Source organism: Yoonia sp., from assembly GCF_014859355.1.
Taxonomy (GTDB): Bacteria; Pseudomonadota; Alphaproteobacteria; order Rhodobacterales; family Rhodobacteraceae; genus Yoonia.
On sequence record NZ_JACUUJ010000014.1, the window covers coordinates 1 to 56,371 of the forward strand.

Sequence of the window (56,371 nt, forward strand, 5' to 3'; positions counted from 1 at the left end):
GCCTGTCAGATAGTCCCAGTATTGGACCAGAATAGGCTGGTCATAGCCCAGTTCCGTAACCAGCGCGTCATAGCGTTCCTGCGTCATGCCGCGTTCGCCCGCCATCACGATGATCGGATCACCGGGCAGCACCCGGATGAACGCGAACGAAATCAGTGTCACGCCGATAAAGGTGGGCAGGAACGTGACCAAACGGGCAAGGACATAGCGCAGCATCAAGGGGTTCCTACGATCATCAGGTCTTTTGGAAACGACGTCAGCGACCGACAACCGTCAGCGGTGATCAGCACGTCATCTTCGATGCGGATGCCAAAATTCCCGATCTCATACAACCCCGGTTCATTGGTGAAAACCATGCCTTGCTGCATGATTTCATGGTTGCCGCGCATGATGTAGGGGGCTTCATGCACCTCGCGGCCCAACCCGTGGCCGGTTTTGGTGCGTATGCGGTCGGCAAAGGGCGACGATTCCAGCACGGCTGTCACGGTGTCGTCGATGTCATGCGCGCTGATACCGGGGCGGGCCATGGCGTTGCCAGCCAGATTAGCGCGCAGCACGGTGTCATAGACAGCGCGGCCTTCGTCGCTGGCGTGGTCGATGAACACGGTGCGGGTGATATCGGCGGCAAAGCCGTGTTTGCGCGCGCCGAAATCCAAAAGCAGCGCATCGCCGGCCTTGACGGCGTAATCTGCCCGCGCATGGGCATGTGGCATGGCCGAATTATCGCCCGCAGCGACGATGGGGGCGAACGACAAGCCATCGGCCCCATGGGCAAACAGGGCCTGCACCAGCATTGTTTCGATCTGGGTTTCGGTCTGGCCGATGCGCACCTGATCCAGCGTCTGGGCAAGGGCGGACTCGGAAATAGCGATCGCGGCTTGCAGGGCTGCGACATCTGCATCTGTCTTTATCGCGCGCAGGCCGGAAATGGCCTTTTCGCCGTCGATGATGCGTAGATCGGGTTGGGCAGATTTCAGCGCGTGATGAACAAAGACGCGCATCACTTGACCTTCAACCGCGAGGGAGTTCAGTTTTACATGGTCCGCAAAAGCGGCAAAGGCGGCCTGATATCCGTCCTGATCGCGCCAATCGAAAACCGCACCGTCGAAACCAACCTGCGCCCATGACCCCAGTTCAAGGTTGGGCACGATGGCCGCATCAGGGCCGTCAGCAGAAATGATCAGCACGAACGGCCGTTCATGGCTCATGAAGGCCTGACCGGTGGCGCGGGTGAAATTCGGGCCGGGCACAAGGGCGATGGCATCGACGCCAAGCTGTGATGCGACTTCACGCAGGTCTGAAAAACGCGTTGTCATGGGATGCTCCGGCAAGGTGGCGTTCGGGGCCAGTGATCTGGCCCCGAACGGTTTTCAATTACTCAGCCAGCGTGACGCCATAGAATATGTGCCCACCCAGCGGATGCACGACATAGCCTTCGACCTCGGGGCGCATTGGCATGTAAACGACCGAATGCGCGATGGTGGCCCAAGGGGCCTGTTCCTTGAACACGACCTGCGCTTCTTCATAAAGCCGGGTCCGCTCTTCCTGATCTGTGGCCGTCTTGCCTGCCTGGATCAGATCCTCGAACGGCTGATAGCACCACTGCGCCCGGTTGGAGTTTTCCACCCCGTCGCAGCCAAGCAGCACAGCAAGGAAGTTGTCAGGATCGCCATTGTCCCCTGTCCAACCCAACAGAACTGCGCCGTCGCGGTCCAGTTCACGCGAACGCGACAGGTATTCACCCCATTCGTAGGACACGATTTCAACGTTCACACCGATTTTGCCAAAATCGGCTTGCATCAGTTCCGCCATACGGCGGGCGTTCGGGTTGTAAGGGCGCTGCACCGGCATTGCCCAGATTTTGAGCGATAGATCGGTGACGCCTTCGGCTTCCAGCATGGCCTTGGCGGCTTCTGGATCATAGGCGTCATCGACGATGGCGTCGTTATACGACCACATGGTTGGCGGGATCGGGTTTTTCGCGATCTGGCCGGACCCCTGGAACACCACATCAATGATGGCTTGCTTGTCGATGGCCATGTTCAGCGCGCGGCGCACATTGGCGTTGTCATAGGGTGCTTGGGTCGTGTTGTAAGCCAGATAGCCCACGTTCAGACCTTCCTGTTCCATCACAACGATATTGTCGTCAGCCTGCATCGCTGCAACATCTGCGGGGTTTGGATAGGGCATGACATGGCATTCGCCCGCCTGCAGTTTTTGATAGCGCACCGATGCATCCGGTGTGATCGCAAAGATCAGGTTTTCCAGATCGGACGCACCTTTCCAGTAATCAGGGTTCGTGGTGTAACGGATCACCGCGTCTTTCTGATAGGCGACAAAGCTGAACGGGCCGGTGCCAATAGGCGCCTGATTCAGCATTTCGGGCGTGCCTGCGGCCAACATCGCATCGGCATATTCAGCCGACAGGATCGATGCGAAATCCATCGCCATGTTGGCAATGAAAGGCGCTTCTGGCCGGGTCAGCACGAATTTGACGGTGTAGTCATCCACCTTTTCGATGGACGCGACCAGATCGGGCATCGACATGCCTTCGAAATATTCCCATGTGCCGCCGGATACGGCGTTATAGGGATGGTCATCCAACCGCTGACGCTCAAAGCTGAAAATCACGTCATCCGCGTTGAAATCACGGGTTGGCGTAAAGCGGTCGCTGGCATGAAATTTCACACCACGCCGCAGGTTAAAGGTATATTCCAGACCATCTTCCGATGCTTCCCAGCTTTCAGCCAGCCCTGGAACGACATTAGTGGTGCCGGTTTCAAATTCGGTCAACCGATTATAGATCGGGTGCGAGGATGCATCAAAAGTGGTGCCGGCTGTATAAAGCGCGGGGTCAAATCCTTCGGGTGATCCTTCGGAACAATAGACCAGCGTTTGCGCCGCCAATGATGACGCGCCCAGCGCAGCCATCAATGCGCTAACTGCAACATTTCGTTTCAGTGACATTTTATTCTCCTGTTGGATGCGGCATGCAATGGGCCAAACGACCGGACAATCCGGCCTGATACCATGGCGCCGCTTTGGCATTGGTTACGACGTGTTGGCCCCGCACTACGCGTTTGCCCTTGCTGCCTTGTCCGTAACAACCTGACCAAAGTGTCCTATGGCCGGCGTTGACGTTGCAGCAACTTTTTCGGAGGCTCAAAGAAAGATTGCCAGCGAAAATAATTCAGGGATTTTGCGGATTGGTGCGAACATGTGACGCATGCTGAGACAAAATAAAAATATGTTCAACACCAAAATTTTAACATGCTTGCGGGATGTCGTGATCGGATGCTGGTCCTGCCGTGCGGCGGCGGTTAAACCGGCCGGAACGAAGGGGAAACCGCGATGCGCAATCTGACATTTCTGGTGATCATTCTGGCGGGTCTTTATGGGGGTTACTGGTTCATCGGTGCGCGGGCGATCAAAGATAACATGATCGCCGGATTGGCAGATTTGCGGCAGTCTGGGTGGGACGTGCGTTATGATGAGGTCGAGACTATTGGGTTTCCATCGCGTTTTGACACAACCATCACAGATATCGCCCTGCGTTCCAGCGACCAGCAATTCGGATGGCAAGGCGCGTTTGTGCAGGTTTTCGCGCTGAGCTATCAGCCCAACCGGTTCATCGCTGTGCTGCCGCAGCAATTCAGCACAGTCTTGCAAGGGCAGCGTTTCGATGTGCAAAACGACCGGCTGCGGTCAAGTGCAGCGGTCAAGGCGCGCCGCGATCTGTCCTTGTCAGAAATCACGGTCGAGGCTGACCAAGTGCAACTGAGCGCGCCGGATGGCACGATCACCCGGTTTGACAGGGGTTTGGCCGCAATCAGAGCATCACAACAAGGCGAAAATAGATATGATATTTACCTGGCGTTGGATCATGTTTTTTCCACCGCCACGATGGCAGGCCTGCCTGATACATTGACCCGCGTCGCCATTGACGGCGCGGTCGGGTTTGACCGCCCGCTTGATCGTCATGGGTTGGCCGGGACCGGAGCGCCGCCCGTTTTAAACACCTTGGAATTGCGCAACCTGACGCTGGATACGCCCGACCTGTCACTGACCGCGACCGGGCAAGTGGACATTGATGCGCTGGGCGTGCCCGAAGGGCGTATCACATTGCGCACAGCACAGTGGCGCAGGCTGATTGATGAACTGGTCACGGCGGGTGTGATCGCGCCCGATATGCAGCGCACCGTTATGAATGTCGCGCAGGCAATGGTGACAGGCGGCGATGTGCTGGTCCTGCCGGTGACGTTTCAGAACGGGTTCATGTCCATCGGGCCGCTGCCGCTGGGGCCTGCGCCACGGTTGCGCTAGGTTTTCCCGAACAGCCCTGTCAGGGCGCGGCGCACCAATGCGGTGACCGACGGGCGCTTGGCTGCCTGAAACGGCAGCGGGCGGCACACCTCGATTGCGGCGACCCCGACGCGCGCGGTCAGGGCACCGTTCACCACGCCTTCACCAAAGCGGCGCGACACCTTGGACAGGACACCACCGCCAGCAACCGAGGTGATCAGATCATCACCAACGGCCACGGCACCGGTGGCAACCAGATGAGCCAGCACCGATTTCGTCAGCCGCCAACTGCCCAGTGTGCCGGCGCGCCCGCCATAGATTTCGGCAATGCGCCGGATCATGCGCAGGTTCGATGTCAGCGCCGCAAAGATATCTGCCAGCGCCAGTGGCACGATGGCGGTGACTGTTGCAACCTGTCTGGCGGCGGCTTCGACCTCGCGCGCGGCGCGGGCATCCAGCGGGGCCAGCAAACTGTGTTCGGCAAGCCCAAGCAGCGCATCGGCGTCCAGCATCTCGGCGCTCCGGGCGGCAATGTCGGCCCGCCCCCATGCGGTATCGTCGCGGTTGGCATAAAGCCGGTCAAGCGCGGATATAACGCCGTGTGCGCCTTTCAGGTCACTGTCGACAAGGGCTGTCATGGCGTTTTGCTGGATCGTATCCAGCTTGCGCAGTCGCCCGAATGCGGCCAGTTCACGCAAGCCGATGACCAGCAGGACAACGATCAGAAATCCGATCAACAGCGTGGCGATACCCCCCAGAAAAGGCGACCGCGCCAGCAGGCCATTCACATAATCCCATGCGGCCAGCGATACGATAAACCCAGTCAGCGCAATCGCCAGCGACCAGAACCAGCGCGCCAGCCGTGATGGTTTGCGGGTTGCAAGACTGGCCATCTGTTGCATTGCCGCCCCCTGTGGTGGGTCGTCTGGAATCGCGGGGGCGGTTTCAGGGCGCGCAGCCTCTGCGCTGTCCAGATCAATCAGCACTGGCCCTTTGCTCATAACTTGTCCCCGATCAGGAATTGCGCGGCCTTGTCCAGCCGGATGTGCGGCGGCCCGTCGCCGGGGCGCAATGTCAGTGGGGAAGGGGCGAAACTCATCACGCTGTAATCCGCGTTTAGCCATTTTTCCGCGCCATCCCGCGCGGGGGCCAGCAGGTGTGCGGGGTCATCGGGCAGTTTGCCGGGATAAAACGCCGCCTGTTTGCCGCTGGTCAGCAACCGCCCGCGCACCACGTCAAGCGGGCCGTCGCGGTGGGTGACTGTTTCCTCGACCGTGGTGCGCAAGGCTGCGATGGACATGGCGGCAGTCTGTGCGCCTGCAAAATCGGCGCGGTCGCGGGCTTCGCGCAGCAGCGCGGTTGTGATCGCGGTCAGTTGCGGGTGCTGGCTGTGGTGCAGGTGGTCGGCCTTGGTGGCGGCGAACAGGATCTTTTCGACACGCCGCCCCTGAAAGATCCGCGTCAGAAAGGCGTTGCGCCCGGGCCGGAACGCGCCAAGAATCTGCGCCATTGCGCTCCGCAGATCGTCCAGCGCCGCAGGCCCCGCATGGATCGCGCCCAGCACATCGACCAGCACGATCTGCCGGTCGATCCGTGCGAAATGGTCGCGAAAGAACGGGCGCACCACGTGGCGTTTGTAGCTGTCGAACCGCCGTTCACATTCGCGCCCCAGTGATCCCCGCGCAAAGCGGTCGCCGGGCAGTGGCGCAAAGGTCAGCACCGGTGATCCGGCCAGATCGCCGGGCAGCAGGAACCGCCCCGGCGTGCAGTCGGAAAAACCCGCAGCGCGCGATGCCTCCAGATAGGCGCTATAGGATTGCGACAGCTTTTGCGCCTGTGGTTCATCCAGCAGCGCATTGGGGTCAATCGTGTCAAGCAGCGCAAGGTAATCATCGCCACCCGGTCGCCCCTTGGCGCGGGCAAGGGCACCGCGTGACCAATCGGCATATGTTTTATCCAGCAACGCCAGATCCAGCAGCCATTCGCCGGGATAATCCACGATGTCGATATGCACCGTGCGTGGCCCTGAAAACCCTGATAGCAACCCGCGCGGTTGCACGCGCAACGACAGGCGCAATTCGCTGATCTGGCGTGTGCCCTGCGGCCAGCTTGGGTCGGGGGCGGTCAGGCGGGCCAGGTGGTCTTCGTAGCGGAAACGCGGGATTGTGTCGTCAGGCTGCGGTTGCAGATAGGCCGTGCGGATCGCACCAGCCGCCGCTAGCCCCTGCATCCGCCCCCGATCCATAAGGTTGGCCACAAGTGACGTGATGAACACGGTTTTCCCCGCACGTGAAAGGCCGGTCACACCGAGCCGGATCACCCGGTCGGAAAAAGGCGCGGTCAACGTATCTGTCACGCCTTCAACGCCACGGACGACCTGATCGGCAAGGGCTGCAATAACCAAAGTGGGGCCTTTCGATGCTTGTTATCAAAGATAGGCGCGGCAAAGGTGGATGTGTAGGGATTGATTTTGCGCGGCCGCACCCCTAATCCAACCCGATGCCACGCTATGCCCTTCTTGTTGAATATGACGGCGCGCCCTTTTCGGGGTGGCAACGCCAGACGTCGCAGCCATCGGTGCAGGCGGCAATCGAAACCGCCTTGGCAAGGCTGGAGCCGCGCGCCCATAGTATCGCTGCTGCGGGTCGCACCGATGCAGGCGTGCATGCGCTGGGGCAGGTGGCGCATTGTGATCTGACACGCGACTGGGACCCGTTCCGTTTGTCCGAGGCGCTGAATTACCACCTTAAACCCGCCCCGGTGGCCATTTTGGCCTGCGCTCGGGTGGCCGACGATTGGCATGCGCGGTTTGATGCGGTGGAACGGCAGTATCTTTTTCGCCTGATATCGCGCCGTGCGCCGCTGACGTCCGAGGCGGGGCAGTTGTGGCGGGTGAACCATGATCTGGATGCCGACGCGATGCAGGCCGCAGCGGCCAGGCTGGTGGGGCATCACGATTTCACCACCTTCCGTTCGTCGATCTGTCAGGCCAAAAGCCCTGTCAAAACGCTGGATGAATTGCGGGTCGAGGTGGTCGCGCGTCCCATCGGCACCGAATACCGGTTTCACGTGCGCGCCCGTTCGTTCCTGCACAATCAGGTGCGCAGTTTTGTCGGCACGCTGGAACGGGTGGGCGCGGGCGCATGGACACCGGATGACGTGACAGCCGCGCTGAATGCGCGCGACCGCGCTGCCTGTGGCCCTGTCAGCCCGCCGATGGGGCTGTATCTGGCGGCGGTGCGCTATCCGGTGATGCCTTTTGGCCCCATGCCGCGACAGGGCATATAGCTGCGCAACAAACGCTGGCTTTGCGGCTCAGTAGTCGCGTTCGAAAAATACACCGATGCTGCTTTCGCCATCCTGATCGACGCTGCCTTTGGCGACGATTTCGCGCGTCAGATCAAGGTTCAGGTTGATTTCAGTGCCACCTGTGCTGGTCACGGTCACATCGGTATAGACGTTTTCGGACAGATATTTGCCCACACGCACGGCCGTTGCCCCAGTATCATCGGTCGATACATCGAAATCATCCAACCCGAAATTACTGCGCAACCGGTCCAGCGCGCCGCCGCCCCGCCCTGCCAGTGTCGAGATGGCCGAAGCAAGCTGCACCGCCTGAAATGGGCTGATACTGTCAAGGTTGCGGCCAAATATCAGTTGTGACAATACTTCATCCTGCGGCAAGTCCGGCACCGAGATAAAGCTGACCTCTGGTTCGCTGGCAGGGCCTTCGACGATGATGCTGATCGTTGTGCCGGTGTCGGACTGGGTGGTTGCCACCAGCCGGATGAACGGAACGAAATCCCCCTGAAGCGACGCGGCCCCTTCTGTCAGGTCGAACCGCTGTTGCAGGATGTCGATCCTTCCGCGGATCAGTTCAAACCGGCCCACGGGAATGACATTTGCGGTTGTGCCGCCAATGGTCAGCCGCCCGCCCAGTTCCGCATCAAGCCCCCGGCCCCGTATGAAGATCCGCGATGGCGCATCTATGACGATATCCAGCGGATAGGCTGGCCCGCTTGGCCTGCTTGCGCCGTTGCCGTTGCCCCCCGGCAACACACCTGCACGGGCCAATGTGCGCCGCACGTCGGCGCTGGCCCCTACATGCACCACATCGGGCAGCTCACCCAAACTGGTGATACTGGACGAGGGCACTTGCAAATCGGTCTGCCCCAATGCCAGCCGTCCGGTGATGCGCGCGGCACCCTGCAACGGCCCTGTCAGTGTCACAGTGCCGGACACTTCGGTGGCGTAAAGCTTCGGATCTTTCAACACCACGTTATTCAGTTGCAACGCAATATTGGCATTATTGGGCGCGTCAAACCGCACTGGTCCGGTGATTGTGATGTTGCCGCCGCTTTCGACATTGGCCCGCAGGTCGATCTGCGCAGCCCCGTTATTCAGCCGGATTGCGCCGCCTATATCCTCGAGCGCCTGCGCCAACGTTGGCGCGGCTAGCCGCCCTTGGGAAAACGTTATTTGCCCGCCCAGCGATGACAAGGCAGGCGGCCCGTTAACCGACAAATTGAAATTTGCCGTCCCGCTTAACCGGCGGGGGTCAATCGCGGTGTTGGCCAGCGCTAGCGGTGCATTGCCATTGATGGCGATGTTCAGCTGGCCTGTCTGGCTGATCTGCCCGGCTATCTGCGCGCCCAACCCCCCCGGTCCGGTGCCTGTGGCGTCGATCAACCAATTGCCATTTTCATCCAGTGACGCGCTCCCGGTGGCGCGCACTGGTCCGCTGATCTGGTCCGTCAATACACCCACGTTGCGCAAACTGGCGTTGAACCGCCCTTGCCCAACGCCCGCCCGGCCATTCAACGCGCCTACAATCGACAGTTCGCGCGTTGTGACTTCCAGTGTGCGGATCGCATAAATGCCATCGGCCAAGCCCACATCCGCGTTGATCCGCCCCGTCCCACCGAGCAGGACATCTGCTGTGGGGTCGCCAATGGCAAGGTCTTCGCTAAGCAGCTGGATATTGGCGTCAAACCGGCTCAGGTCTGGCAAGACTGATCCGGAAACCCGCAAATCAACGGCACCGGCCACGGGGCGGCCGATCAAGGCGCGATAGGCGGTCAGATTGTCCAGTTTTGCGGTCAGATCGCCCGTCACGCCAAAGGCATCCGCCGGCGCAGCGACTTGGGCTTTCAACCCGACAGATGCACCGGAGCCATCCGCCTGAACGGTCAGATCAGTCGTGTTTCCGGGCGCGGGCACAGCGGTCACGGCAACTGTCACGGGCCCGCTCAGGCTGGGGTCCAGCACTGCCGCGTCAAAGATGCGTAGATCAAGGTTGGATGTGATCGGCCCGCCCGGTTGCAAGGCGGCATCGCCGGTGACGCGCAGCGCCGGGGTTGTCAGGCGCAGGTCTGTCACGCGAAAGGTGTTTTCTGCCCCGCGCGCCAGCGCACCGCTGAATTGGCTGCGCCCCGCCAAAAGCGGGTCGGCGCGGTCAATCCCGGTGATCAGGTCGGTCGTCTGTGCCTGCACGTCCAGATCGAACAATAATCCATCGGTCGCAAGTTCGCCCGCCAGATCAAGCTGCGCCGCGCCGCTGATCGGTTGTTGGACGATGGCGGCGTAACGCGTCAGGTCGGTGAAATCGGCGGTTGCAGTTGCCGTGATGATCTGCCCCGTTGCGGCGGGGGTCATGGTGCCGCGGGCGTCCAGCGTTGCGGCGGGGCCGGTGGCGGTGATATCGAAATCAGCGGTGCCGTCAGCCGATAAAATCACTTGCCCAGCGGCTGTGGCTGGGCCGCGCAAGTCTGGCAAGATGACCCCCAGATCGTTCAGCCGAGCATCAAAACGGGCGTTGCTGCCTGTGCTTGTCAGATCGGCATTGCCAGTGATCAGTGCCGCCGGGGTCTGGATGCGCAGGGATTCCAGCCGTGTTCCGTTCGCGTCGCGCACAGCGTTTGCCGCAATTGTGCCAGTGCCCACCAGCACAGCGTCAGCCTGCGGGGTGCCGATGGACAGGTCGGTTGTTGTGCCGTTGGCGGAAATATCAAACAACCCGTCCAGCGGCGCGGCATCCAGCCTGATCGCCAAGGCGGCCGCACCGCCCAGATCCCGCCCCGCCAAGGTTGAAAACCGGCCCAGCCCATCGACGGTCAGCTGCGCTGTTGCGTTGGTGCGCAGGCCTGTGCCCGGCCCTGAAATGGTGGCTTCGGCCAACATATCCACGCCTGCACCAGACAGGGTAAACCGGGAAATTTCGGTTGGGTTGCCTTCGGTTCGGCGCGCCACGAATTCACCTGTCATCGCGTCGCCAAAGGCCTGTGCGGCACCGGGGTCATCCAGCCGCAGACCCGTCGCGCCATAGCGCAGATTGGCCGTCACCTGCCCGATCAGATCGCCTTCGCTGGGGCGCAAGATACCGCCGCCTTGCAGACTGATCCGGCCCAGCGTCAGCCCCGGGCGGGCCAGCCCCGCAATGGCAATATCCGCGCGCCAGTCATCGGAGGCGGCGGCGTCATAGACAATCGCCAGATCTGCGCTGTCAATAAACGTGCGCGGCCCTGACAGTGGCAGCAGCACCGGTTCACCGTCACGGGCAGCAATTTCGCCGATAAGGTCTATCCGTTCGGGCCAGCCCCGCGCGCTAACCTGCACGGCACCTTTCAGGGTCAACCGCTGCGATTGAAAGTCTAGCGTTGAAATATCTACGCGGCCGTCCTGCGCCAGCAAAACATCAGTGGTCAGGCTGACATTGGTGCCAAAAAACGCCTGATAATCGGGTGCGAAAAGGGGTGATACATCGCCGCCGGCATCCAGCCGCACGCGGCGGCCTGCGGCAGTTTCGGTTAATCCAAAGGTGCCGTTCAAGCGGTCCTGGCCATCGGTTGCGATCGCCAGTGTGGCGTTATAATCCGATAGGGGGGCCGTGCCGTCGATGGTCAGTTCCACCGCTGGCTTGCCGGGCAGATTCAACAGATTTGCGGCAATGCCATCAGGCCCTTCGGCCACCTTGAGCGACAGGCCAAGAACCTCTGTTGCATTCGTGAAGTTGCCGATCAGTTCAAAATCGCCCTGCTTGCCGTCCAGCCGCTGCGCCAGCACATTGGCGGTGCCTTCGCCATTGCTGAGCTGGGCGCTGCCGGCCAGCCGCAGCGCGACGGCTTCGCCCAGAAACCCGGCACCCAGTTCCACCCGGTCGATATTGAGTTTGTCCAATGATATGCTGACAGGCAGTTCGGGTAGGGCAAATGGTTTTGCCTCGGGTGATGGGGTGCTATCACGGATTTCGGCGACGGGCGGACGGCGCAGCGTGATGGTCGCCGCGCTTAGTTCGCGCACGTCGATCCGGCGGCGTAGCAGGGCGGCCCTGTTCCATCTTAAAACGATATCATCCAGCGCAAGCCAGACGCCTTCGGCATCGGCCACGGTCAGGCGTTCGATCGTGGCACTGGATGACAGCGCACCGGCAAAGCCTGTGATCGTCACGGTGCGGCCCGCATCAGACAAGCTGTCTTCGATCAAGCCTTGCAAATAGCCCCTGTCCGCGTCTTCCGCGGTTTGGGCCAATGCACCAAGAGGTGCGATCAAAAACGCAGTTATCAGTAATAGAAATCTCAAAACGCTTGCCCGATCCCGATGTAGACTTGCAAATTTTCGCCCGCATTATCGCCGCTGGCTTGCGTCGCCAGATCCAGCCGGATTGGCCCGATCCCCGTGTTATAGCGCAGCCCGATGCCCGCACCCGCGTGCCAGTCGCCATCTTCCAGCGGCACTGCGGTGTCACCGACATGGCCCACGTCATAAAACCCGACAAGTGCGATGTTGTTGGTCACCGCAAAACGCGCTTCGAGCTGGGCACCGGTAAAAGATGTGCCGCCGGTTGTGATGGCGTTGCCGTTGACGATGCGGTCAATGCCAAGCGATTTATATGGTTGACCGCGCACGGTTCCACCGCCACCTGAATAAAACAAAAAATCCGCTGGCGCATCATTGACCCCTGCCCCGGCCAAGCTGCCCAGTTGCGCGCGCGCGGCCAGCGTGACAGGCCGGGTTTCACCAAAGGTCAGAAAACCCCGGGCATCAGCAAAAAAGCGCGCACCGGTCACATCCCCGTCAATACTGACAAAGGGGGTCACCCTGATATCGCCAAAGTAGCCCGCAGTTGCATTGGTCGGCACATCGCGTCGGTCCAGTGTTGCACGCAGGGGCAAGGTCAGCAAAGTATAGTTACGATCACCAAGGCCGCCTTTTTCGCGCGCGGTCAACAGGCCCACACCAGCCTCAGCCGTCAGGTCTTCGGTCAGAACCCTGGTAAAACCGACTTCGACGCCGATTTGATCGATCAGATAATCCGGCTCATCCTCGCGCGAAACCGCACCGCGAATATACAGCTCCGTGTCCGGGCCAAAGGTGGCGGGGCGGGTAAAATTGCTGCGCAGGCTGTAGTTTGTGCCGCCTGTTTCACCTGCGATACCGGTAATTTTGGCGTCAACGCGTAACCGTTCGGCCCCGCCAAGCAGGTTGCGGTGCAACCAGAAAGACGACACGGTCAACCCCTCGAGCGATGAAAGTTCAAGCCCGAAACCAATGCGCCGTGGTTTTGCCTCTGCGATCTGGGCGTTGACGTCCAGGGTGTCGCCAGGGCGCGCCTGTTCTGCTTCGGTCAGGGCGGCGCTGTCAAAGGTGCCGGTGCGCCGCAGGCGTCGTTCTGCACGGGTGATTTCGGCGGGGGCATAAACCTCGCCCACCGGCAGGCCCGCGATTTCGCGGATGCGGTCATCGCTGACGGTGCGGTTGCCGGTCACATTCAGCGTGCCAAAACGCAGCTTTGGGCCGGTGTCCAATTTTATATCCACATCCAGTGCTGTGTTGACGTGGCGCGCAAAGATGCTTTGGTCCGTGATGCGCGCTTTGGCAAAGCCCAGATCGCGCCAACTGGTCAAACCAGCGTTGACGGCGGTTCTGATCTGGTCAGACCGGGCGGGCTGGCCGGTGGTAAAATCAGCAGGCAGCACCGCTTGCGGGGGTAAGGGAGCGATTGACAGATCGCCAAACGCAAACAACGGACCGGCTATGACGGTGATCACGATATCATTGATCGGGTCAGGTGCTGACAACGGTTCTATCTGGGCGGCTTCGATCCCGTCTATGGTAATGGAGATGGTGCCGCCGTAATATCCTGCCGCATAAAGCGCCGTCAAAAGCCGCCGGTAGTCGGCCCGCGCAGCGGCAACAAAATCCTGTGGAACGGCGTCAGGCTTGTCATTCAGGCCGCGCAACAGCGATGCATCGTCCAGCGCACCAGCTATTTGATCTGTTTCAAGCTGGACGGTCTGCGCCCCTGCCGAGGTTGCGTAAACGACGGCCCCAATCAGCAGCCAAATCTTTTTCAAAGCCTGAAGCCCCCCGGCTACTTGCACGATGTATTTTGCGATCACCTTAACGCAGGTTTTGCCTGATGGCCATTCACTTCCCGGAAAGTGACGTCTTCGGGGTCTTTTACGGCTGAACGGACAAAAGCTGTGTTGCGGCATGGAAAGGGCAGGCAACCTGGTGGGCGTTGCCCAGATCTGTCAGCGCAGGGCGTTTATCTGCGCAGGACAGTTGCACCTTGGGGCAGCGGGTGCGGAAGACGCAGCCTGACGGCGGGTTAAGCGGTGATGGCAGTTCGCCTTCCAGAACCGGCCTTGGGCGGGCGCGTTCCAGCACCGGATCGGGGATCGGCACCGAGGCGATCAACGCCTGCGAATACGGGTGTTCAGGCGCGGTTGTCAGGATGCTGCTGTCGGCCGTTTCCATCACGCAGCCCAGATACAGCACCAATGTGCGGTCGCTTATATGATTTACAACGCTCAGATCGTGGGCGATGAAAATCATCGACAGGCCCATGTCGCGTTGCAAATCCATCAGCAGGTTGATCACCTGCGCCTGCACCGACACATCCAGTGCCGACACGGGTTCGTCGCAGATCAGCAATTTGGGTTTCAGGATCAGCGCGCGCGCGATCCCGATGCGCTGGCATTGGCCGCCGGAAAATTCATGCGGATAGCGGTTGACCAGATTGGGCAGCAGCCCGACCTTTTCCATCAGCGTGCGCACCCGCGCCTTGACCTCTGCCCGCGGTGTCTTGGGTTCGTGGGTGATCAGCGGTTCGGCGATAATATCGCCCACGGTCATGCGCGGGTTCAGCGCGGCCAGCGGATCTTGAAAGATCATCTGCACATCACGCCGATGCACACGCCGCTGGCGAGGGTCCATATTGGCAAGGTCTGCGCCTTCGAAAAGGATGTTGCCGCCGGATGACGGGATCGTGCCGACAATGGCGCGCGCCAGCGTGGATTTGCCTGACCCGCTTTCGCCGACGATGCCAAGGCATTCACCGGACGCAAGGTCGAACGATACCTTTGACACCGCATGCAGCTTGCCCGGCGGTGTCCAAGGCCATGCGCCGGGCGCGCGCACATCAAATGTGACAGACAGGTCGCGGACAGAAAGAATGGGCGACATTACGCGACCTCATGAACTGGCAGATGGCAGGCACGGCGGCGGGTGCCGTCTGTTTCCAGCAGTGGCCTTTCAGCGCGGCAGTTGTCCAGCACCTGCGCACAGCGGGGTGAAAACGGGCAACCGGCAGGCAAACGCGACATGTCTGGTGGTTCGCCTGCGATTGTGGCCAGCTTTGCATCGTCGCGGTCCAGCCGTGGCACCGCACGCAGCAGGCCGCTGGTGTAGGGGTGGCTGGGGTTGGCGAACAGATTGTCGGTCGGTCCTTCCTCCATGATCTGGCCGCCATACATCACCAGCGTGCGGTCGCAGAACCCGGCGACGACGCCAAGGTCATGGGTAATCAGGATCACGGCGGTGCCGAAATTGCTGCGGATATCTGACAGTACCTGCATGATCTGCGCCTGCACCGTCACATCCAGCGCCGTGGTCGGTTCATCGGCGATCAGCAGGCGGGGCTGGCACAAAAGCGCCATGGCGATCATGATCCGCTGGCGCATACCGCCGGAAAATTCATGCGGGAACATGCTGATCCGGGCGCGGGCATCGGGGATGCGCACGGCATCCAACATATGGGCGGATTCGTTGATTGCATCGCGCTTGGACATGCCTTTGTGCAGCATCAACACTTCGGCCATCTGGTCGCTGATCCGCAGATAGGGGTTCAGCGATGTCATCGGGTCTTGAAAGATCATCGCAATCTCGCGGCTGCGGATCTTGTTCAGGTCGCGTTTGCTGATGCTAAGCAAATCCTGCCCGTCAAACCGCGCCGCCCCTGTGGCGTGCCCGTTCCTGGCCAAAAGGCCCATGATCGCAAAGGCGGTCTGGCTTTTGCCTGACCCGCTTTCGCCGACGATCGCCAGCGTTTCGCCCTTGTCGATGCCAAAGCTGACACCGTTGACGGCGTTCACGTCACTATCGGCGGTGGTAAAGCTGACGCGCAGGTTGTCGATTTCCAGCAGGGGCATGTCAGCGGTCCTTGGGGTCAAGCGCGTCACGCAGCCCGTCGCCGACAAAGAAAAAGGCGAAGATGGTGACGACGAAAAAGAAAAGCGGAAAGGCGATCTGCCAGTAATAGCCGTATTGCATGGTGCTGGACCCTTCGTTGATCAGCGCGCCCAGCGATGTGGCGGGTTCCTGCACGCCAAGGCCCAGAAAGCTGATGAAGCTTTCAAAAATGATCATGTTGGGCACCAAAAGCGTGGCATAGACAATCACGATTCCCAGCAGGTTGGGCACGATATGGCGCAGGATGATCTTGACGGGGTGCACGCCGGTGGCGTGCGCCACCTCGACGAATTCCTTGTTCTTGATGGTCAGGGTCTGGCCGCGCGCGATCCGTGCCATATCAAGCCATGAAATCAGCCCGATCCCCAGAAACAGCATGAATATCGACCGGCCAAAGATCACCAGCATCAGGATCAGCACGAACATGAAGGGGATCGACATCAGCACATCGACGATGCGCATCATCACCCCGTCAACCCGCCCGCCGAAATAGCCCGCCGTCGCCCCATAAAGCGTGCCGACCACCACCGCGACCAGTGCGCCGACGATCCCCACCATCAGCGAAATGCCGGTGCCCTGCACGGTGCGGGCGAACAAGTCGCGGCCGCTGTTGTCGGTGCCGAAATAATGGCTCGTTTCCAGTGATGGGACACCTTTGTAAGCGTTGCTGCCGATCAGGGTGAAATCGACAAAATCGTTTTCATATTGCGCCAGCAGCCCGCCGAACAGCGCAAATGCCCCGACCAACGCAAGAATGATCAGCGACACCACCGCCGCCTTGTTGTGCAGGAACCGCTGACGGGCATCGGCCCAAAGCGACCGGCCCTTGATTTCGGCCATGTTCATGGCCTCGGCGACAGATTCCACCGTTGCAGGATTGGGTAACATTGTGCGCCCTTCAATACCGGATCTTTGGGTCGATCCACGCATAAAGGATATCGACCACAAGGTTGAAAAAGATCGTCAGCGCACCCACCAGAATGGTGATCCCCATAATCACGGAATAATCGCGGTTGAACGCGGAATTGACGAAAAACTGCCCGATCCCGCCGGTGGAAAAGAAAACATCAATGATGACTGATCCGGTGATCATCCCCACAAAGGCCGGCCCCAGATAGGACAGCACCGGCAGCATCGCGGGTTTCATTGCGTGTTTCCAGATCACGCGGCGCATGGGCAGCCCCTTGGCCCGCGCCGTGCGGATGAAATTCGCGTTCAGCACCTCGAGCATGGATGACCGTGTAATCCGCGCGATTGACGCCATATAGGACGTGGACAACGCGATCACCGGCATGATCAGATAGGGCCATTGGCCCCCGTTCCAGCCGCCGCCGGGCAACCACCCCAGCCACAGCGTGAAGATCAGCAACAGGATCGGTGCCATCACAAAATTGGGCAGAACCTGCGCACCGATCGAGATGCCGACCGCCAGATAATCGAGCCATGTATTGTGTTTGATCGCCGCCGCCACACCCAGCGACACGCCGATGGTGACAGCCACGACAAAGGACCAAAAACCATAGGTCAGTGTAACAGGAAAACCCTGGGCGATCACATCGTTGACGCTGCGGTCTTTATATTGAAATGACGGGCCGAAATCGAACTGTGTCACCACGCTGGCCACGTAGTTGACGATTTGTTTCCAGAACGGCTGATCCAGCCCGTATTTCGCCTCGATATTGGCCAGAACCGCAGGCGGCAAGGGGCGTTCGGAATTGAACGGGCCGCCGGGGGCTGCATACATCAACACGAACGATACGACGATCAGGATCAATAGCGTCGGAATGGCTACGGCAAGGCGGCGGGCGACAAAGCTGAACATGGGCAGGGTCCATCAAAAAGGTCACCGCGCCCTGATGTTTCACAAGGCGCGGTGTGCTGTCATGGTGCGTTATTCGGCGACTTTATACAGGTTGCGCGAATACCAGTTCTGTTCAAAGTTTTCTGTCGGCCAACCCTTGAGGTCTTCGGCAAACATATCGACAGCTGCATAATGATAGATCGGGATGATCGGCGTGTCCTGCGCTATAAATTCCTCGACCCGGTCATACAGGGGTTGCGGGTTGTTGGATGTTTTCGCCTCGGCCAGCAGGGCGTCAACCTCGGGGTTGAGGTATTTGCTGTCGTTATAACCGGATTCCGATTGCATCAGGTCAAGGAAGGTCGATGCCTCGTTATAATCCGCACACCAGCCGCCACGGGCGACGGCGTAGTCACCGGTGCCGCGCGCCTCTAGAAAAGTCTGCCATTCCTGGTTTGACAATGTGGTTTCCACACCCAGCGTCTGTTTCCACATCTGGCTGACGGCCAAGGCCACCGATTTGTGCGCTTCGCTGGTGTTATAAAGCAAATCAATGCTCAGCGGATTGTCAGAGCCATAGCCCGCCTGCGCCAGCAATTCCTGTGCCATCGCATTGCGTGCGTCCTGTGTCATGGACGCCATGGGAATGTCAGGGGTTTCAAACCCAGCCGTGGCCCAATGGGTAAAGGTGTAAGCCGGCTTTTGCCCGCCCGCCAGCACCGCATCGACGATGATGTCGCGGTCGATGGCAAGGCTTAGCGCCTTGCGCACGTCGGGGTTTTGCAGTTCGGCGGGCGCATTATCGCGCAGGTTGAACATGTAGTAATAGGAACAGGCCTGCGGCACCGAAACGGCCTGATTGGGGTATTGCGTGGACAGGCGCGGGAATTGGCCTGCGGGCACGTCTGTCATATCCAGTTCGCCCGCCAGATAGCGGGTCAGCGCGACGTTTTCATCGGCGACAACCAATTTCACGACCTTTTCAAGGATCGTCGCGTCGTTGTTCCAATACATCGGGTTGCGTTCCCGCACGAGCCGTTCTTGCGGGACAAATTCGGTCAGCACATAGGCACCGTTCGACACGATGTTCCCCGGTTTCATCCAATCGCTGCCATGTGCCTCGACTGTGGCCTGATGCACGGGGAATGTCGTGCCATGCGTCACCATTTGCGCGAAATAGGGCAGGGGTTGCGACAGCCGCACCTCTAGCGTGGTGTCGTCAATGGCGGTCACGCCCAGTTCTGACGGATCCATATCGCCCGCAATCACGGCGGATGCGTTTTCGATCGACATCAGTTCAATATACCAGCTGTAGGGCGATGCCAGTTCGGGCGATGCCGCGCGGCGCCACGCATAGACGAAATCACCCGCTGTCACAGGGTCGCCGTTGGACCATTTGGCGTTGTCGCGCAGGGTGAATGTGTAAACAAGTTTGTCATCGCTGACTGTGTATCCGGTGGCCACACCGGGGATCAGGTTGCCGGCGGCGTCCTGGTTCATCAGACCTTCGAACAGGTCGCGGACCACATCGGCACCATCGACATCTTCGACAAGGCCGGGGTCGTAAGACGGGCTTTCGTCGCCCACGCGGTAGGTGAATGTCTGATCAGAGGCGAGCGTTTCACCTGTCAAAGGGTGCGTGGCATGGCCATTTGCATGAACCGTGCCTGTTGCAGCGATCAAAATTGCGGCGCTGGTTGCCAAGAGCCGATTTTTTAATGTCATGAATATTCTCCCGTGGATGATGCACCGTTGGCCGGTGCAAATTGGACGACTTCACGCGGAATTACGCGGATAAGCTATCCTTTGACGTGCAGTGACAAATGGCAAGTCACATTGCAGCCTGACCCCACGGCAATATTGCGCAGGCCGTTATTGCAGGCGGAACGCAGCAGAGTTGCCTGCGCCGCGATCCACGGTAAAGCGCATCCTGCCGTCGTTGCGCACCTCGACCAGCTGGCAGTTATACCCCAGCGGATCACCGCCCCAGATCAGATCGCGGCAAAAATACCCATCCTGCCAATCCCAGCTGCCGGTGATGTCCCAGCCAATGGCGCGGCCTTCAATCTGGCCGTTTTCCGATACGGTCAATGTGATCGGGTAAAACCCGTGCCGCAATTGCCGCCCTTCGATCAGCGACACAAAGGTGTCCTTGTCCATGACAGGCACATAGGATTCGGCGGCGGCGGGTGTGGCGGCAAGGGCGCATAAAAGCGCAATCAACTTACGTTTCATCGGGCACCTCGTGGTTTTGAGATTTCCTTTGTTACGCACGAACCCGTCGTTTGGTTCACATCGGGCGGTTATAGCCCCAAGACATCGAACATGTCGTATTCGCCCGGGCGTTTATCCTGCCCCCAAAGCGCGGCCCGCAGCGCGCCGCGCACGAAAATCGACCTGTCAGTTGCGATATGGCGCAGCACGATCCGTTCGCCGGCGGCCGCAAACAACACGTCATGTTCGCCCACAATGTCGCCGCCACGAATGGCGCTGAACCCGATATCGCCGCGCTGCCGCGCGCCTGTCATGCCGTCGCGCCCGCTGTCGCGCACATCAGCCAGCGCTACCCCGCGCCCGTTCGCCGCGGCCTCGCCCAGCATCAGTGCGGTGCCGGATGGCGCATCGACCTTTTTGTTATGGTGTGCCTCGATCACTTCAATATCGAAATCTTCATCCAGTGCAGCGGCTACCTGTTGCGTCAGTTTGACCAGCAGGTTCACCCCCAGCGACATGTTGCCCGCCCGCACAATCACCGCGTGGCGGGCGGCGGCGTTGATGGCGCGCAGGTCGTTATCGGACAGCCCGGTCGTGCCGATCACATGCACGGCACGCGCCTGTGCGGCAAGTTCGGAAAATTGCACGGTGGCGGCAGGGGCGGTAAAGTCGATGACCGCCTGCGCCTTTGCAAAAACCTCGATCGGGTCTTGCGTGACGGTCACGCCCACAGGTTGCCCGCCCATGGCGGTGCCAATGTCCTTGCCAACCCAGTCATGGCCTGCGCGTTCCAGCACGCCAACCAGATGGCATTTGTCCGATGCCAGAACCGCCCTGACCAGCGATTGGCCCATACGGCCCGATCCGCCAGTGATCACGATACCCGGTGTGTCGTTCATGGTGCATACCCCGATTGTCTGCGCCTGTCTTAGCGGGTGTTTGCCTGTAGCGCAAAGCCTTGCTTGGCATCTGCGCTAGCAACGATTACATGAACCCTATGGCTAAGAATACGAACCGAGATGGCAAGGCCCCAACGCAGCGCATGCTGCGGGTAGGCGAACAATTCCGCCGCATCCTGTCAGAGGTGCTGCAACGTGGCGACGTGCATGACGATGAACTGGCGCGCATGTCGATCACCGTGGGCGAGGTGCGGATGACACCCGACCTGCGCATCGCCACTGCATTTGTTCTGCCGCTGGGCGGGCAGGGCAAAGAGGATGCGCTGGCCGCATTGCGCCGCAACCGTCATGAAATCCGGCATCTTGTCGTCAAGGGCGGCACAATGAAATTCGCCCCCGAACTGCGGTTTGAAATTGACGGCACCTTTGACCAGATGGACGCCACCCGCGCCCTGCTGGCCGAAGATCACGTGCGGCAGGATCTGGACGACTGATGCGCTGGGTCGTTTTGGCCCTGATGTGTCTGGCAACGCCCGGTCTGGCGACAACCAGTCTGGCCGCGACCTGTGAAAACACAACATATCACGGCAATCGCTATACGGTTTGCACGGTGGACGTTGCGCATGATGACTTGCGCCTGTTCCATGCGGATGAAACCGGCAGGGTGATGGGTAGTTTCCGCGCGGTAGAGGATTCGCTTGACGGTAAGCGCCTGGTCTTTGCGATGAATGCCGGCATGTATCACCCCGACCGCGCGCCGGTGGGGTATTACGTTGAAAACGGTGTGCAAAAGATGCGCGTGGTCACAAACCCCGGCCCGGGAAATTTTGGCCTGTTGCCGAATGGCGTTCTTTGCATCAGCGACAAAGCCGCGCAGGTTGTCGAAACCCTGCGATTTACGGCCGAGCAACCGCCCTGCCGGGATGCCACGCAATCGGGGCCAATGCTGGTAATCGACGGGGCGTTGCATCCGCGGTTCCTGCCTGACAGCACATCACGCAACCTGCGCAATGGTGTCGGCACAACGGCAGACGGCAGGAAGGCGTTTTTCGTGATTTCAAACAATCCTGTGACGTTTCACACCTTTGGTTCGTTCTTTCGCGATCACCTGAAGGTGCCGAACGCGTTGTATCTGGACGGCACAGTATCGCGGCTACATGCACCTGCGTTGGGGCGGTCTGATTTCGGGTTTCAGATGGGGCCGATCGTCGGGGTTGTCGAATAATCAGCCGCGCGCGCACAGGTCCAGCACTGTCTGGACGTTGACGCTGGTTGGCAGTTGCCCCACATCTGCCAGCGGCACCCAAGCCGCAGCAAGCGCATCATCGCTGGCCAGCGGCACGCCGCTTTCGTAATGGCACAGCACCGCCGCCAGCAGGAAATGAAACTGCAATGCGCCCGCGTCATCACGAATGATGACATCAATATTGGTCAGATAGCGTTCGGCACTGGCGATCACGGTTGTTTCTTCGGCCAGTTCGCGCACGGCGGCGGCCAGCGCCGTTTCGCCCGGTTCCACATGCCCGCCGGGAAAACCCCAAAGCCGGGCATTGGGTTCGTTCTTGCGCTGCACCAGCAAAACCCGGTTTTGATGAATAACAACTGCGATTGCGGCAAGTTTTGGTTGCATCGGGTCAGTTCCTTGTTGTTTTGCACCCATCGAAAGCGGCTTTGCCCCTTGGCCTTGGACCTGCTTATGCACATATAGGGGCGAACACGCTATGAAGGAGACAGACGATGCTGGAACTTAACGCGACACCCCAAGCCGACAGCGACCTGATCAAGGACGGCACCGATGCCAGCTTTGGCGCGGACGTGATCGAAGGGTCGCAAACCGTTCCGGTCATCGTGGATTTCTGGGCGACATGGTGCGGCCCGTGCAAAACGCTTGGCCCCGCGCTCGAGGCCGCGGTGCAAAAGGCCAAGGGCCGGGTCAAGCTGGTCAAGATCGACGTTGACGCCAATCAGGTTTACGCAGGTCAGTTGCGGGTGCAGTCGATCCCGACGGTCTATGCCTTTCACCAAGGTCAGCCGGTGGACGGGTTTCAGGGCGCGTTACCGCCTTCACAAGTGGACGAATTTGTGCAGAAAATCGCGGCCCTTGCCGGTGAACCCGAAGACGACGGGCTGACCGCCGCGATTGAGGCCGCAAACCAGATGCTGGATGAAGGTGCCGCCGCCGATGCCGCCGAAACATTCGCCGCGATCCTGCAGGAAGACCCCGCAAATGCCGCGGCCTATGCCGGGTTGGTCCGGTCCTATCTGGCGCTGAACGAGGTGGACGAGGCAGAGGCGATCCTGAACGGTGCGCCGGTTGAAATTTCCAGCGATCCGCTGTTAGAGGCGGTTCACGCCCAGATCACCCTTGCGCGCGAAGCCGCGAATGCCGGCCCGGTGGCGGAATTGCAGGCCACGGTGGACGCCGAACCCGACAACCATCAGGCGCGTTTTGATCTGGCCAAGGCGCTTTATGCCAACGGCAAGGTGCAAGAGGCCGTAGATGAATTGCTGGACCTGTTCCGCCGTGATCGTGAATGGAATGACGGCGCGGCCAAGGCGCAGCTTTTCACAATTTTTGATGCCCGCGATGCCAAGGATCCGATTGTGATGAACGGGCGGCGCAAACTTTCGTCAATGATATTTGCCTGACGACCGCTTCGGTCTAGATCAAAATACATGATATCATCAACTGATCTGCCAGACATCATTCCGGTGTTTCCACTGCCCGGCGCGCTGCTTTTGCCGCGTTCGCGCTTGCCACTGCATTTGTTCGAGCCGCGCTATCTGGCGATGCTGGATGATGTGTTGAAAACGTCCAACAGGCTGATCGGGATGGTTCAGCCCTATGATGCGCCGGGGGCATCGGGCAAACTGCACAGCATTGGCTGTGCGGGCAAGGTTACCGCCTTTTCCGAAACTGAAGACGGGCGCTATATGATCACCCTGTCGGGGGCGTCGCGGTTCCGTATCGTGGAAGAGGTGGAAGGGTTCACCCCCTATCGGCGCTGCAAGGTGACGTGGCAGGGGTTCGAACGCGATCTGGGCGTCACCGAAAAAGACCCCGCCTTTAACCGCGAAAAATTCATGAAGGTTCTGGATCGGTTCCTGAATGCGCAGGGCTTGTCGACCGACTGGGACAGTCTGGGCGAGGCGGAAGACGAATTGCTGATCAATTCTTTGTCGATGCTGTGCCCCTTTCCCCCCGAAGACAAACAGGCCTTGTTAGAGGCACCATCACTTGAAACGCGCCGCGAAACCTTGCAAACCCTGATCGAATACGCCTTGCGCGGCGGATCAGGTGACGAGATCATGCAATGAATGACCCAACTTTCGATCCCAAGATGCTAGAAGCACTGATTTGCCCGTTGACCCATGCGACGTTGCAGTATGACGCGGAAAAGCAGGAGCTGGTATCAAAACCCGCCAACCTGGCCTTTCCGATCCGCGACGGGATTCCGGTGATGCTGGTGGATGAGGCGCGGACGCTGGAATAGACGCCGCCAGAAACGCGCCAAAACGCGTAAGAATATCGCTGTGGCTGTTGATCGCGACATCGTGGTTTAGCGAATTTTTGTTAAAAGCCCGGCCATGTTCAGCCGGGCTTTTCGTTTGCGAACATTATCCTTTATGGTCGCAGATAGGCATAGCCCTGTTCCTGTAACTCTATCAGCCGCACGGCACCGGATGGGACCACAGTCGCCTCACTCAGAAGCGGCACATCTTTCTGGGAATTTCTCTTCATTGCATCGATCGTGTTCTGGCAAGCGGCAAAGCTGATGTTTTCCATTTCCAGCGCCATGGCTGAAATACGTTGCGCCACGGGCGAGGTATCAGCGCGTAGCATGTGCAGGCCGGGGCCGTATGTGACGATCTCGATGATCACCTGCTCGCCTTGCTCTTCGTAATAGGCGGCGATGTTCTGGGCGTTGTTCAGTGCCATGTTCATTGTCTGGATGCTTTCTTCATCCACGTGAATGGCAACCTTGTGGGTCGTTTGGGCCAGCGCCATTTGTGCCCCCACGACCAGCGCCGCAGTCACCATGGCAAGGCGTGTGACCAAGCGCATTGGATTGAAATTCATTGTCATCCTCCCTGAGACATAAAGTATAGGCAGCCTGACAAAAATATCCTTGTTTCACAACTGATATTCTAAAAAATGAATTTATGGATATGTGGATGACAAGCTAGCCGCGCATCAATCGCGGCAAATCCCCCGTTAGCCCTGCCGCCTCGCGGATGAAACCGCGTCGCAGGCCGGGCGCGGCGTTGACCAGCCCCATGCCGATATCGCGTGCAACGCGCAGCAGGGGGTTGTCGTTGGAAAACAGGCGGTTGAACGTGTCCGTCGCAAGCGCCAGCGTGGCCGTGTCGAACCGTCGCCATTGCTGATAGCGTTGCAGCACCAGCGGCGCGCCGATGTCTTCGCCGCGGCTGCGGGCCTCGGTCAGCACATCGGCCAGTGCTGCCACATCGCGCAGGCCCGCGTTCAGCCCTTGCCCTGCGATCGGATGCACACCGTGGGCAGCATCCCCCACCAGCGCGATGCGGTCCGCGATCAGGCTGTTGGCCAGCGTCAGCCCCAGCGGATAGGCAAAGCGCGCCCCCGCCAGCGAAATTTGCCCCAGAAAGCTGCCAAAAGCGGGGCGCAGGGCGTCAAGAAAGGCGTCATCGTCCAGCGCCATCAGGGCCTTGGCGCGGTTTTCTTCCTCGCTCCAGACGATCGAGCTGCGGTTGCCGGTCAGCGGCAGAATGGCCAGCGGCCCGCCGGGCATAAAGAACTGATGCGCGATGCCGTTATGCGGCTTTTCATGGGCGACGGCGCAAACAACGGCGGTTTGCCCGTATCCCCAACCGGTCCGTTTGATCCCCGCGCGGCGGGCCGTGCCACTGGACCGGCCATCAGATCCGACCAGCAACGCGCCGCTGACGGTTTTGCCTGACGCCAGCGTGACGGTCACATGCCCCGCCGATGCGGCCTGTTCCACCACGGTTTCACCCGCCAGATGCGTGATCCGCGCATCGGCGGCCATCGCAACCAGAAAGGCGCGGCGCAGGTGCCGGTCTTCGACCATGAACCCCATCGGGCCTTCTTCGATTTCGGCGTGGTCGAAATGCATCATCCACGGGCTTGGCCCTTCACCGGCACGGCCATCCGAGACCTTGATTTCCAGCATCGGCTGGGCGTGTTCCGCAACGGCATCCCAAACGCCGATTCCCCGCAACAGCCGCATTGACGCCAGCGCCAGCGCATAGGACCGCCCGTCGAAATCATGCCGTTTGCGCCGGTCAACCGGCAGGCTGTCGATGATGGTGACGGCAAAACCCGCCTGTGACGCCGCCAGTGCAAGGGCCGGGCCGTTCAGGCCGCCACCCACGATGATGATATCCGTATTCATACGCCGTAATATGCGCGTCATTGCGGGATTGTCCATGCGCCGCTTGGCCGCTACCGTCGCCGCAACACAGGAGAATGCGATGCAAGACTGGCGATGGATGACAGCGGCGGATCTGGGCCGCGGGATTGGCGCGGGCACGATTGACCCCGGGGCGCTGACCGATATGTTTCTGGCCGCCATCGACGCACATGAACATCGCGACCGCATTTTCGCCCGCGTGACGCATGACCGCGCGCGGGCCGAGGCTGCTGCGGCGGCCGAACGGGCCAGATCCGGGATGCGGCGCGGCCCGCTGGATGGTGTGCCGATTTCATGGAAAGACCTGTTCGACACCGCAGGCATCGGGACAGAGGCAGGCACCGCCCTGATGGCAGGCCGCGTGCCTGACTGTGACGCGGCCGTGCTGCAAGCGGCGACGGCCGCCGGGCTGGTTTGCTTGGGCAAGACGCATATGTCGGAAATCGCCTTTTCCGGGTTGGGGCTTAACCCGATCACTGCAACGGCGCCTTGCGTGCATGATGCGGATGCGGTGGCGGGGGGGTCATCGTCGGGGGCGGCGGCATCTGTCGCGTTCGGGCTGGCGGCAGCGGGTATCGGGACCGATACAGGCGGGTCGGTGCGTATTCCCAGTGCGTGGAATGATTTGGTGGGGCTGAAAACAACCCACGGGCGGTTGTCCCTGGACGGGGTTGTGCCGCTGTGCCTGACCTTTGACAGTGTTGGCCCGCTGTGCCGCACCATCGAGGATGCGACCCTGTTGCTGGCCGCACTGGAAGGCGGCAAAGCGGCCGATCTGGCGGGCAATACGCTGCAAGGCATGCGCCTGATGGTTCTTGATACCATCGTGCCGGACGATGTGCGTGATGTGCCCCGCGATGCTTTTGCCAGCGCGGTGAAGCGGCTGAAAGGCGCGGGCGCCGTGATCGAACACCGCTATTTTTCCCAACTTTTCGATGCGTTCAACGTCGCGGGCAACCTTTATGCCGCCGACAGCTATGGCTGGTGGCGCGATCTGGTCGAGGCGCACCCCGAAAAGATGTTTCCGCAAATCCTTGAACGGGTGCGGGGTGGCAAAACCGTCAGCGGGCCGGATTACGTGGCGGGCTGGAACCTGCTGCGCGATATCCGGCGGCAATATGCAGCGGAAACGGCACAATTCGACGCCGTGATCATGCCCACCGCCCCGATCATGCCGCCCAACGCACAACGCTTGCTGGATGATGACGCCTATTACAAATCCGAAAATCTGCTGGCCCTGCGGAACACGCGGGTGGCGAACCTGCTGGATGTGGCATCCATCACGCTGCCCACGGGCGCGCCATCCTGCGGGATCATGTTCAACGGGCGCAACGGGGGCGAAGCGGCGTTGTTGCGGCTGTGCGCCGCGGCTGAACGGGCGCTGGCCTAAAAGCCACAAATTTTGCCCCTTGCGCGCCTTGTTCTGGACAGGCCCCCCCCCGCCGCGTTAGTTTGAACAAAAGCGGGGCGTGAATGATCCCGTGAATTGAGGCAGTTATGGATTTTCCCGAGCGGTTTTCGAACCTCCCGGTTGCGACGTGGCCGCGATTGCGTGCGTTACTTGACGTGCCTTCGCAAGCGACGGACGTGATCAACATGACCATTGGCGAACCCCGCCATGCGTTTCCTGCTGTCGTGGGCGAAATTCTGGCAGCCAATTTGCAAGGTTTTGCAAAATATCCTGATAACAATGGCTTGCCTGATCTTCTGGGCGCGATTAGCGGGTTTTTGAACCGCCGTTACGGGCTGGACGTGCCGCACGCGCAGATCTGTGCGCTGAACGGCACGCGCGAGGGGCTGTATAACGCGGCTATGGCGCTGTGTCCTGAAACCAAGCGCGGCAAGCGTCCGGTGATTTTGACGCCGAACCCGTTCTATCAGGTCTATGCGGTTGCGGCCCTGTCGGTCGGGGCTGAACCTGTCTATGTGCCTGCGACCGCTGCCACCGGGCATCTGCCCGATTTTCATGCCCTGCCGGATGATGTGCTGGACCGCACGGCGATTGCCTATATCTGTTCGCCTGCCAACCCGCAGGGTGCGGTTGCAGATGCGGAATACTGGCGCGCGCTGATCAAGCTGGCCGAAAAGCATGATTTCATCATTTTCGCCGATGAATGTTATTCTGAAATCTATCGCGACACCCCCCCGCCCGGTGCCTTGCAGATCGCACGGCAGATGGGCGCGCATCCTGAACGGGTCGTGATTTTTCATTCTTTGTCAAAGCGGTCGAACTTGCCGGGGTTGCGGTCCGGGTTTTGTGCGGGTGGGCCGCAATCCATCGCCCAGATCCGCCAATTGCGCGCCTATGCCGGCGCGCCGCTGCCCGAACCCTTGCAGATGGTTGCTTCGGCTGTCTGGGGTGACGAGGCGCATGTCGTCGAAAACCGCGCGCTTTATCACCAGAAATATCGGGTGGCCGATGACATTCTGGGCGGCGTGTCCGGTTACCGTTCGCCGCAGGCGGGGTTTTTCCTGTGGTTGCCGGTGGGTGATGGCGAACAGGCGGCGGTCAAGCTGTGGCAGCAAACCGGCGTGCGTGTTCTGCCCGGCGCATATCTGAGCCGCGATGTGGCGGGTGAAAACCCCGGCAAAGGTTATATCCGGGTCGCCATGGTGGCCCCGACGCAAGAAGTGCAGCGCGGACTGACCCTGATCCGCGATTGTTTGTATCGTTGAGGAAAAACAAGATGGCATCATATCAATCCCGACGGCGCGACCCTCTTTTGGACAGTGCCACGCAGGCCGCGATCGAAAAGCGCGGCAAGGAATTGTTTGGGCTGGCACTGGTCGGGCTTGGTTTGCTGTCGGCTGCAATGCTGGGCAGTTACTCTCCGGATGATCCAAGTTGGATTTCCGCCACTGATGCACCGGTGCAAAACTGGCTGGGGCACTTTGGTGCCACCCTGGCGGCGCCTTTGATGATGATTGTGGGGCTAGGTATTTGGGTATTGCCGGTGACCCTGATCGGGTGGGGCGTGCGGTTTGTGACCCATAATGGCGCGGAACGGGCGATCAGGCGGATCATCTTCGCCCCTATCGCGGTTGCGGTCGCGGCGGTTTATGCCGCAACGCTGACGCCGGGGGCGACATGGCCTGCTAATTTCGGTTTGGGCGGTTTGTTTGGCGATACGGTATTGGGTGTGATCCTGACGGTCATGCCGTGGGGCGCGATTTTAGGGGTCAAGCTGTCGTCACTGGTGTCGGGATTGGCCGTGCTGGTGCTGATGGCTGTGGTTGTGGGATTTACCCGCCCTGAATTGCGGGCCTTTGTGCGCTTTGTGCTGCTGGGAACAGTCATGCTTTATGCCTTGGCGCTGCGGGGATTGGGGCGTGGTGCGGAACTGTCCGCGCGGGCGGCGCAGGGTTTGTCTGCAACGGTGCAGGCGCGGCGGGAACAGGGCCTTGCGGTGCGCGCCACCCAAAAACCGCAGGTTGATTTCAAAGCGCGCGCTGCCGCTGTCGTTCGGTCAAATGCCGCACCCGAAGGTGCCTTACGCCGGATGCCACCTGCGCCCGATGTGGTCGCGCGACCTGTGATTGCACCGCTGCGCGCACCGGAACAGCGCAGCGCCGGCTTGCTGGCTGGATTACTGCGGCGGGGGGCGCCGATGCCCGAGCCGGAACTGGTGACGCAGACGCCACCTGATTATGACAGGCAACCGGGTGATCCTGACCGCGTCAGCGCACGCATTGCGGACGCCATCAAGAACCGCAAGATGCCGCCCGCCCCCGAAGGGATGCGCATCGAACCATCGCTGACAGCGGGGCGCGGCCCCAAGCCTTTTGTTGTTGCGCCGACAGCTGCAGTGGCTGAAGGTCTGGACGCGGTGATTGAAGATGATACGCTAGCGCCTCTGCGGGCCGAACCACCTGTCATGGTGCCAGAACTGCGCGGCGTTGTGCAACATCCCCCCAAACGCGCCACACAACCATCGCGGCAAGCGCAGGCAGAAGCGCAGCCAGCTTTGGCTTTTGATGAGAAATATGCCGATTACGAACACCCGCCGCTTAGCTTGCTGACCAGCCCGGTTGAAATCCAGCGCCATCATCTGAGTGATGAGGCGTTGGAGCAAAATGCCCGGATGCTGGAAAGCGTGCTGGATGATTACGGCGTCAAAGGTGAAATCGTCAGTGTGCGCCCCGGCCCTGTTGTCACCATGTATGAACTAGAACCAGCCCCCGGCCTGAAAGCCAGCCGCGTGATTGGCCTTGCCGATGATATCGCGCGGTCCATGTCGGCGCTGTCGGCGCGTGTGTCCACCGTGCCGGGGCGCAGCGTAATCGGGATCGAACTGCCGAACGAGAACCGCGAAAAGGTGGTGCTGCGCGAAATCCTGTCGCACCGTGATTTTGGTGATAGCAACCAGAAACTGCCCTTGGCGCTGGGCAAGGATATCGGCGGTGAACCGATTATCGCCAACCTTGCCAAAATGCCCCACCTGCTGATTGCCGGGACAACGGGTTCTGGGAAATCCGTGGCGATCAACACGATGATCCTGTCGCTGCTTTACAAGCTGACACCGGAAGAATGCCGGATGATCATGATCGACCCCAAGATGCTGGAACTGTCTGTTTACGACGGCATTCCGCACCTGCTGTCGCCCGTCGTGACTGACCCGAAAAAGGCCGTTGTCGCCCTGAAATGGGTCGTGGGCGAGATGGAAGAACGTTACCGCAAGATGTCCAAGATGGGCGTGCGCAACATTGACGGCTTTAACGGGCGCGTAAAAGATGCGCTGACCAAGGGCGAGATGTTCAGTCGCACGGTGCAAACGGGCTTTGACGACGAAACCGGCGACCCGATCTTTGAAACCGAAGAATTCCAGCCCGAAATGCTGCCCTATATCGTCGTGATCGTTGATGAAATGGCCGACCTGATGATGGTTGCGGGCAAGGAAATCGAAGCGTGCATCCAGCGCCTTGCGCAGATGGCGCGGGCGTCGGGTATTCACCTGATCATGGCAACACAGCGCCCGTCTGTCGATGTGATCACCGGCACGATCAAGGCAAACTTTCCCACCCGGATTTCGTTTCAGGTCACATCGAAAATCGACAGTCGCACCATTTTGGGTGAAATGGGGGCCGAACAGCTTTTGGGTATGGGTGACATGCTTTACATGGCGGGCGGGTCCAAGATCATGCGTGTGCATGGGCCTTTCGTGAGTGACGAAGAGGTCGAGGAAATCGTCAACCACCTGAAGGGCTTTGGCCCGCCAGATTATATGTCCGGCGTGGTTGAAGGCCCTTCCGATGATGCTGAAAGCAGCATTGATCTGGTGCTGGGGTTAAGCGACGGGTCGGATCTTGAAAACGCACTTTATGACACCGCCGTGGCGATTGTGATCAAGGATCGCAAATGTTCGACCAGCTATATCCAGCGCAAACTTGCGATTGGCTATAACAAGGCCGCACGCCTGGTCGAACAGATGGAAGATGAAGGCGTGGTCAGTTCCGCAAACCATGTCGGCAAACGCGAAATTTTGGTGCCGGAACAACACTGACCGGCGGATCGTCAGAAAAATGCAACGGCGCAGAAACCGTCGTTGCATAAAATTAATCCTTCTCTTAACGAATAATGCAGAAATACTATTCGGCGCGCAATTTCGCGCTACCTGATTTTTGTTGCGTGGTTTTTGAAGGAGAGTCCGCTTTGGCCATTGAAACACTTTTTATTCTTGGGGCATCAAATATCACCGTGTCTGACGGCGCCCAGCTTTCCGGGATCACCCAAGGGACCGGCGAACACCTTTTGGGGAAAACGATCACCCTGAACAATAACAACTGGGAAACTGTGAGCATCAATGATGCGCCCGCCAGAGATGAAGCAAACTTTACTGATAACGACGCATCTCAACGGTTGAACGGCACACAAACGATTGATGGTGTCACGTATAGCGATCAGATGATTGTTGAGGCCGAATACGCGCTGACCGTCACCGATCCTGACGGTGTGGAATACAGGCTTGTTGCTTTCAACATCCGCGAAACAGGGTCCGGTTTGCCAAATTTCGCCACTATTGAAGGTTTCGCTTTTGTTGGGCCAACCGGTGGTTTCCCCCCAATTGGTGTGCCGCTGACGGTGATACAAAATTTCGAATTCCCGTCAGAACCTTATATTAACTTTGCCGCGCCCCCCTGTTTCACGGCCGGCACGGTTTTGCGGACACCGGATGGCGACCGTCCGGTTGAAGATCTGGCTGTGGACGATTGGGTTGATACACTGGACCATGGCCCGCAACAAATACGCTGGATCGGGGTTGTCCGCCTACCGCGCCCGGTGCTTGCGCAAAAGCCGAAATTCAGGCCGGTGTTGATCCGGCAAGATGCGTTTGGCCCCGGCCAGCCCCGCCGTGACCTGCGCGTGTCGCCGCAACACCGGATGCTGGTCACGGGCTGGCAGGCAGAGCTGATGTTTGGTGAACCCGAAATTCTTGTGCCTGCCATCAAGATGGTGAACGACAAGACGGTGACCGTGGACCACAGCTGTGATGATCTGGCGTATTTTCACGTGATGTTCGACCAGCACGAAATTGTTTTCGCCGAAGGTGTTGTGACGGAAAGTTTCCTGCCCGGATTGGATGAAACCGCTGCGGTTGAAACGCAGGCAGAACTGGAAGCCCTGTTTCCAGATGGGCCCTGTCGTAAAACGAAAACCGCACGCCCCTGTTTTTCCGACAAACGGACAATCCTTTTGGCGACATCATAAAAAAATAACCCCCGCCTGAACTGTCAGCCGGGGGTATTCTTGATCGTCGCGTCGATTGGGTTGCTGTTTAAAGCAAACCTTCGCGCTGCAGCTTTTTCCGTGCCAGCTTGCGCTGACGGCGGATTGCTTCGGCTTTTTCGCGCGCTTTACGCACGGAAGGCTTTTCGAAATGCTGCTTGAGCTTCATTTCACGAAAAACGCCCTCACGCTGAAGTTTTTTCTTCAGAGCACGCAACGCCTGATCGACGTTGTTATCACGAACACTAACCTGCATGTGGTTTTCACCACCTCTCTAAGTTAAATTTGCAAAAATCGCAGGAACTGTGCAGATAGCAAAAGCGGGCTAGTTTGTCCAGTGCCCGGCAAGAAGGAGAAACGCCCGTGATGCAGACCCCCATTGATCCCGCCAAGGACAGGCTTCTGGATGCGATCCTGCCGCATGTCGCGTTTGACGGTTGGTCGCCAATGGCCTTTCAGGCGGCTGTGACCACGGTGGGGATCAACCCCGCCCATGCCCGCACGCTGTGTCCGCGCGGGGCCGTTGATTTGGCTGTCGCCTATCATGAACGCGGCGACCGCGCGATGCTGGATGCGATCAAGGGCGCGGATCTGTCTGAAATGCGTTTTCGCGATAAGGTGGCCCATGCGCTTCGCCTGCGGATTCGTGCGATTGATGACAAAGAGGCGGTGCGCCGTGGCACGGCCCTGTTCGCCCTGCCGCATATGGCCGCCGATGGTAGCAAGCTGATCTGGGGCACGGCAGATGCGATCTGGACTGCGCTGGGCGACACATCGCAGGATGTGAACTGGTATACCAAGCGCCTGACGCTGTCGGGGGTTTATGCATCGGTCGTGTTGTATTGGCTAGGCGATGACAGTCTGGACGGGCAGGCGACCGATGCCTTTATCGACCGGCGGATTGATAACGTGATGCAGTTCGAAAAGGTCAAGGCGCAGGTGCGCGATAACCCGTTATTCAAACCTGTGACCGGCCCGCTGGGGCGGCTATTGTCGGGGGTCAGGGCACCTGCCAAAATACCCCCCCTTGATTTGCCCGGCATATGGAAAGACCCGCAGTGATGCACGTGATAACGATCAGCAAACCCGGCGGTCCAGAAGTTTTGGTGCCAGCCGAACGCCCCATGCCGCAACCTGCCTATGGTCAGGTGGTGATCAAACTGGCCTATGCGGGGGTGAACCGGCCCGATGCCTTGCAGCGCGCCGGGCTTTATGATCCGCCCAAAGGCGCGAGCGATCTGCCCGGTCTGGAATGTTCGGGCGAAGTTGTGGCCGTTGGCGCGGGCGTCACCACGCCCAAGGCCGGCGATCAGGTTTGTGCTCTGCTGCCCGGTGGTGGCTATGCGGAATATGTGGCGACGCCTGCGGCGCATTGCCTGCCGGTGCCGCATGGCATGACCCTGAAACAGGCGGCTTGTCTGCCTGAAACATTCTTTACCGTCTGGTCCAATGTGTTCATGCGCGGCGGCTTGCAAGGGGGCGAGCGGTTTTTGGTGCATGGCGGCACTTCCGGTATTGGCACCACGGCGATACAGCTGGCGCATGTGTTTGGCGCACGGGTGTTCACCACGGCGGGGTCGGATGCAAAATGCGCCGCTTGTGTCGCCTTGGGGGCCGAACAGGCAATTAATTATCGCAACAATGATTTTGTCGAGGTGATGCAGGCACAGGGTGGCGCGGACCTGATCCTTGATATGGTGGGCGGGCCGTATATTCAGCGGAACATCAAATCGCTTGCCGATGATGGCAGGTTGGTGCAGATCGCCTTTTTGCAGGGGCCAAAGGTTGAACTGAACCTTGTGCAACTGATGACCCGGCGGCTGACGATCACGGGGTCAACGCTGCGCCCGCAGTCTGATCTGGCCAAGGCACGGATTGCCGAACAGTTGCGCGCCCATGTCTGGCCGTTGCTGGCCGCAGGCCGCATTGCGCCGGTGATGGACCGCGAATTCGCCCTGACAGACGCCGCCGCCGCCCATGCCCGCATGGAAAGCAGCGCACATATCGGCAAGATTGTTCTGAAGGTCTAGGTCACTGGCGGGGGGGGCCCTTGTAAACCCCCACTTTCCAACCAAAGGTCAAACAGCCGGCCCGCAAGGCAATCGTGACGCCGGCACAAATCAGCAGCGCGAACGGGGTGGCCAGCCCAAAGGCAAGCGCCACCAGCGCGGCAGACGCCCCGGCCAGCGCCGTCAGGCTGGCACAAAGATAAATCCGACCACATCCAACTGCGCCCGACTGGCGACCAGCGCCGCCAGTCAGCGCAAAGACAAAACAGCTGCATAATCAAGAATAACAAGCAAAGTCATGGCTTGAACGGGGCCATGCCCGCGCGCGCCAGTTCATCGGCGCGTTCGTTTTCGGGGTGGCCTGCGTGGCCCTTGACCCATTCCCATGTCACGTCATGGCTGGCCACTGCGGCATCCAGGCGCTGCCACAGATCAACGTTTTTTAGCCCGCCTTTTTTGGTCCAGCCGTTCCGTTTCCAGCCGTGAATCCACTTGGTTATGCCGTCTTTGACATAGGCGCTATCGGTTACGATGGTGATTTTTGTGCCGGGTTTGAGCGTTTCAAGCGTGCTGATCGCCGCCATCAGTTCCATCCGGTTGTTTGTGGTCTGGGATTCACCGCCCGACAGTGCGCGTTCTTTTACCACGGTGCTACCTTCGCGCGCGACCAGTAGTGCGCCCCAGCCACCGGGACCGGGATTGCCCGAACAGGCCCCGTCGGTATAGGCGAAAATCTCTGCCATCACAGCACGATCGGCAAATAGGTCAGCACGACAGTGCCGGTCAGCAGCACCCGCAGGTGCATCCACCATGGCGGGGCCAGTTCCAGACGCCAGAAATGCCAGTCAAGCAATAGCAGCGCCAGAAACCCCACGATCAGATTCATCGCCGCCGTAGTCGGCCCGCCGCCCGTCATGAAAAATGCCCAAAGCGCCGGGATCACGGACAGGATATACCCCGCAGTTGCAGTTTGCCCGGTTGCTTTGGTCGCAAACCCCCACAGGACGCCGGACATGAAGGACAGGATCACCGCACCATAAAACAACTGGACATAAGGCCCGATAAACCGCCCGCCCAGGTTCATCTGGCCCCATTGCCCCAGTTCCGGGCGCAATATGGTCAGCGCACCCCAGATAAAGGGGATTAGCCCGGCAAGACCAAGAACCAGCGCGGATCGGGGGATGCTGCTCATGATGTCAGGCCGGTTCGCGCAGCACGCGCGGCACTTTGAATTCGACGTTTTCCTTGGCGGTTTCCACCAGTTCGACGCTCACCTCGAACCGGTCACGGAAGGCGTCGATAACCTCGTTGATCAGCACCTCGGGGGCGCTGGCCCCAGCCGTAATCCCCATGGATGTGATCCCTTGCAATGCGCGCCAGTCAATGTCCGCCGCCCGCTGAACCAACTGGGCGTATTGGCAGCCAGCGCGTGCGCCCACCTCGACCAGACGCCGCGAATTGCTGGAATTGGGCGCGCCGACAACCAGCATCGCATCGCATTTAGGGGCCATGGCCTTGACCGCCTCTTGCCGGTTGGTGGTGGCGTAACAAATGTCTTCTTTATGGGGGCCGACGATGGTGGGGAACCGTGCCTGCAAGGCGGCCACGATATCGGCGGTGTCATCAACCGATAGCGTCGTCTGGGTGACAAAGGCCAGCTTTTGCGGGTCACGCACCTGCACCTTGGCCACATCATCGGGCGTTTCGACCAACAGCACTTCGCCCGGTGGCAGCTGGCCCATGGTGCCAACCGTTTCAGGGTGGCCTGCGTGGCCGATCATGATCATCTGCAAGCCGTTGTCGGCGTGGCGCTGGGCCTCGATATGGACCTTGCTGACCAGCGGGCAGGTGGCATCGACATAGATCATTTCACGCGCCTGTGCTGTGGCGGGCACGGATTTCGGCACGCCGTGGGCGGAAAAAATCACCGGGCGATCCGGTGGGCATTCATCCAGTTCTTCGACGAAAATGGCCCCTTGGTCACGCAAATTGTCGACAACGAATTTGTTGTGCACGATTTCATGGCGCACATAGACCGGCGCCCCCCATTTCTGCAGTGCCATTTCGACAATTTTTATTGCGCGATCAACACCCGCGCAAAATCCGCGGGGGGCAGCCAGATAAAGCGTAAGCGGCGGTTTTGTCATGCAGTATCTCCGGCTTTGGCACAGAGTTAAGGCCTTGGCGGCACGAGGTCCAGCCCTGCAAGCTGCACATCATGAAAAGCCGCCGTCTTGCAGTGCCTGGCGGGAATCCACATCGGACAGCACGCCGCCCGATGTGGACTGGTGTGATCCCCGATGTGGACTGGTGTGATCAGCGTGTTTCGTCGACGGCTGCTTCGTTGTCCTGAAACTGGGTGCTGCGCGGATCCCGTGCCGGGCGTCCCACCACATCGCGCAGTTCGTCAAGTTCGATAAAGTTATCGGCCTGGCGGCGCAGTTCGTCCGCGATCATCGGAGGATGGCTGCGAATTGTAGACACGACCGACACCCGCACACCTTTTCTTTGCAAAGCTTCTATCAGCGGCCGGAAATCACCGTCGCCTGAAAACAGCACGATGTGATCGACATGCGCCGCCAATTCCATGGCATCGACAGCGAGTTCGATATCCATGTTTCCCTTGACCTTGCGACGGCCCATGCTGTCGGTGTATTCTTTTGCCGGTTTTGTCACCATCGTGTAGCCGTTGTAATGCAACCAGTCTACCAAAGGGCGAATCGGCGAATATTCATCATTTTCGAGCAATGCGGTATAATAGAAAGCACGTAACATTTTGCCGCGTCGCATAAACTCCTGGCGCAACAATTTATAGTCGATATCAAACCCTAGGGACCTTGCCGCAGCGTAAAGATTTGATCCATCGATGAAGAGCGCAAGTCGCTCGTCCCGATAAAACATGATTAGTCCTTTCGAATGGTGTCATGCAGGTTGCAGACGGTGTGAGTGGCGTTTTGTATACAACAGCGCAGACGACTAGCATTTTTTATGGCAGAAGCAAGGGATCTAAATGGACAATGTAAGCCATTTCGCGCTGATTTGCTTGGGCAGCAATGCAGATTCGGTCTTTGGAAATCCGCAGGAGACGGTTGAAAGGGCGATCGCATTAATCGGCGAAATGTCTGATGAATCTTGCCAAATCAGCAGCTTATACAGAACGCCGGCCTTTCCCGCAGGGGCGGGGCCGGATTTTGTGAACGCAGCAATGGCGATAAGGACGACCCTTTCGCCAGAGGCGACGTTGGGTCATTTGCACCAGATCGAAACGCTGGCGGGGCGCGTGCGCACAAAAAGGTGGGGTCAGCGCACGCTTGATCTGGATTTGATTGCGGTGGATGATCTGATTTGCCCGGATATTCATGTTTATAATCAATGGCGAAACTTGCCATCGGCGGCGCAGCAGGTCAAAGCGCCAGACCGTCTGATCCTGCCCCATCCACGATTGCAGGACCGCAGTTTTGTTCTTGTTCCGCTGGCAGATGTGGCCTCTGGCTGGATACATCCGGTGCTTGGTTTGACGGTGCAGCAGATGTTGGCGCAGCGGCCAGACGCGGAACGGGCGGAGGTTATTGCGCTGATATGATTCGCGAAGCTTTGGAAAAGCCCTGAAAACGGATGCGATTTTTGGGGAAAATCCATGAAAAATGGATGTCCAACGCGGGAAATCGACATTCCGACCCTTGTCAGCAGGTCCTCAAAGTTCTAGAGAGGCAACTTCTGAACGACCCTTGAATGCTGGAGTGCCCCATGGCCCGCGTAACCGTAGAAGATTGCGTCGACAAAGTTCCGAACCGGTTTGAACTTGTGATGCTGGCGGCCCACCGCGCCCGCGAAATTGCAGCAGGTGCGCCCATTACGGTTGTGCGCGACAATGACAAGAACCCGGTCGTTGCGCTGCGCGAAATCGCCGACGAAACCCAACTGGCTGATGACCTGCGCGAACGGATGATCGAGGCCAATCAAACACAGATCGAGGTTGACGAACCCGAAGAAGACAGCATGTCTTTGCTTATGGGGGCGGATGCTGACAAGCCGGTTGACGACGATATGTCAGAAGAGAAGCTGTTGCGCGCCCTGATGGATGCACAAGGGCAACGCTAGGGCTGGCAAACCGGCCTAAAGGAAATGGGCACGGGACCAGATGACGACTGTTGAAGACCTGATCGCACTGGTCCGCACCTATAACCCTCGTTCAAACGAGGCGCTTTTGCGTGATGCCTATGCGTTTGGTGCTGAAATGCACGACGGGCAGTATCGGCATTCAGGCGAACCGTATTTTTCGCATCCAGTCGCTGTGACCCGTATTTTGGCTGAACAGCAGATGGATGATGCCACGCTGATCACAGCGCTGCTGCACGACACGATCGAGGATACAAAAGCGTCTTACGCGGTGGTCGAAAAACGCTTTGGCCATGAAATCGCCGAACTGGTCGATGGTGTGACCAAGCTGACGAATTTGCAGTTGAACTCGACGCAGACCAAGCAGGCAGAAAACTTTCGCAAGCTGTTCATGGCAACCAGCCGCGACCTGCGGGTCACTTTGGTCAAACTTGCTGACCGGCTGCACAATATGCGCACCATCAAATCCATGCGCCCCGACAAGCAGGCCCAAAAAGCCCGCGAAACGATGGATATTTTTGCTCCTCTGGCCGGTCGGATGGGCATGCAGTGGATGCGCGAAGAGCTTGAGGATCTGTCCTTCAAGGTGCTGAATCCCGAAGGCCGCAATTCTATCATCCGCCGGTTCATCACACTGCAACGCGAAGCTGGTGATGTGGTGCAGAAAATTACCACTGACATGCGGGTAGAACTGGAAAAGGCCAACATTCAGGCCGAGGTAATGGGGCGTGCCAAAAAACCCTATTCCATCTGGCGCAAGATGCAGGAAAAGGATCAGGGCTTTAGCCGTCTGTCCGACATTTACGGCTTTCGCGTGATCACCGCGACCGAGGCCGATTGCTACCGGGTTCTGGGGGCCATCCACCAGCGGTGGCGGGCTGTGCCGGGGCGGTTCAAGGATTATATCAGCCAGCCCAAGACCAACGGCTATCGGTCGATCCACACCACCGTGTCAGGCCGCGATGGCAAGCGGGTGGAGGTGCAGATCCGCACCCGCGAAATGCACGAAGTCGCAGAAACCGGGGTTGCCGCGCATTGGTCCTATCGTAATGGTGAACGGGTCGAAAACCGCTTTGCCGTGGACCCTGTGCAGTGGATTTCTTCGTTGACTGAACGGTTTGAGGATGATCAGGACCACGAAGAATTCCTCGAAGCTGTCAAGTTGGAAATGTATCAGGATCAGGTGTTCTGTTTCACGCCCAAAGGTGACGTTATCAAACTGCCTCGCGGGGCGACGCCGATTGATTTTGCCTATGCGATCCACACACGGATCGGGGCGGCCTGTGTGGGGGCCAAGGTTGATGGGCTGCGGGTGCCGTTGTGGACCCGGCTGAAAAATGGCCAGTCTGTTGAAATTATCACGGCTGAGGGCCAGACCCCGCAGGTGACGTGGATTGACATCGCCGTGACCGGGCGAGCCAAGACAGCAATCCGCCGCGCCCTGCGCGAAGAAGACCGCGAAAGGTTTGTGCGGTTGGGCCGGGAACTGGCGCGGGTAGCGTTTGAAAACTTTGGCAAGAAAGCAACCGACAAGGCGCTGTTGACGGCGGCCAAGGCGCTGGCCATCGACGGCGTAGAGGAATTGCTGGCGCAACTTGGCAGCGCGGAAATTACGGGTCGTGATGTTGTTTTGGCGATCTATCCCGCGCTGAAGGCGAAGCAAGGTGATGAAGTTGATCAACGCCGCGCTGTTGTCGGGCTGAGCCCTGATCAGGTCAAGAAACGTGGGGTCTGTTGCCAGCCGGTGCCGGGCGAACGGATTGTAGGGATCAGCACGCGCGGGCAGGGGGTGATGGTGCATGCCATCGACTGTCAGGCCCTTGCCGATTACGAAGACCAGCCTGAGCGTTGGATCGATTTGCACTGGCAAGAGGGCACGCATGGCGCGGTCAATACGGTCACATTTGATGTGACAATTGCCAATGACGCCGGTGTGCTGGGCCGTATTTGCACGCTGATCGGTGAACAGGATGCAAATATTTCCGATCTCAAGTTCATTGATCGCAAACCCGATTATTTCAGGCTGCTGATTGATGTGGATTTGCGCGATGCCGAACATCTGCACCGCGTCCAGACAGCACTTGATGCAGAAAGCAACGTGTCATCCATCACGCGGCATCGCGACCCCGGGCTGGCTGTGCCAGCGCGCGACTGACGTCGGAAAAGGGGACGTTGAGTGTTCAAACGCAGGGATAAGAGGCCTTTCTGGCGAATCGCCGCCAGTATCGTCTATCCGCGCGGCGGCTGGGCGCGGGCCTTTGAATACGTCAAGCATCGGGTGCGGCGTTTACCGGACACGCCTGAAAAGATATCGCGCGGGATCGCGGCGGGGGTTTTTACCACCTTCACCCCTTTCTACGGGTTTCATTTTTTTATCGCGGCGTTTCTGGCTCGGACGATGCGCGGCAACATCATTGCGTCGCTTTTGGCGACATTTTTTGGCAACCCGTTGACCTATGTTCCGATTGCGGCCACGTCACTGGGAACGGGGTATTTTCTGCTGGGTATGCGCCCGGATGCAGAACTGCATCAGTCGCTTGGGAAAACTTTTGCCGGGGCTGGCCGGGATCTGTGGCAGAATTTCACGTCCTTATTCACCCCCGAAAAGGCAGATTGGCACAGGTTGCACGTTTTTTATGATGAGGTGTTCTTTCCCTATATGATCGGCGGTATCCTGCCGGGGCTGATCATGGGTGCAATAGCCTATTATTTGTCGGTTCCGGTGATTGCGGCCTACCAGAACCGGCGGCGCAAGCTGTTGCGCGCCAAACTGGAGCAGTTGGGAAAAAAGAACGGGCTGACAGATGACGATTGAACATGACCGCGCTAGATTTCTATGCAGAAAAGGAGAGGGCCAATGACGTATGGGAAGCTGCGCCTTGGCGTGAATATTGATCATGTGGCGACCGTGCGAAATGCACGCGGCGGTGCGGTGCCAGACCCGGTGCGCGCGGCGTTGCTGGCCGAACAGGCGGGTGCAGACGGTATCACTGCGCATCTGCGCGAAGACCGGCGCCATATTGTTGATGCAGATATCGACGGTCTGATGGCGCAGTTGAAGGCGCCGCTGAATTTCGAAATGGCAGCGACTGCGGAAATGCAAAGCATCGCCCTGCGGCACCAACCTCATGCTGTCTGCATTGTTCCTGAAAAACGCGAAGAACGCACGACCGAAGGCGGGCTTGACGTCGCCGGACACGAAAGCCAATTGGCGTCTTACATCAGGCCCTTGGCCGATGCAGGATGCCGGGTGTCGCTGTTCATCGCCGCCGATCAGCAGCAGGTTGCCGCCGCTGCGCGGATTGGCGCGCCGGTCATTGAACTGCATGCGGGCGCCTATGCCGATGCATGGGCCCAAGAACGCTGGGACGTGCGCGATAGCGAACTGGCCCGGATCACCGACACGGCTGCCTATGCGACCACCTTGGGGCTGGAGGTGCATGTGGGGCACGGGCTGACCTATGACAGTGTTGGCCCTGTCGCCGCCCTGCCGCAGGTGATGGAACTTAACATCGGGCACTTTCTGATAGGCGAGGCGATTTTTCGGGGTTTGGGCCCGGCAATCGCCGAAATGCGCCGCTTGATGGATGCCGCTCGCGCATGATGCAGGGCGCGCTGACCCCCTTGGCGAAAGAGCGTGCAGCGATGCGGGCCGTCACCGACCATGCCTGCCAGTTGCACGCGCAGGGGCAGGATATCGTCTTTACTGCCGCTATCGTAAAAGATGGTGACATCATCGCCACCGCCCGCAACGAAGTGGATGACACCGGCGATGTCAGCCGTCATGCAGAAGTTGTGGCGATGGCAAAAGCCACTGCCTTTCTGGGCAATCGTGATTTGTCTGGCGCGACGCTGATTGCATCCTGCCAACCCTGTGAAATGTGCTTGTCCACCATGCGCTGGGCGCGCATTGACCGTGTGATTTTTGCCGCGCAGCAGGCCAATACCGATAGCGCGTTCTTTCGGTTTCCCAGGCTGACCATCGCTGATTTTCACGCGGCCTGCGACGGGGCGTTTGACTGGCACGGTGGGCTGGATGAAGACAGGGTCGCCCACATCTATCTGCCGAAGGGGGCCGCATGATCCAGCACATTGTTCTTTGTGATCTGCGGCCGGATCATGACCCGCAAGAACTGAAGGCTGTGATGGACGGCCTGCGCAACTTGCAAGGTCAACTGCCCGGTTTCACCGACTTTTCCGCCGGTCCGAACCGTGATTTTGAATCGATGTCACCCGGATATGGTTATGGTTTCGTTTGCAAGTTTGCAGATATTGCCACGGCGCAGGCCTATCTGGTGAACCCCGATCATCAGGCGCTTGGCGCGCGTCTGGTGGGGCTGTGTTCGGACGGGGTCAAAGGGCTGCGTGTGATCGACCTTGAAACGGAGGCCGTGTGATGGGGCATTGCAGCGGCTGGCGATGGGTATCATGATCCTTGGTATCGGGACCGACATTGCCAATATCGACCGGATTGCAGGCACGCTGGAGCGTTTCGGCGACCGTTTCCGTGACCGTGTATTCACCCCTGTCGAACAGGCGAAATCCGAAGGTCGCCGCGATGTTGCGGGCACCTATGCCAAACGCTGGGCAGCGAAAGAGGCTTGTTCCAAGGCGCTTGGCACCGGCCTGCGCATGGGGGTCGCATGGAAGGATATGGCGGTGTCAAATCTGCACACGGGTCAACCTGTCATGGCTGTCACCGGCTGGGCCCGCGACCGGCTGGACGCCATGACACCACCGGGCCACGCGGCCATCATTCACGTTACCCTGACCGATGATCACCCATGGGCACAGGCCTTTGTCGTGATCGAGGCGCGCCCCATCGCTTGACAGGGCCAGCGCGCGGCCTCATGTAGCCTCAAACCCTAAAGAAGGATCAGTTCATGGCCGAAAAAACAGGCTTTGTCGGCAGTATTGTCGAGACATTCAAGACAGTGTTTTGGGCTTTGCTGATTGCTGGGGTGTTTCGGACATTATTTTTTCAGCCATTCTGGATCCCGTCGGGGTCAATGAAGGAAACGCTGTTGATCGGTGATTTCCTGTTCGTCAATAAAATGGCCTACGGCTACTCATACGCGTCTTGTCCGTCGGTGCGTATTCCGCAGCTTGGTCTTGATGTAGGGGCAGATAAATTTTGCGGCTGGTTCGAAGGCTATGATGACCGTTTGTTGGGGTCCGATCCAGAACGCGGGGACATTGTTGTGTTCCGCCATCCGGTCACAGGGCAAGATTTCATCAAGCGGCTGATCGGCCTGCCGGGGGATCGCGTTCAGATGAAACAGGGTTTGCTGCATATCAATGATGACCCTGTGCAGGTCGCCGATGCTGGCGTCTTTACTGAAACCATGGAACGGCAGGGGCCGCTGGGGCAGCAGCCGCAATGCGCCAATGGGCCGGTTGGCCCCGGGGCGATCTGCGAAAAGCCAAGGCAAATCGAAACACTTCCAAACGGGGTCAGCTATCCGATCCTTGATATCGGGTCACGGCCTGCCGATAATACGGGCGTGTTCACGGTGCCAGAGGGGCAATATTTCTTCATGGGCGACAACCGCGACAATTCCACCGACAGCCGCTTTCCGCAATCGCGTGGCGGGGTGGGCTTTGTCGATGCCAAAGATATTGTCGGGCGTGCTGATCGGGTGATGTTTTCTTCGGCGGGGCGGTCGATGCTGGCTTTCTGGACTTGGCGCAGCGACCGTTTCTTTAAGGCGTTAGAGTGAAACTTTCAGGCGATCTCAAGTCGTTTTCGGACCGGCTGGGCCACACATTTGCCAAGCCAGATCTGTTGATGCGTGCCGTCACCCATTCGTCCATGGTCAGCCCGCATCGCGATGACAACCAGCGACTGGAATTTCTGGGCGATCGCGTGCTGGGCTTGGTCATGGCCGAGGCACTGCTGCAAGCTGATCCCAACGCCCCCGAAGGTCTGCTTGCCCCACGCTATAACGCGCTTGTCCGCCGCGAAACCTGTGCCGATGTGGCGCGCCAGATTGATCTGGGGGTGGTGCTGAAACTGGGCCGATCCGAGATGAAATCGGGCGGTCGCCGCAAAGAGGCATTGCTGGCCGACGCGATGGAGGCGGTGATTGCCGCCGTCTATCAGGATGGCGGGTTCGATGCGGCGCGCCGTGTCGTGCTGGACCTTTGGGGTGATCGGGTGCGCAATGTTGCCGCTGATGCCCGCGATGCCAAAACCGCACTGCAGGAATGGGCGCAAGCCCGGGGCGAGGTGCCGCCGCAATACGTCGAGGTGGCGCGCAGCGGTCCAGACCATCAACCTGTCTTTACGATCGAGGTGCGCCTTGCCTCTGGTCCGGCCGAACGGGCGACCGCCGGGTCCAAACGGCATGCCGAACAAGCCGCTGCCACCGCCCTTTTGAAGAAAGTCGATCAATGACCAACACCCCCACCAAGGCCGGATTTATCGCGCTGATCGGGGAACCGAACGCGGGGAAATCCACGCTGCTGAACCGGATGGTTGGCGCGAAAGTGTCGATTGTGACGCATAAGGTGCAAACAACGCGCGCCCGTATCCGCGGCGTGGCGATGGCTGAAAACGCGCAGTTGATCTTTATCGACACGCCGGGCCTGTTCAAACCGCGCCGCCGATTGGACCGGGCGATGGTCGCCGCCGCATGGGGCGGGGCGGCGGATGCCGATGTGGTCGTTTTGATGATCGAGGCACACCGCGGCATGTCCGAAGGGGTCAAGGCGATCCTTGAAACACTGGCGGAACGCGCGGGCAAGACTCCGGTGGCATTGGCGATCAACAAGATCGACAAGGTGAAATCGGAAACGCTCCTGGCCCTGGCCAAAGACATGAATGACGCTTACCCCTTTGCGGAAACCTTTATGATTTCCGCTGAAAAAGGGCATGGCTGCGACACGCTGCGCGACTGGCTGGTCACGCAACTGCCCGAAGGTCCGTATCTTTACCCCGAGGATCAGATCGCCGATCTGCCCATGCGGATGATCGCCGCCGAAATGACCCGTGAAAAACTGACGCTGCGGTTGCATCAGGAATTACCTTATGAGTTGACGGTCGAAACCGAAAACTGGGAAGAACGCCCCGATGGCACCGCCCGGATCGACCAGATCGTCTATGTCGCCCGCGATGGGCACAAGGGCATCGTGCTGGGCAAGGGCGGCGAGACAATCAAATCGGTCGGCAAGGCTGCGCGCGTTGAGATCGAGGAGTTTCTAGGCCGTCGCGTGCATTTGTTTTTGCAGGTCAAGGTGCGGCCCAACTGGCTGGAGGAATCCGAACGCTATTCGGAAATGGGCCTTGATTTCAAAGATGGCAATACATGAGACTGACCGCCGACATATGGGTGTCGGCCTATCTGACGCGGCTGCGTCTGGCGAATATACCGGCCTTTGTGGTCAAGCGCGGCGACAGCACCGCAGGCGCAGTTCTGGTCAAGTTGAACACGCTGGACGGGCAAGCGCGGTGTTTTCAGCGCAGATTCAATCTGATGACCGCCGAACGGCAGTGGATCGTGCTGACTGAGGGCGATGAGGCGGATGTCGATGTGTCCACCGCGAAACAGCGCAGCTTTGACCCGGACCTGTGGGTGATCGAGGTTGAGGACCGTCAGGGGCGGCATCTGCTGGACGAGCCGGGGCTGGAATAACTTTTATGCCTCCGGCGGGAGTATTTGGGGCAAGATGATAACACTTTTTTAACCAAAACCATGCGACTCTAGCAGCATGGTACAGGCTGGAGAGCCGATGGCCACGCAAGGTGATGACACTACGTTCATCACGGGGCAAGGTGGTGTTTATCATCTTGCCCCAAATACTCCCCCGCCGGAGGCGTCCCACCGTTTGGGTATTCCAGTCCGCTTGCGTTTGCGCTGCAATCGGGTTGAATTGTGCCTATGATACCGGGTATTTGCAAATGATCACTTGGCAAGACGAGGCGGCCCTGCTGACCAGCCGCCCTTTCGGTGAAACATCGGTGATTATCGAGGTGTTCAGCGCCCTGCATGGCCGCCATGCGGGCGTGGTGCGTGGCGGCACCAGTCGCAAAGTGGCGCCTATCCTCCAACCCGGCGCGCAATTGGCGGTGACATGGCAGGCGCGGCTGGACAGCCATCTGGGCAACTTCATGGTGGAACCGATCCGCAGCCGTGCCGCTGCGGCCATGGGCGACCGGTTGGCGCTGGCGGGGCTGAATGCGGTTTGCGCGATTCTGGCGCATGTTCTGCCGGAACGCGAAGCACATAAATCGCTATATGATCGCACGATCGCCCTGCTTGATCTGCTGGGGCAGGGCGATGTCTGGCCGCTGGCCTATTTGCGCTGGGAACAGGCGTTACTGGATGACATGGGATTCGGGCTTGACCTGTCGCGCTGCGCGGTGCGCGGGGTGAACGAGGATCTGGCATTCGTGTCACCCAGAACGGGCCGCGCTGTCAGCCGGGATGCGGCGGGGGCATGGGCCGACAGGCTATTGCCGCTGCCGCCTGTATTAGCGGGGCGGGGGGATGCATCGAACGCGCAGATCATTATGGCGCTGCGCACCACCGGCTATTTCATCGAACAGCGTCTGATGCGCAGCTTGGGGCAAAAACCGCCGCCCGCCGCCCGCGCCCGGTTGCTGGATGCGATTGGGCGTTTGACAGATTAGCGCACAACGCGGCCAAGCCGCTGCCCCTTAGTCCAGCAAACGCCGTGCGATCACCTGCGCCTGAATTTCGGCGGCCCCTTCAAAGATGTTCAGGATGCGGGCATCACACAGGATGCGGCTGATCTTGTATTCCAGCGCAAAACCGTTGCCGCCATGAATTTGCAGCGCGTTATCCGCACAGGCCCAAGCGACACGCGCCCCCAACAGCTTGGCCATTCCGGCCTCGAGGTCGCAGCGGCGGTCGTTGTCTTTTTCATGGGCGCTGAAATAGGTCAGTTGCCGCGCAATCATGATTTCCACCGCCATCATCGCCAGCTTGCCTGACACGCGGGGAAAGTCGATCAGCGCCTTGCCGAACTGCTTGCGGTCTTGCGCATATTGCATGCCGACATCCAGCGCCGATTGCGCGACACCCACAGCGCGGGCGGCGGTCTGGATACGGGCGGATTCGAAGGTTTGCATCAACTGCTTGAAACCCTTGCCGGTTTCGCCGCCTAGCAGATTTTCACCCTTTACGACAAAGCCGTCAAAGCCCAGCTCATATTCCTTCATGCCGCGATAGCCCAGCACCTCGATCTCGCCACCCGTCATGCCCGGGGTTGGGAACGGGTTTTCATCGGTGCCGGCGGTCTTTTCGGCCAGAAACATCGACAGGCCGCGATAGTCGGTCGTGTCGGGGTCGGTGCGTGCCAGCAATGTCATCACATGGGTGCGGCTGGCGTGAGTAATCCATGTCTTGTTGCCGGTGATTTCCCAATCGTTGCCATTTTTCACCGCCCGCGTGCGCAAGGCACCGAGGTCTGACCCGGTGTTGGGTTCGGTAAACACCGCCGTGGGCAGGATTTCGGCGCTGGCGATGCCAGGCAACCAGTGCTGTTTCTGTTCTTCGGTCCCGCCACACAGGATCAATTCGGCGGCAATTTCACTGCGCGTGCCAAGCGAACCTACGCCGATGTAACCGCGCGATAACTCTTCGCTGACCACGCACATGGATGCCTTGGACAGACCAAATCCGCCGTATTCTTCGGGGATGGTTAGGCCAAAAACGCCCAGTTCGGCCATTTCGTTGATAATCTCCAGCGGGATCAACTCATCCTTGAGATGCCATTCGTGGGCGTGGGGTTCCACGCGGTCCAAACTGAACCGGCGGAATTGTTCCCGGATCATTTCCAGTTCATCATCAAGTCCAGAGGCCCCGACGGTGATATTGGCCGACTGTTCCTGCATCAGGGCGACCAACCGCGTGCGGGTCGCTTGCGTGTTACCCTGCTGCGTCAGGGTCATGACGGCGGGTTGCATCAGGACGTCTATATCGTCCTGTGTCAGGCCCATATCCTGAAGGCGCACGATTTCGCCCTGATTCATCTGGATGCCACCCTTGATCTGACAAAGGTATTCCCCGAATGCGATCTGGTGGATCAATTGTTCGACTTCGCCGAATTTTTCCAGCGATTGCAGTTTTTCGGCCCAAGCCTGCATCTGGTGCAGCGCCTGCGCATAAGTCGCCAGCCAGGCAAAGCCGTGGGCAGCGGTCTGGTTTTTTTCGATCAAGCGGCCAGAGACGCGACCATCTTCGGTGACCGTTTCGCGCAGGCTGGACTTGGCCCTTTCGGTCACGTCGTCAACTGCGGGCAGGGTGGCTGCGGTTAATGCCATCAGGTCTGGCAATCTTGGGTCAGTGGTCAATGAAAAGTCCTGTCCATCATGGGCCATGCGCGATTCCTCTTTTTGCGGGTGCAGAAATAGCGGTTTTGCAGTTGCAGCGCAATATTCATTCGAAAGGTGGTTATGAAAAGAACTAAAGTGTCGCGGTAAAATTTGTAATGCGCATTGTCATCTGACTGGCTAAGAGGCGACATGTTTGACCTTTTCAACGTTATCAGCCCCAGTCTATTCATCTTTGCCTGCGCCGTCACCCTGCTGGGTGGCTTTGTAAAGGGCGCGGTTGGGTTCGCCATGCCTTTGGTGATGATTTCCGGTATGGGGATCATGATTGCACCCGATCTTGTTGTGGCCGGGATCATCTTGCCGATCCTTGTCAGCAATGGTTGGCAGGTGGCCCGCGCCGGCTTGGGCCCTGCACGCAGTGCGGTGATTGAACACTGGCGCTATATCACGCTGGTTTGCGTGATGATCCTGATTTCCGCGCAGTTCTTGCGGGTGATTCCAGCAAATGCGATGTTCGTTGTCTTGGGGGTGCCAGTCGTTGTGCTGTGTGCCATTCAACTGGCGGGCTGGCGCCTTCGGATAAGCCCTGCATGGCGGCGGCCCTTTGAATGGATCGCTGGGACCGTGTCTGGTGTGCTGGGTGGTCTTGCCGGCACATGGGGGCCGCCGACCGTTTTGTATCTGCTGGCGCTTGATACGCCGCGCCATCAGCAAATGTCGGTGCAGGGGGTCATTTATGGGCTGGGTTCTGTGATGTTGTTCCTGGGGCATCTGAAATCGGGCGTATTGAGCGCCGAGACCTGGCCCCTGTCTGCCGCTTTGGTGGTGCCTGCGTTGCTGGGCATGTCTTTGGGGTTTTGGTATGGTGACAGGATTGATCAGAAAAGGTTCCGCGATGTGACTCTTTTGGTGTTGATCGTTGCGGGTGCCAACTTGATCAGACGGGGTTTGATGGGCTGACGGGTGCGCCGTGCAGTAAACTGATGTGGCGCAACCCCATGCAGATCGGGCGGGACGTGTCCCACCCGATATTTTTTAGCCGATCGCCGCCGCCTTGACGTCATCGTCTATAAAAGGGACGTATTTTTCAAAATTGTCGCTGAACATGCTGATCAGTTTCTGTGCTTGCGCATCATAGGCCGCAGGGTCGGACCATGTGCTGCGTGGATCCAGCAGCCCATTGTTTACGCCTTCGACATCAAGAGGCACTTCGAACCCAAAGTTGGGATCCTTGCGCACTGTGCCTTCGATCAGGGTGCCGTCCAACGCTGCGGCAAGCAATGCGCGCGTCGCCTTGATCGGCATCCGTGTGCCAGTGCCATAGGCGCCACCGGTCCATCCGGTATTCACTAACCAGCAGGTCACGCCGTGTTTCGCGATTTTGTCGCGCAGCAGGTTGCCGTAAACTTCGGGACGCCGCGGCATGAAGGGCGCGCCGAAACAGGTGCTGAAGGTCGGTTCGGGTTCCGTAACGCCGGTTTCCGTCCCCGCCACCTTGGACGTGAAGCCAGAAAGGAAGTGATACATCGCCTGCGCAGGGGTCAGCCGCGCGATTGGAGGCAGCACACCAAAAGCGTCACAGGTCAGCATAATGATGTTCTTTGGGTGCCCACCAAGCCCGGTTTCCGATGCGTTGGGGATATAGTGCAACGGATAGGCGCAACGCATGTTTGCAGTCAGGCTGTCGTCGTCGAAGTCAAGTTCCAGCGTTTCGGGATCATAGACCATGTTTTCGATAACCGTGTGCGGCATCGCACAGGTGGCGTAAATTTCGGGTTCTGCCTCTGGGTCAAGGCCGATCGTTTTGGCATAGCACCCCCCTTCGAAATTGAAGGTGCCGCGATCAGACCAACCGTGTTCGTCATCACCGATCAACGTGCGCGTCGGGTCTGCGGACAGTGTTGTTTTGCCAGTGCCGGACAAGCCAAAGAAGACGGCGGTGTCAATCGGGTTGCCGGTGGCGTGGTTGGCCGAACAATGCATCGGCATGATGCCCTTGGCCGGCAGCAGGTAGTTCAGCAGCGTAAAGACCGATTTCTTGATTTCGCCCGCGTATTCCGTGTTCCCGATCAGAACCAGCTTTTTGTCAAAGTTGATGGCGATCACGGTTTCAGACCGGCAGCCATGCCGTTCCGGGTCTGCCTTGAATTTAGGGCAGTTGATGATGGTGAATTCAGGCACAAACGTATCTAGTTCGCTGGCCTCGGGGCGGCGCAGCAAGTGGTGGATGAACAAACCATGCCAGGCCAATTCTGTGACAACACGCACGTCCAACCGTTGTTCAGGATCAGCCCCGCCGAACAAGTCCTGCACATAAAAAGTGCCGCCCTGCATATGGGCCAGCATATCTGCATGCAGCTGGTCAAATTTCGCGGGGTCCATTGGTGTGTTGTTGTCCCACCAGATCGAATCTTCGACAGACGGTGTTCGCACGACAAATTTGTCTTTGGGCGACCGGCCGGTGTGTTTGCCGGTCGTGACCAGCAATGTGCCGCCCTTGCCGGTGACGCCCTCGTCTGCGGCGACGGCGGCGTCATGCAACAAGTCTTCGGGGCTGTTGTAATATACCTCACCCAGCCCTGTGATGCCTTGGTCCTCAAGCTTCATCTTGGGGTTGACCTGTCCGTGGTCCATGGGTTTGCTCCTTGTGCATGGCCTTCGTCAAATGCGATATCTTCTTTAACACCATGTGTTGCAGTGCGAACAGACTGCTTTGGCACAGTTAGCGCAACCAAGTCGCTGTTAGCGCAACCAAGTTCCGAAAATCCCGCCCCGGCTGGTTTGGTTGGGGGCCTGGTTCGAAAACTGTGCCAATTAAGGCAACATTAAGGCGGATGCGTAGATAATGATTGATTCGCGTTGTTAAAAAGTTGAAAACTCTTACAATTGAAAAAGAGTTGAATTTGAGGAAACGCGCATGTCGAGAATTGCTTTGGTGGATGACGACAGAAACATCCTGACGTCGGTGTCGATGACACTGGAAGCCGAAGGGTTTGAGGTGGAAACCTACAACGATGGCCAGTCTGCTTTGGAGGCGTTCAACAAGCGGATGCCGGACATGGCGGTTCTTGACATTAAAATGCCACGGATGGATGGCATGGATCTGTTGCAGCGCCTGCGGCAGAAATCGTCGATGCCCGTCATCTTTCTGACTTCCAAGGATGATGAAATCGACGAGGTTCTGGGCCTGCGCATGGGTGCCGACGATTATGTGAAAAAGCCGTTTTCACAACGTCTGCTTGTTGAACGGATCCGGGCATTGCTGCGCAGGCAAGATGCCATTGCCGGTGAGGAAATTGAGGAGACCGAGGAAACCAAGATCATGGTGCGCGGGAATCTTGTGATGGACCCTCTGCGTCATGCGGTCAAATGGAAGGGGCGCGATGTATCGCTGACGGTGACAGAGTTCTTGTTGCTGCAAGCGTTGGCGCAGCGCCCTGGATTTGTCAAAAGCCGCGATCAGTTGATGGACGTGGCCTATGATGATCAGGTCTATGTGGATGATCGCACGATCGACAGCCACATCAAACGCCTGCGTAAAAAAATGCGTAACACAGATGACGAGTTTTCCGCGATTGAGACACTGTATGGAATTGGGTATCGCTATAACGAAGAGTAGGGCATGACTGCCGCGCCCAAAATCGACGTGCGCGACTTGCAGTCGGTGCGAGCAGCGGCGCGTGCGCCCGACGTGGTGCTGGGTGAAGACTGGGTTTCGCCTGACATGCTGCAATACGGTGTTGATGTCGATGCGCAGCCCAAGCGGGGGCTTTTTTCGCTGCGACATTCGCCCATCGCCCGCAAGATTGTTACGATCAACCTGATCGCCGTGATTTTGCTGATTTCTGGCGTTTTGTATCTTTCGCCGTCGCGCGACAGTCTGGCATATCAACGGGCCAAAGGGCTGGTCAACGAAGCGCAGTTGATTGCCGACGTATTCGAGGGGCAGTTGCCGCAGGTTGCCCCTGTCAATCTGGTCACGGCAGATGGCATCAACCCGGCGGCTACGCTGGCATCGCTGAGCCTGCGCGGCGGAGTCGAAGTTTCGGTTTTCGCGACCGATGCAACCCTCGTTGCGACGGCGACAGGTTTGTTGAACGAGGCTGAAATTGCAGAATTGGAGCTGCAAACAGGCACGACGTTTCTGACTGATTTCCTGGCAAATATCTGGGATACACTGTCACGGCTTCGGCCATTTGGCGACGACAACCTGGCAACAGAACTGCAACGCGTGAGCCTGTCGCAGGAAAGTGTGCGCCGTGCGCTTGCTCAAGGCACGCAACTGCAATCTGCCGAAATCGATGGCAACACCAGTTTCATTGTCACCACCCCGATCATGCGTAACGGCGTGCCTGTTGGTGTCATTGCTGTCACCACTGCCGCGGGTGAGGTTGACAGCCTGGTCCGGCGCGAACGTGAACAGGTGCTGCGGCTGTTTGTGATCGGTATTGTTGTCAGTATCGGATTAAGCCTTGTTCTGGCATCCACGATCGCCAACCCACTGGCCGATCTTGCCACTGCCGCCGAGGCAAGCCATGCCAAAAATGCGCGCAAAATGTCGCCTGTGCGGGTCCGGATCCCGGATTTGACGGCGCGTCCCGATGAAATCGGTCGTCTTTCCGGCGCGCTGCGCGGAATGGTTTCTGCGTTGTATGAACGGATTGACGGCAATGAACAATTTGCCGCTGACGTGGCCCATGAAATCAAGAATCCACTTGCATCGCTGCGCTCTGCGGTGGGCACCATGCGGTTTGCCAAGCGCGAGGACCAGCGCGAGCGTTTGTTGGAAGTGATTGAACACGACGTCAAAAGGCTCGACCGGCTTGTCAGCGATATTTCAAACGCATCGCGGTTGGACAGTGAACTGGTCAAGGAAGAGGAACAGTCTTTTGACCTGATCCCGATGCTGAAGAATATCCATGAATTCATGCGCAAAGAGGCATCGGCGAAGGGTATCGATTTCGTCTCGGACATGCCCAACCAACCCATCATGGTGCAAGGGCTGGAAGGTCGCTTGGCCCAAGTCTTTGTCAACCTGATTACGAACGCTATTTCGTTTTCTGAAAAAGGCGATGCGATCCGGGTCTGGGCGCGCAAACGCGAAAACCGTGTGCTGGTCGTGGTCGAAGATACTGGCCCCGGCATACCGGAAGACGCCCTGACAAAGATTTTCCAGCGGTTTTATTCCGAACGGCCTGCGGGACAGTTTGGCAATAATTCGGGGCTTGGTCTGGCCATTTCAAAACAGATCGTCGAAGCGCATGGCGGTGTGATTTGGGCAGAAAACATACGACCGACGGAAGCGGATGCCGGGTCTGAACCTTTGGGGGCCCGTTTTGTCGTTGGTTTGCCGGTCTAGGGCAGGAATGTGACAGGCCCAAAAACCATTCATGCCACATGTGTTGCCTTGAATGATCGTGCGGTGTTGCTGTGCGGGGCTTCCGGGCGGGGGAAATCTGCGCTGGGTCTGATTTTGATGGGCATGGGTTGCACCTTGGTGGCGGATGACAGAACCCTGCTGGAGCGCGATGGCGCGCAAGTCATGGCCCGTTGTCCTGCGCCGATCCGCGGCATGATCGAAGCGCGGGGGATCGGGATTTTGGCGGCCAAGCATGTGGACAGGGCGGCGGTTGTTCTTGTGGCCGATCTGGATCAGCTATCTGATGAACGACTGCCGCATCGACGCACCACGACGTTACTTGGCTGCGAAATCCCCTTGATTGCAGGGATTGACGGACCACATTTCGGGGCGGCGATGATCCAAATACTCAAGTCTGGCTGGAGCGTGACGTGAACGCACAGGAACTCACCCAAAAGATCGGGCCAGCATCCGTGGTGCTGGTGACTGGGCCGTCAGGTGCCGGACGGTCAACTGCGATAAAAGTTCTTGAGGATCTGGGATACGAGGTGATCGACAACTTGCCGCTGTCGCTGTTGCCGCGACTGCTGGACGGTCCGCCGCCGAACCGCCCACTTGCGCTGGGCCTTGATGTGCGCAACCGCGATTTTGGGACAAAAGCGTTGATCGAAACGATTGATCAACTGGCGGCGCGCAGCGATCAGTTTGCGCAAGTGCTGTATCTGGATGCCGCCGAAGACGAACTGATCCGCCGGTATTCGGAAACCCGCCGCAGGCATCCGCTGGCCGCATCCGATTCACCGCACGAAGGTATCCAACGCGAATGCGACCTGTTGGTGCCGGTGCGGGCGCGGGCAGATATCCTGATTGATACAACTGGCCTGTCCCCACATGATTTGCGCATCGAAGTTGAACGTTGGTTCGACATAAGGGCGGGGCGGCAGCTTGGGGTGACGGTGCATTCGTTTTCTTACAAGCGGGGTTTGCCCCGCGGCATGGATATCGTCATCGACTGCCGTTTCTTACGCAATCCGCATTGGGATGAAAGCCTGCGTCACCATGACGGGCGCGACCCGTTGGTCGCCGCTTTTGTCGCGCAAGACCCCCGGTTCGACCCATTCTTTGATCGGGTCAAATCGCTGGTTGATTTGCTGTTGCCCGCGCACAAGGACGAAGGCAAGACGCATTTGTCGATTGGGTTTGGCTGCACCGGGGGGCAACACCGGTCTGTCGCTGTGACGGAAAGGCTTGCATCTGCCCTTGCGAAGGACGGATGGCATGTGTCTAAACGACACTGGGAGATGGAACGCCGCGCTGTGCAGGCGCAGTCAGACAAAGGGCCGGAAATTTGATTGGTATTGTCATTGTGGCACATGGCAGATTGGCGCAAGAATATGTTGCGGCTGTTGAACATGTTGTCGGCAAACAAGCCAATATGAAAAGCATTGCCATTGCCCCGGACGATGACCGCAGCGCAAAGCAGGCCGAAATCTGTGATGCGGCCGATTCTGTTGATACAGGTGACGGGGTTGTCATTGTGACCGATATGTTTGGGGGATCGCCGTCCAATTTGTCGTTGCGGGCCTGCGGGCCTGAAGACCGGCGCATCCTTTATGGGGCGAATCTGCCAATGCTGATCAAACTGACAAAATCCCGCAATCGCAGTGTGCCCGATGCGGTCGCTGCTGCAATTGCTGCGGCCCATAAATATATCGACAGCCACAATGGTGGACCAACGCAATGACTCACTGCCATCTT

Annotated in this window: 56 protein-coding genes and 1 pseudogene (1 of these 57 cut by a window edge); 33 read left to right on the top strand and 24 right to left on the bottom strand. The window is 58.9% G+C overall.

Annotated elements, in window-relative coordinates; genetic code table 11:
- From IBX59_RS06905 to IBX59_RS06915, 3 genes and pseudogenes are all read right to left on the bottom strand, one after another.
- Positions 1-216: pseudogene (locus IBX59_RS06905) on the bottom strand (peptide ABC transporter permease); the annotation flags it as partial.
- Positions 216-1,316 (bottom strand): Xaa-Pro peptidase family protein, encoded by a 1,101-nt coding sequence (locus IBX59_RS06910; protein ID WP_296373808.1) that lies wholly within the window; start codon positions 1,314-1,316, stop codon positions 216-218. The pseudogene IBX59_RS06905 and the gene IBX59_RS06910, both read right to left, overlap by 1 nt.
- Positions 1,317-1,374: 58 nt before the next feature.
- A complete protein-coding gene (locus IBX59_RS06915; protein ID WP_296373810.1) occupies positions 1,375-2,967 on the bottom strand; it encodes an ABC transporter substrate-binding protein in 1,593 nt (530 codons plus the stop codon).
- A gap of 384 nt (positions 2,968-3,351) precedes the next feature.
- Between IBX59_RS06915 and IBX59_RS06920 the strand changes: the two genes are divergently transcribed.
- A complete protein-coding gene (locus IBX59_RS06920) occupies positions 3,352-4,323 on the top strand; it encodes a DUF2125 domain-containing protein (protein WP_296373812.1) in 972 nt (323 codons plus the stop codon).
- Here IBX59_RS06920 and IBX59_RS06925 read toward each other — a convergent pair.
- Positions 4,320-5,303: a YcjF family protein gene (locus tag IBX59_RS06925; protein WP_296373814.1), complete on the bottom strand. Its 984-nt coding sequence runs from the start codon at positions 5,301-5,303 to the stop codon at positions 4,320-4,322. The two genes, IBX59_RS06920 and IBX59_RS06925, sit on opposite strands and share 4 nt — an antisense overlap.
- On the bottom strand, positions 5,300-6,706 hold the full coding sequence (locus IBX59_RS06930; RefSeq protein ID WP_296373816.1) for a YcjX family protein: 1,407 nt from the start codon (positions 6,704-6,706) through the stop codon (positions 5,300-5,302). The genes IBX59_RS06925 and IBX59_RS06930 overlap by 4 nt, the downstream gene beginning before the upstream one ends.
- A 95-nt stretch (positions 6,707-6,801) precedes the next feature.
- Here IBX59_RS06930 and truA point away from each other — a divergent pair, with 95 nt between their 5' ends.
- Positions 6,802-7,590 carry a tRNA pseudouridine(38-40) synthase TruA gene (gene truA / locus IBX59_RS06935; RefSeq protein ID WP_296373819.1) on the top strand — a complete coding sequence of 263 codons (789 nt, stop codon included), beginning with the start codon at positions 6,802-6,804 and terminating at the stop codon, positions 7,588-7,590.
- Positions 7,591-7,617: 27 nt separating this feature from the next.
- On the opposite strand, the gene IBX59_RS06940 is transcribed toward truA, so the two are convergent.
- From IBX59_RS06940 to dapB, 9 genes are all read right to left on the bottom strand, one after another.
- The gene (locus tag IBX59_RS06940; RefSeq protein WP_296373821.1) at positions 7,618-11,850 is read right to left on the bottom strand and encodes a translocation/assembly module TamB domain-containing protein; all 4,233 of its coding nucleotides are present in this window, start codon (positions 11,848-11,850) and stop codon (positions 7,618-7,620) included.
- 26 nt (positions 11,851-11,876) lie between these two features.
- Complete coding sequence (locus IBX59_RS06945) at positions 11,877-13,655, bottom strand: autotransporter assembly complex family protein (RefSeq protein ID WP_296373823.1); 1,779 nt, start codon at positions 13,653-13,655, stop codon at positions 11,877-11,879.
- A 106-nt stretch (positions 13,656-13,761) separates the two neighbouring features.
- On the bottom strand, positions 13,762-14,769 hold the full coding sequence (locus IBX59_RS06950; RefSeq protein ID WP_296373825.1) for an oligopeptide/dipeptide ABC transporter ATP-binding protein: 1,008 nt from the start codon (positions 14,767-14,769) through the stop codon (positions 13,762-13,764).
- Positions 14,769-15,734: an oligopeptide/dipeptide ABC transporter ATP-binding protein gene (locus IBX59_RS06955; RefSeq protein WP_296373827.1), complete on the bottom strand. Its 966-nt coding sequence runs from the start codon at positions 15,732-15,734 to the stop codon at positions 14,769-14,771. The genes IBX59_RS06950 and IBX59_RS06955 overlap by 1 nt, the downstream gene beginning before the upstream one ends.
- Before the next feature lies 1 nt (position 15,735).
- Positions 15,736-16,662, bottom strand: a complete 927-nt coding sequence (locus IBX59_RS06960; RefSeq protein WP_296373829.1) for an ABC transporter permease subunit — start codon at positions 16,660-16,662, stop codon at positions 15,736-15,738.
- Between the two features lie 10 nt (positions 16,663-16,672).
- Entirely contained in the window at positions 16,673-17,596 is a 924-nt protein-coding gene (gene oppB / locus IBX59_RS06965) for an oligopeptide ABC transporter permease OppB (RefSeq protein ID WP_296373831.1), read from the bottom strand.
- A gap of 69 nt (positions 17,597-17,665) precedes the next feature.
- The gene (locus IBX59_RS06970) at positions 17,666-19,300 is read right to left on the bottom strand and encodes a peptide ABC transporter substrate-binding protein (protein WP_296373833.1); all 1,635 of its coding nucleotides are present in this window, start codon (positions 19,298-19,300) and stop codon (positions 17,666-17,668) included.
- Positions 19,301-19,447: 147 nt separating this feature from the next.
- A complete protein-coding gene (locus IBX59_RS06975; protein ID WP_296373835.1) occupies positions 19,448-19,810 on the bottom strand; it encodes a dihydrodipicolinate reductase in 363 nt (120 codons plus the stop codon).
- Positions 19,811-19,878: 68 nt separating this feature from the next.
- Complete coding sequence (gene dapB / locus IBX59_RS06980) at positions 19,879-20,688, bottom strand: 4-hydroxy-tetrahydrodipicolinate reductase (protein WP_296373837.1); 810 nt, start codon at positions 20,686-20,688, stop codon at positions 19,879-19,881.
- Between the two features lie 98 nt (positions 20,689-20,786).
- Here dapB and rbfA point away from each other — a divergent pair, with 98 nt between their 5' ends.
- Together rbfA and IBX59_RS06990 are read left to right on the top strand one after the other, a co-directional pair.
- On the top strand, positions 20,787-21,182 hold the full coding sequence (gene rbfA / locus IBX59_RS06985; protein ID WP_296373840.1) for a 30S ribosome-binding factor RbfA: 396 nt from the start codon (positions 20,787-20,789) through the stop codon (positions 21,180-21,182).
- On the top strand, positions 21,182-21,913 hold the full coding sequence (locus tag IBX59_RS06990) for a phosphodiester glycosidase family protein (protein WP_296373842.1): 732 nt from the start codon (positions 21,182-21,184) through the stop codon (positions 21,911-21,913). Before rbfA ends, IBX59_RS06990 begins: the two co-directional genes overlap by 1 nt.
- Here IBX59_RS06990 and IBX59_RS06995 read toward each other — a convergent pair whose 3' ends face one another.
- Entirely contained in the window at positions 21,914-22,318 is a 405-nt protein-coding gene (locus tag IBX59_RS06995) for an NUDIX hydrolase (RefSeq protein ID WP_367119365.1), read from the bottom strand.
- Positions 22,319-22,425: 107 nt separating this feature from the next.
- On the opposite strand from IBX59_RS06995, the gene IBX59_RS07000 reads away from it, so the two are divergent.
- The 3 genes from IBX59_RS07000 to IBX59_RS07010 are packed head-to-tail and all read left to right on the top strand — an operon-like array spanning position 22,426 to position 24,182.
- On the top strand, positions 22,426-23,337 hold the full coding sequence (locus IBX59_RS07000; protein WP_296373846.1) for a co-chaperone YbbN: 912 nt from the start codon (positions 22,426-22,428) through the stop codon (positions 23,335-23,337).
- Between the two features lie 27 nt (positions 23,338-23,364).
- Complete coding sequence (locus IBX59_RS07005) at positions 23,365-24,006, top strand: LON peptidase substrate-binding domain-containing protein (RefSeq protein ID WP_296373848.1); 642 nt, start codon at positions 23,365-23,367, stop codon at positions 24,004-24,006.
- Positions 24,003-24,182 carry a Trm112 family protein gene (locus IBX59_RS07010; RefSeq protein ID WP_296373850.1) on the top strand — a complete coding sequence of 60 codons (180 nt, stop codon included), beginning with the start codon at positions 24,003-24,005 and terminating at the stop codon, positions 24,180-24,182. Before IBX59_RS07005 ends, IBX59_RS07010 begins: the two co-directional genes overlap by 4 nt.
- 131 nt (positions 24,183-24,313) lie before the next feature.
- On the opposite strand, the gene IBX59_RS07015 is transcribed toward IBX59_RS07010, so the two are convergent.
- Complete coding sequence (locus IBX59_RS07015) at positions 24,314-24,769, bottom strand: DsrE family protein (protein ID WP_367119366.1); 456 nt, start codon at positions 24,767-24,769, stop codon at positions 24,314-24,316.
- 103 nt (positions 24,770-24,872) lie between these two features.
- A complete protein-coding gene (locus IBX59_RS07020; protein WP_296373853.1) occupies positions 24,873-26,120 on the bottom strand; it encodes a UbiH/UbiF/VisC/COQ6 family ubiquinone biosynthesis hydroxylase in 1,248 nt (415 codons plus the stop codon).
- Between the two features lie 43 nt (positions 26,121-26,163).
- Between IBX59_RS07020 and IBX59_RS07025 the strand changes: the two genes are divergently transcribed.
- The 4 genes from IBX59_RS07025 (at position 26,164) to IBX59_RS07040 (ending at position 32,808) form a co-directional block, all read left to right on the top strand.
- On the top strand, positions 26,164-27,492 hold the full coding sequence (locus tag IBX59_RS07025) for an amidase (protein WP_296373854.1): 1,329 nt from the start codon (positions 26,164-26,166) through the stop codon (positions 27,490-27,492).
- Positions 27,493-27,599: 107 nt separating this feature from the next.
- Entirely contained in the window at positions 27,600-28,778 is a 1,179-nt protein-coding gene (locus IBX59_RS07030; protein ID WP_296373855.1) for an aminotransferase class I/II-fold pyridoxal phosphate-dependent enzyme, read from the top strand.
- A gap of 11 nt (positions 28,779-28,789) precedes the next feature.
- Positions 28,790-31,603: a DNA translocase FtsK gene (locus IBX59_RS07035; RefSeq protein WP_296373857.1), complete on the top strand. Its 2,814-nt coding sequence runs from the start codon at positions 28,790-28,792 to the stop codon at positions 31,601-31,603.
- A gap of 149 nt (positions 31,604-31,752) precedes the next feature.
- Positions 31,753-32,808 carry a Hint domain-containing protein gene (locus IBX59_RS07040; RefSeq protein WP_296373860.1) on the top strand — a complete coding sequence of 352 codons (1,056 nt, stop codon included), beginning with the start codon at positions 31,753-31,755 and terminating at the stop codon, positions 32,806-32,808.
- A 67-nt stretch (positions 32,809-32,875) separates the two neighbouring features.
- Here IBX59_RS07040 and rpsU read toward each other — a convergent pair whose 3' ends face one another.
- A complete protein-coding gene (gene rpsU / locus IBX59_RS07045) occupies positions 32,876-33,082 on the bottom strand; it encodes a 30S ribosomal protein S21 (protein ID WP_008231221.1) in 207 nt (68 codons plus the stop codon).
- A 110-nt stretch (positions 33,083-33,192) separates the two neighbouring features.
- Between rpsU and IBX59_RS07050 the strand changes: the two genes are divergently transcribed.
- Together IBX59_RS07050 and IBX59_RS07055 are read left to right on the top strand one after the other, a co-directional pair.
- Entirely contained in the window at positions 33,193-33,888 is a 696-nt protein-coding gene (locus IBX59_RS07050) for a COQ9 family protein (protein WP_296373938.1), read from the top strand.
- Positions 33,888-34,856 carry an NAD(P)H-quinone oxidoreductase gene (locus IBX59_RS07055; protein WP_296373868.1) on the top strand — a complete coding sequence of 323 codons (969 nt, stop codon included), beginning with the start codon at positions 33,888-33,890 and terminating at the stop codon, positions 34,854-34,856. The genes IBX59_RS07050 and IBX59_RS07055 overlap by 1 nt, the downstream gene beginning before the upstream one ends.
- Positions 34,857-35,131: 275 nt before the next feature.
- Here the strand turns inward: IBX59_RS07055 and rnhA are convergent, their stop codons facing one another.
- The 4 genes from rnhA to IBX59_RS07075 form a co-directional block, all read right to left on the bottom strand.
- Entirely contained in the window at positions 35,132-35,578 is a 447-nt protein-coding gene (gene rnhA, locus IBX59_RS07060) for a ribonuclease HI (protein WP_296373870.1), read from the bottom strand.
- Positions 35,578-36,027: a DUF3429 domain-containing protein gene (locus IBX59_RS07065; protein ID WP_296373873.1), complete on the bottom strand. Its 450-nt coding sequence runs from the start codon at positions 36,025-36,027 to the stop codon at positions 35,578-35,580. The genes rnhA and IBX59_RS07065 overlap by 1 nt, the downstream gene beginning before the upstream one ends.
- 4 nt (positions 36,028-36,031) lie before the next feature.
- A complete protein-coding gene (gene ispH, locus IBX59_RS07070; RefSeq protein ID WP_296373875.1) occupies positions 36,032-36,982 on the bottom strand; it encodes a 4-hydroxy-3-methylbut-2-enyl diphosphate reductase in 951 nt (316 codons plus the stop codon).
- A gap of 169 nt (positions 36,983-37,151) precedes the next feature.
- Positions 37,152-37,736, bottom strand: coding sequence for an NYN domain-containing protein (locus IBX59_RS07075; RefSeq protein ID WP_296373877.1), 585 nt, complete (start codon positions 37,734-37,736; stop codon positions 37,152-37,154).
- Between the two features lie 109 nt (positions 37,737-37,845).
- On the opposite strand from IBX59_RS07075, the gene folK reads away from it, so the two are divergent.
- From folK to recO, 13 genes are all read left to right on the top strand, one after another.
- Positions 37,846-38,418 (top strand): 2-amino-4-hydroxy-6-hydroxymethyldihydropteridine diphosphokinase, encoded by a 573-nt coding sequence (gene folK, locus IBX59_RS07080; protein ID WP_296373879.1) that lies wholly within the window; start codon positions 37,846-37,848, stop codon positions 38,416-38,418.
- Between the two features lie 164 nt (positions 38,419-38,582).
- Positions 38,583-38,936: a DNA-directed RNA polymerase subunit omega gene (gene rpoZ, locus IBX59_RS07085; protein WP_296373881.1), complete on the top strand. Its 354-nt coding sequence runs from the start codon at positions 38,583-38,585 to the stop codon at positions 38,934-38,936.
- A 40-nt stretch (positions 38,937-38,976) separates the two neighbouring features.
- On the top strand, positions 38,977-41,109 hold the full coding sequence (locus IBX59_RS07090; RefSeq protein WP_296373882.1) for a bifunctional (p)ppGpp synthetase/guanosine-3',5'-bis(diphosphate) 3'-pyrophosphohydrolase: 2,133 nt from the start codon (positions 38,977-38,979) through the stop codon (positions 41,107-41,109).
- 21 nt (positions 41,110-41,130) lie between these two features.
- On the top strand, positions 41,131-41,769 hold the full coding sequence (locus IBX59_RS07095; RefSeq protein WP_296373883.1) for a DUF2062 domain-containing protein: 639 nt from the start codon (positions 41,131-41,133) through the stop codon (positions 41,767-41,769).
- A gap of 42 nt (positions 41,770-41,811) precedes the next feature.
- Positions 41,812-42,558 carry a pyridoxine 5'-phosphate synthase gene (locus IBX59_RS07100; protein ID WP_296373886.1) on the top strand — a complete coding sequence of 249 codons (747 nt, stop codon included), beginning with the start codon at positions 41,812-41,814 and terminating at the stop codon, positions 42,556-42,558.
- Positions 42,555-43,037, top strand: a complete 483-nt coding sequence (locus tag IBX59_RS07105) for a nucleoside deaminase (protein ID WP_296373888.1) — start codon at positions 42,555-42,557, stop codon at positions 43,035-43,037. Before IBX59_RS07100 ends, IBX59_RS07105 begins: the two co-directional genes overlap by 4 nt.
- The gene (locus IBX59_RS07110; protein ID WP_296373891.1) at positions 43,034-43,351 is read left to right on the top strand and encodes a Dabb family protein; all 318 of its coding nucleotides are present in this window, start codon (positions 43,034-43,036) and stop codon (positions 43,349-43,351) included. Before IBX59_RS07105 ends, IBX59_RS07110 begins: the two co-directional genes overlap by 4 nt.
- A 31-nt stretch (positions 43,352-43,382) precedes the next feature.
- Positions 43,383-43,784, top strand: a complete 402-nt coding sequence (gene acpS / locus IBX59_RS07115; protein ID WP_296373940.1) for a holo-ACP synthase — start codon at positions 43,383-43,385, stop codon at positions 43,782-43,784.
- A 53-nt stretch (positions 43,785-43,837) separates the two neighbouring features.
- Positions 43,838-44,674, top strand: coding sequence for a signal peptidase I (gene lepB, locus IBX59_RS07120; protein WP_296373893.1), 837 nt, complete (start codon positions 43,838-43,840; stop codon positions 44,672-44,674).
- A complete protein-coding gene (gene rnc / locus IBX59_RS07125) occupies positions 44,671-45,351 on the top strand; it encodes a ribonuclease III (RefSeq protein WP_296373895.1) in 681 nt (226 codons plus the stop codon). Before lepB ends, rnc begins: the two co-directional genes overlap by 4 nt.
- Positions 45,348-46,265, top strand: coding sequence for a GTPase Era (gene era / locus IBX59_RS07130; RefSeq protein WP_296373897.1), 918 nt, complete (start codon positions 45,348-45,350; stop codon positions 46,263-46,265). The genes rnc and era overlap by 4 nt, the downstream gene beginning before the upstream one ends.
- Positions 46,262-46,588 (top strand): DUF1491 family protein, encoded by a 327-nt coding sequence (locus tag IBX59_RS07135; protein ID WP_296373899.1) that lies wholly within the window; start codon positions 46,262-46,264, stop codon positions 46,586-46,588. The genes era and IBX59_RS07135 overlap by 4 nt, the downstream gene beginning before the upstream one ends.
- 266 nt (positions 46,589-46,854) lie before the next feature.
- On the top strand, positions 46,855-47,586 hold the full coding sequence (gene recO / locus IBX59_RS07140; RefSeq protein WP_296373901.1) for a DNA repair protein RecO: 732 nt from the start codon (positions 46,855-46,857) through the stop codon (positions 47,584-47,586).
- Positions 47,587-47,613: 27 nt separating this feature from the next.
- Here the strand turns inward: recO and IBX59_RS07145 are convergent, their stop codons facing one another.
- Positions 47,614-49,299, bottom strand: a complete 1,686-nt coding sequence (locus tag IBX59_RS07145) for an acyl-CoA dehydrogenase family protein (RefSeq protein ID WP_296373903.1) — start codon at positions 49,297-49,299, stop codon at positions 47,614-47,616.
- Positions 49,300-49,443: 144 nt separating this feature from the next.
- Here IBX59_RS07145 and IBX59_RS07150 point away from each other — a divergent pair, with 144 nt between their 5' ends.
- Positions 49,444-50,214, top strand: coding sequence for a sulfite exporter TauE/SafE family protein (locus tag IBX59_RS07150; RefSeq protein WP_296373904.1), 771 nt, complete (start codon positions 49,444-49,446; stop codon positions 50,212-50,214).
- Between the two features lie 75 nt (positions 50,215-50,289).
- Here IBX59_RS07150 and IBX59_RS07155 read toward each other — a convergent pair whose 3' ends face one another.
- Positions 50,290-51,888 (bottom strand): phosphoenolpyruvate carboxykinase, encoded by a 1,599-nt coding sequence (locus IBX59_RS07155; protein ID WP_296373906.1) that lies wholly within the window; start codon positions 51,886-51,888, stop codon positions 50,290-50,292.
- Positions 51,889-52,171: 283 nt separating this feature from the next.
- On the opposite strand from IBX59_RS07155, the gene IBX59_RS07160 reads away from it, so the two are divergent.
- The 6 genes in view from IBX59_RS07160 to IBX59_RS07185 are tightly spaced (at most 9 nt apart) and all read left to right on the top strand, a layout consistent with a single transcriptional unit that may run on beyond the window.
- Positions 52,172-52,873 carry a response regulator transcription factor gene (locus tag IBX59_RS07160; RefSeq protein ID WP_296373908.1) on the top strand — a complete coding sequence of 234 codons (702 nt, stop codon included), beginning with the start codon at positions 52,172-52,174 and terminating at the stop codon, positions 52,871-52,873.
- Positions 52,874-52,876: 3 nt separating this feature from the next.
- On the top strand, positions 52,877-54,613 hold the full coding sequence (locus tag IBX59_RS07165; RefSeq protein WP_296373910.1) for a sensor histidine kinase: 1,737 nt from the start codon (positions 52,877-52,879) through the stop codon (positions 54,611-54,613).
- 9 nt (positions 54,614-54,622) lie between these two features.
- Positions 54,623-55,048 carry a serine kinase gene (locus IBX59_RS07170; RefSeq protein ID WP_296373911.1) on the top strand — a complete coding sequence of 142 codons (426 nt, stop codon included), beginning with the start codon at positions 54,623-54,625 and terminating at the stop codon, positions 55,046-55,048.
- A complete protein-coding gene (gene rapZ, locus IBX59_RS07175) occupies positions 55,045-55,965 on the top strand; it encodes an RNase adapter RapZ (protein ID WP_296373913.1) in 921 nt (306 codons plus the stop codon). The genes IBX59_RS07170 and rapZ overlap by 4 nt, the downstream gene beginning before the upstream one ends.
- Complete coding sequence (locus tag IBX59_RS07180) at positions 55,962-56,357, top strand: PTS fructose transporter subunit IIA (RefSeq protein WP_296373915.1); 396 nt, start codon at positions 55,962-55,964, stop codon at positions 56,355-56,357. The genes rapZ and IBX59_RS07180 overlap by 4 nt, the downstream gene beginning before the upstream one ends.
- Positions 56,354-56,371: the start of an HPr family phosphocarrier protein gene (locus IBX59_RS07185; protein WP_296373917.1), read on the top strand. Its footprint extends 252 nt past the window's final position; the window shows 18 of its 270 coding nt (coding positions 1-18); its start codon is at positions 56,354-56,356; the stop codon falls past the right edge of the window. Before IBX59_RS07180 ends, IBX59_RS07185 begins: the two co-directional genes overlap by 4 nt.

Bases quoted from the DNA above. Each gene is read 5' to 3' on its own strand.
- IBX59_RS06995 (WP_367119365.1), bottom strand. From the start codon at position 22,318: ATGCAACCAAAACTTGCCGCAATCGCAGTTGTTATTCATCAAAACCGG.
- IBX59_RS06910 (WP_296373808.1), bottom strand. From the start codon at position 1,316: ATGACAACGCGTTTTTCAGACCTGCGTGAAGTCGCATCACAGCTTGGC.
- IBX59_RS07110 (WP_296373891.1), top strand. From the start codon at position 43,034: ATGATCCAGCACATTGTTCTTTGTGATCTGCGGCCGGATCATGACCCG.
- oppB (WP_296373831.1), bottom strand. From the start codon at position 17,596: ATGTTCAGCTTTGTCGCCCGCCGCCTTGCCGTAGCCATTCCGACGCTA.
- IBX59_RS07050 (WP_296373938.1), top strand. From the start codon at position 33,193: ATGCAGACCCCCATTGATCCCGCCAAGGACAGGCTTCTGGATGCGATC.
- rbfA (WP_296373840.1), top strand. From the start codon at position 20,787: ATGGCTAAGAATACGAACCGAGATGGCAAGGCCCCAACGCAGCGCATG.
- folK (WP_296373879.1), top strand. From the start codon at position 37,846: ATGGACAATGTAAGCCATTTCGCGCTGATTTGCTTGGGCAGCAATGCA.
- IBX59_RS07005 (WP_296373848.1), top strand. From the start codon at position 23,365: ATGATATCATCAACTGATCTGCCAGACATCATTCCGGTGTTTCCACTG.
- IBX59_RS07030 (WP_296373855.1), top strand. From the start codon at position 27,600: ATGGATTTTCCCGAGCGGTTTTCGAACCTCCCGGTTGCGACGTGGCCG.
- IBX59_RS06955 (WP_296373827.1), bottom strand. From the start codon at position 15,734: ATGCCCCTGCTGGAAATCGACAACCTGCGCGTCAGCTTTACCACCGCC.
- IBX59_RS07065 (WP_296373873.1), bottom strand. From the start codon at position 36,027: ATGAGCAGCATCCCCCGATCCGCGCTGGTTCTTGGTCTTGCCGGGCTA.
- IBX59_RS06975 (WP_296373835.1), bottom strand. From the start codon at position 19,810: ATGAAACGTAAGTTGATTGCGCTTTTATGCGCCCTTGCCGCCACACCC.
- rpoZ (WP_296373881.1), top strand. From the start codon at position 38,583: ATGGCCCGCGTAACCGTAGAAGATTGCGTCGACAAAGTTCCGAACCGG.
- IBX59_RS07145 (WP_296373903.1), bottom strand. From the start codon at position 49,299: ATGGCCCATGATGGACAGGACTTTTCATTGACCACTGACCCAAGATTG.
- ispH (WP_296373875.1), bottom strand. From the start codon at position 36,982: ATGACAAAACCGCCGCTTACGCTTTATCTGGCTGCCCCCCGCGGATTT.
- IBX59_RS07100 (WP_296373886.1), top strand. From the start codon at position 41,812: ATGACGTATGGGAAGCTGCGCCTTGGCGTGAATATTGATCATGTGGCG.
- IBX59_RS06950 (WP_296373825.1), bottom strand. From the start codon at position 14,769: ATGTCGCCCATTCTTTCTGTCCGCGACCTGTCTGTCACATTTGATGTG.
- acpS (WP_296373940.1), top strand. From the start codon at position 43,383: ATGATCCTTGGTATCGGGACCGACATTGCCAATATCGACCGGATTGCA.
- IBX59_RS06925 (WP_296373814.1), bottom strand. From the start codon at position 5,303: ATGAGCAAAGGGCCAGTGCTGATTGATCTGGACAGCGCAGAGGCTGCG.
- IBX59_RS07105 (WP_296373888.1), top strand. From the start codon at position 42,555: ATGATGCAGGGCGCGCTGACCCCCTTGGCGAAAGAGCGTGCAGCGATG.
- truA (WP_296373819.1), top strand. From the start codon at position 6,802: ATGCCACGCTATGCCCTTCTTGTTGAATATGACGGCGCGCCCTTTTCG.
- IBX59_RS07155 (WP_296373906.1), bottom strand. From the start codon at position 51,888: ATGGACCACGGACAGGTCAACCCCAAGATGAAGCTTGAGGACCAAGGC.
- dapB (WP_296373837.1), bottom strand. From the start codon at position 20,688: ATGAACGACACACCGGGTATCGTGATCACTGGCGGATCGGGCCGTATG.
- IBX59_RS07160 (WP_296373908.1), top strand. From the start codon at position 52,172: ATGTCGAGAATTGCTTTGGTGGATGACGACAGAAACATCCTGACGTCG.
- rpsU (WP_008231221.1), bottom strand. From the start codon at position 33,082: ATGCAGGTTAGTGTTCGTGATAACAACGTCGATCAGGCGTTGCGTGCT.
- lepB (WP_296373893.1), top strand. From the start codon at position 43,838: ATGGCCGAAAAAACAGGCTTTGTCGGCAGTATTGTCGAGACATTCAAG.
- IBX59_RS07150 (WP_296373904.1), top strand. From the start codon at position 49,444: ATGTTTGACCTTTTCAACGTTATCAGCCCCAGTCTATTCATCTTTGCC.
- IBX59_RS07035 (WP_296373857.1), top strand. From the start codon at position 28,790: ATGGCATCATATCAATCCCGACGGCGCGACCCTCTTTTGGACAGTGCC.
- era (WP_296373897.1), top strand. From the start codon at position 45,348: ATGACCAACACCCCCACCAAGGCCGGATTTATCGCGCTGATCGGGGAA.
- IBX59_RS07020 (WP_296373853.1), bottom strand. From the start codon at position 26,120: ATGGACAATCCCGCAATGACGCGCATATTACGGCGTATGAATACGGAT.
- rnhA (WP_296373870.1), bottom strand. From the start codon at position 35,578: ATGGCAGAGATTTTCGCCTATACCGACGGGGCCTGTTCGGGCAATCCC.
- IBX59_RS06970 (WP_296373833.1), bottom strand. From the start codon at position 19,300: ATGACATTAAAAAATCGGCTCTTGGCAACCAGCGCCGCAATTTTGATC.
- IBX59_RS06920 (WP_296373812.1), top strand. From the start codon at position 3,352: ATGCGCAATCTGACATTTCTGGTGATCATTCTGGCGGGTCTTTATGGG.
- IBX59_RS07025 (WP_296373854.1), top strand. From the start codon at position 26,164: ATGCAAGACTGGCGATGGATGACAGCGGCGGATCTGGGCCGCGGGATT.
- IBX59_RS06960 (WP_296373829.1), bottom strand. From the start codon at position 16,662: ATGTTACCCAATCCTGCAACGGTGGAATCTGTCGCCGAGGCCATGAAC.
- IBX59_RS06990 (WP_296373842.1), top strand. From the start codon at position 21,182: ATGCGCTGGGTCGTTTTGGCCCTGATGTGTCTGGCAACGCCCGGTCTG.
- IBX59_RS06915 (WP_296373810.1), bottom strand. From the start codon at position 2,967: ATGTCACTGAAACGAAATGTTGCAGTTAGCGCATTGATGGCTGCGCTG.
- IBX59_RS07075 (WP_296373877.1), bottom strand. From the start codon at position 37,736: ATGTTTTATCGGGACGAGCGACTTGCGCTCTTCATCGATGGATCAAAT.
- IBX59_RS07090 (WP_296373882.1), top strand. From the start codon at position 38,977: ATGACGACTGTTGAAGACCTGATCGCACTGGTCCGCACCTATAACCCT.
- IBX59_RS07055 (WP_296373868.1), top strand. From the start codon at position 33,888: ATGCACGTGATAACGATCAGCAAACCCGGCGGTCCAGAAGTTTTGGTG.
- IBX59_RS07015 (WP_367119366.1), bottom strand. From the start codon at position 24,769: ATGAATTTCAATCCAATGCGCTTGGTCACACGCCTTGCCATGGTGACT.
- IBX59_RS07165 (WP_296373910.1), top strand. From the start codon at position 52,877: ATGACTGCCGCGCCCAAAATCGACGTGCGCGACTTGCAGTCGGTGCGA.
- IBX59_RS07135 (WP_296373899.1), top strand. From the start codon at position 46,262: ATGAGACTGACCGCCGACATATGGGTGTCGGCCTATCTGACGCGGCTG.
- IBX59_RS07000 (WP_296373846.1), top strand. From the start codon at position 22,426: ATGCTGGAACTTAACGCGACACCCCAAGCCGACAGCGACCTGATCAAG.
- IBX59_RS07010 (WP_296373850.1), top strand. From the start codon at position 24,003: ATGAATGACCCAACTTTCGATCCCAAGATGCTAGAAGCACTGATTTGC.
- recO (WP_296373901.1), top strand. From the start codon at position 46,855: ATGATCACTTGGCAAGACGAGGCGGCCCTGCTGACCAGCCGCCCTTTC.